Annotated in this window: 43 protein-coding genes; 21 read left to right on the top strand and 22 right to left on the bottom strand. The window is 73.9% G+C overall.

The genetic code is table 11. The features are described from left to right. Both ABD335_RS26120 and ABD335_RS26125 read right to left on the bottom strand, forming a co-directional pair. A partial coding sequence (locus ABD335_RS26120; RefSeq protein WP_344327909.1) for a TerD family protein occupies nucleotides 1-524 on the bottom strand: 524 nt, incomplete at its 3' end. Nucleotides 525-621: 97 nt separating this feature from the next. Then, nucleotides 622-894: a GlsB/YeaQ/YmgE family stress response membrane protein gene (locus tag ABD335_RS26125; protein ID WP_344327911.1), complete on the bottom strand. Its 273-nt coding sequence runs from the start codon at nucleotides 892-894 to the stop codon at nucleotides 622-624. A gap of 429 nt (nucleotides 895-1,323) precedes the next feature. Here ABD335_RS26125 and ABD335_RS26130 point away from each other — a divergent pair, with 429 nt between their 5' ends. The 15 genes from ABD335_RS26130 to ABD335_RS26200 all read left to right on the top strand — a co-directional run bounded on the left by ABD335_RS26130 (nucleotide 1,324) and on the right by ABD335_RS26200 (nucleotide 19,196). Further along, nucleotides 1,324-2,535: a hypothetical protein gene (locus ABD335_RS26130; RefSeq protein WP_344327912.1), complete on the top strand. Its 1,212-nt coding sequence runs from the start codon at nucleotides 1,324-1,326 to the stop codon at nucleotides 2,533-2,535. Between the two features lie 236 nt (nucleotides 2,536-2,771). Further along, nucleotides 2,772-3,443, top strand: coding sequence for a GntR family transcriptional regulator (locus ABD335_RS26135; RefSeq protein WP_344327914.1), 672 nt, complete (start codon nucleotides 2,772-2,774; stop codon nucleotides 3,441-3,443). Continuing rightward, nucleotides 3,440-4,390, top strand: coding sequence for a dihydrodipicolinate synthase family protein (locus ABD335_RS26140; protein ID WP_344327916.1), 951 nt, complete (start codon nucleotides 3,440-3,442; stop codon nucleotides 4,388-4,390). Before ABD335_RS26135 ends, ABD335_RS26140 begins: the two co-directional genes overlap by 4 nt. After that, the gene (araD, locus tag ABD335_RS26145) at nucleotides 4,387-6,132 is read left to right on the top strand and encodes an L-arabinonate dehydratase (protein WP_344327917.1); all 1,746 of its coding nucleotides are present in this window, start codon (nucleotides 4,387-4,389) and stop codon (nucleotides 6,130-6,132) included. The genes ABD335_RS26140 and araD overlap by 4 nt, the downstream gene beginning before the upstream one ends. A 101-nt stretch (nucleotides 6,133-6,233) precedes the next feature. Further along, the gene (locus ABD335_RS26150; protein WP_344327919.1) at nucleotides 6,234-7,172 is read left to right on the top strand and encodes a carbohydrate ABC transporter permease; all 939 of its coding nucleotides are present in this window, start codon (nucleotides 6,234-6,236) and stop codon (nucleotides 7,170-7,172) included. Beyond that, entirely contained in the window at nucleotides 7,169-8,077 is a 909-nt protein-coding gene (locus ABD335_RS26155) for a carbohydrate ABC transporter permease (RefSeq protein ID WP_344327920.1), read from the top strand. Before ABD335_RS26150 ends, ABD335_RS26155 begins: the two co-directional genes overlap by 4 nt. Beyond that, complete coding sequence (locus ABD335_RS26160; RefSeq protein ID WP_344327922.1) at nucleotides 8,077-9,330, top strand: Gfo/Idh/MocA family protein; 1,254 nt, start codon at nucleotides 8,077-8,079, stop codon at nucleotides 9,328-9,330. Before ABD335_RS26155 ends, ABD335_RS26160 begins: the two co-directional genes overlap by 1 nt. After that, nucleotides 9,327-10,214 (top strand): DUF6807 domain-containing protein, encoded by an 888-nt coding sequence (locus tag ABD335_RS26165; protein WP_344327924.1) that lies wholly within the window; start codon nucleotides 9,327-9,329, stop codon nucleotides 10,212-10,214. The genes ABD335_RS26160 and ABD335_RS26165 overlap by 4 nt, the downstream gene beginning before the upstream one ends. Before the next feature lie 56 nt (nucleotides 10,215-10,270). After that, complete coding sequence (locus ABD335_RS26170; protein ID WP_344328051.1) at nucleotides 10,271-11,818, top strand: glycoside hydrolase family 43 protein; 1,548 nt, start codon at nucleotides 10,271-10,273, stop codon at nucleotides 11,816-11,818. A 113-nt stretch (nucleotides 11,819-11,931) separates the two neighbouring features. Then, nucleotides 11,932-13,278 carry an ABC transporter substrate-binding protein gene (locus tag ABD335_RS26175; RefSeq protein WP_344327925.1) on the top strand — a complete coding sequence of 449 codons (1,347 nt, stop codon included), beginning with the start codon at nucleotides 11,932-11,934 and terminating at the stop codon, nucleotides 13,276-13,278. Between the two features lie 130 nt (nucleotides 13,279-13,408). Continuing rightward, nucleotides 13,409-14,284, top strand: a complete 876-nt coding sequence (locus tag ABD335_RS26180; protein WP_344327927.1) for a rhamnogalacturonan acetylesterase — start codon at nucleotides 13,409-13,411, stop codon at nucleotides 14,282-14,284. Nucleotides 14,285-14,362: 78 nt separating this feature from the next. Further along, nucleotides 14,363-15,709: a pectate lyase family protein gene (locus tag ABD335_RS26185; protein ID WP_344327929.1), complete on the top strand. Its 1,347-nt coding sequence runs from the start codon at nucleotides 14,363-14,365 to the stop codon at nucleotides 15,707-15,709. Then, nucleotides 15,706-16,785: a pectinesterase family protein gene (locus tag ABD335_RS26190; protein ID WP_344327930.1), complete on the top strand. Its 1,080-nt coding sequence runs from the start codon at nucleotides 15,706-15,708 to the stop codon at nucleotides 16,783-16,785. The genes ABD335_RS26185 and ABD335_RS26190 overlap by 4 nt, the downstream gene beginning before the upstream one ends. A 229-nt stretch (nucleotides 16,786-17,014) precedes the next feature. Beyond that, the gene (locus ABD335_RS26195) at nucleotides 17,015-18,436 is read left to right on the top strand and encodes an NCS2 family permease (protein ID WP_344327932.1); all 1,422 of its coding nucleotides are present in this window, start codon (nucleotides 17,015-17,017) and stop codon (nucleotides 18,434-18,436) included. A gap of 124 nt (nucleotides 18,437-18,560) precedes the next feature. Further along, nucleotides 18,561-19,196: a carboxymuconolactone decarboxylase family protein gene (locus tag ABD335_RS26200; RefSeq protein WP_344327934.1), complete on the top strand. Its 636-nt coding sequence runs from the start codon at nucleotides 18,561-18,563 to the stop codon at nucleotides 19,194-19,196. Here the strand turns inward: ABD335_RS26200 and ABD335_RS26205 are convergent. From ABD335_RS26205 to ABD335_RS26220, 4 genes are all read right to left on the bottom strand, one after another. After that, the gene (locus tag ABD335_RS26205) at nucleotides 19,160-19,843 is read right to left on the bottom strand and encodes a response regulator transcription factor (protein WP_344327936.1); all 684 of its coding nucleotides are present in this window, start codon (nucleotides 19,841-19,843) and stop codon (nucleotides 19,160-19,162) included. The two genes, ABD335_RS26200 and ABD335_RS26205, sit on opposite strands and share 37 nt — an antisense overlap. Continuing rightward, nucleotides 19,840-21,042, bottom strand: a complete 1,203-nt coding sequence (locus ABD335_RS26210) for a sensor histidine kinase (protein WP_344328054.1) — start codon at nucleotides 21,040-21,042, stop codon at nucleotides 19,840-19,842. Before ABD335_RS26210 ends, ABD335_RS26205 begins: the two co-directional genes overlap by 4 nt. A gap of 74 nt (nucleotides 21,043-21,116) precedes the next feature. Beyond that, on the bottom strand, nucleotides 21,117-22,154 hold the full coding sequence (locus tag ABD335_RS26215) for a hypothetical protein (RefSeq protein ID WP_344327939.1): 1,038 nt from the start codon (nucleotides 22,152-22,154) through the stop codon (nucleotides 21,117-21,119). 158 nt (nucleotides 22,155-22,312) lie between these two features. Next, on the bottom strand, nucleotides 22,313-23,107 hold the full coding sequence (locus ABD335_RS26220; protein ID WP_344327940.1) for an IclR family transcriptional regulator: 795 nt from the start codon (nucleotides 23,105-23,107) through the stop codon (nucleotides 22,313-22,315). A gap of 196 nt (nucleotides 23,108-23,303) precedes the next feature. Between ABD335_RS26220 and ABD335_RS26225 the strand changes: the two genes are divergently transcribed. Together ABD335_RS26225 and ABD335_RS26230 are read left to right on the top strand one after the other, a co-directional pair. Further along, nucleotides 23,304-24,833 (top strand): aldehyde dehydrogenase (NADP(+)), encoded by a 1,530-nt coding sequence (locus ABD335_RS26225; RefSeq protein WP_344327942.1) that lies wholly within the window; start codon nucleotides 23,304-23,306, stop codon nucleotides 24,831-24,833. A gap of 143 nt (nucleotides 24,834-24,976) precedes the next feature. Continuing rightward, nucleotides 24,977-26,026 (top strand): aminotransferase class V-fold PLP-dependent enzyme, encoded by a 1,050-nt coding sequence (locus tag ABD335_RS26230; RefSeq protein WP_344327944.1) that lies wholly within the window; start codon nucleotides 24,977-24,979, stop codon nucleotides 26,024-26,026. A gap of 41 nt (nucleotides 26,027-26,067) precedes the next feature. Here ABD335_RS26230 and ABD335_RS26235 read toward each other — a convergent pair whose 3' ends face one another. The 4 genes from ABD335_RS26235 to ABD335_RS26250 all read right to left on the bottom strand — a co-directional run bounded on the left by ABD335_RS26235 (nucleotide 26,068) and on the right by ABD335_RS26250 (nucleotide 30,293). Continuing rightward, nucleotides 26,068-27,099: a LacI family DNA-binding transcriptional regulator gene (locus ABD335_RS26235; protein WP_344327945.1), complete on the bottom strand. Its 1,032-nt coding sequence runs from the start codon at nucleotides 27,097-27,099 to the stop codon at nucleotides 26,068-26,070. A gap of 61 nt (nucleotides 27,100-27,160) precedes the next feature. After that, entirely contained in the window at nucleotides 27,161-28,048 is an 888-nt protein-coding gene (locus ABD335_RS26240; RefSeq protein WP_344327946.1) for a carbohydrate ABC transporter permease, read from the bottom strand. After that, on the bottom strand, nucleotides 28,045-28,914 hold the full coding sequence (locus ABD335_RS26245) for a carbohydrate ABC transporter permease (RefSeq protein WP_425583754.1): 870 nt from the start codon (nucleotides 28,912-28,914) through the stop codon (nucleotides 28,045-28,047). Before ABD335_RS26245 ends, ABD335_RS26240 begins: the two co-directional genes overlap by 4 nt. A gap of 86 nt (nucleotides 28,915-29,000) precedes the next feature. Beyond that, on the bottom strand, nucleotides 29,001-30,293 hold the full coding sequence (locus tag ABD335_RS26250; RefSeq protein WP_344327949.1) for an ABC transporter substrate-binding protein: 1,293 nt from the start codon (nucleotides 30,291-30,293) through the stop codon (nucleotides 29,001-29,003). A 143-nt stretch (nucleotides 30,294-30,436) separates the two neighbouring features. On the opposite strand from ABD335_RS26250, the gene ABD335_RS26255 reads away from it, so the two are divergent. Both ABD335_RS26255 and ABD335_RS26260 read left to right on the top strand, forming a co-directional pair. Then, nucleotides 30,437-32,443 carry a beta-galactosidase gene (locus tag ABD335_RS26255; RefSeq protein WP_344327950.1) on the top strand — a complete coding sequence of 669 codons (2,007 nt, stop codon included), beginning with the start codon at nucleotides 30,437-30,439 and terminating at the stop codon, nucleotides 32,441-32,443. 75 nt (nucleotides 32,444-32,518) lie between these two features. Beyond that, entirely contained in the window at nucleotides 32,519-33,640 is a 1,122-nt protein-coding gene (locus tag ABD335_RS26260; protein WP_344327951.1) for a glycoside hydrolase family 53 protein, read from the top strand. A 154-nt stretch (nucleotides 33,641-33,794) separates the two neighbouring features. On the opposite strand, the gene thpD is transcribed toward ABD335_RS26260, so the two are convergent. From thpD to ABD335_RS26285, 5 genes are all read right to left on the bottom strand, one after another. Then, the gene (gene thpD, locus ABD335_RS26265; RefSeq protein ID WP_344327953.1) at nucleotides 33,795-34,694 is read right to left on the bottom strand and encodes an ectoine hydroxylase; all 900 of its coding nucleotides are present in this window, start codon (nucleotides 34,692-34,694) and stop codon (nucleotides 33,795-33,797) included. A gap of 131 nt (nucleotides 34,695-34,825) precedes the next feature. After that, entirely contained in the window at nucleotides 34,826-35,230 is a 405-nt protein-coding gene (locus ABD335_RS26270; protein WP_344327954.1) for an ectoine synthase, read from the bottom strand. A gap of 119 nt (nucleotides 35,231-35,349) precedes the next feature. Further along, nucleotides 35,350-36,618, bottom strand: a complete 1,269-nt coding sequence (gene ectB / locus ABD335_RS26275) for a diaminobutyrate--2-oxoglutarate transaminase (RefSeq protein WP_344327956.1) — start codon at nucleotides 36,616-36,618, stop codon at nucleotides 35,350-35,352. Nucleotides 36,619-36,704: 86 nt separating this feature from the next. Further along, nucleotides 36,705-37,220 carry a diaminobutyrate acetyltransferase gene (gene ectA / locus ABD335_RS26280; RefSeq protein ID WP_344327957.1) on the bottom strand — a complete coding sequence of 172 codons (516 nt, stop codon included), beginning with the start codon at nucleotides 37,218-37,220 and terminating at the stop codon, nucleotides 36,705-36,707. A 560-nt stretch (nucleotides 37,221-37,780) separates the two neighbouring features. Continuing rightward, on the bottom strand, nucleotides 37,781-38,341 hold the full coding sequence (locus tag ABD335_RS26285) for a SigE family RNA polymerase sigma factor (RefSeq protein ID WP_344327959.1): 561 nt from the start codon (nucleotides 38,339-38,341) through the stop codon (nucleotides 37,781-37,783). Nucleotides 38,342-38,438: 97 nt separating this feature from the next. Here ABD335_RS26285 and ABD335_RS26290 point away from each other — a divergent pair, with 97 nt between their 5' ends. Further along, a complete protein-coding gene (locus ABD335_RS26290; RefSeq protein ID WP_344327960.1) occupies nucleotides 38,439-39,539 on the top strand; it encodes an amidohydrolase family protein in 1,101 nt (366 codons plus the stop codon). Nucleotides 39,540-39,759: 220 nt separating this feature from the next. Next, nucleotides 39,760-40,749 (top strand): SCO1860 family LAETG-anchored protein, encoded by a 990-nt coding sequence (locus ABD335_RS26295; RefSeq protein ID WP_425583749.1) that lies wholly within the window; start codon nucleotides 39,760-39,762, stop codon nucleotides 40,747-40,749. A 159-nt stretch (nucleotides 40,750-40,908) separates the two neighbouring features. Here the strand turns inward: ABD335_RS26295 and cobC are convergent, their stop codons facing one another. Genes cobC through ABD335_RS26330 form a run of 7 tightly spaced genes read right to left on the bottom strand, consistent with a single transcriptional unit; the run spans nucleotide 40,909 to nucleotide 48,062 of the window. Continuing rightward, entirely contained in the window at nucleotides 40,909-42,030 is a 1,122-nt protein-coding gene (gene cobC / locus ABD335_RS26300; RefSeq protein WP_344327962.1) for an Rv2231c family histidinol phosphate aminotransferase CobC, read from the bottom strand. Next, nucleotides 42,014-42,931, bottom strand: coding sequence for a sirohydrochlorin chelatase (locus ABD335_RS26305; protein ID WP_344327964.1), 918 nt, complete (start codon nucleotides 42,929-42,931; stop codon nucleotides 42,014-42,016). The genes cobC and ABD335_RS26305 overlap by 17 nt, the downstream gene beginning before the upstream one ends. Further along, nucleotides 42,928-43,602, bottom strand: a complete 675-nt coding sequence (locus ABD335_RS26310; protein WP_344327966.1) for a precorrin-8X methylmutase — start codon at nucleotides 43,600-43,602, stop codon at nucleotides 42,928-42,930. Before ABD335_RS26310 ends, ABD335_RS26305 begins: the two co-directional genes overlap by 4 nt. Beyond that, entirely contained in the window at nucleotides 43,599-43,859 is a 261-nt protein-coding gene (locus ABD335_RS26315) for a ferredoxin family protein (protein WP_344327967.1), read from the bottom strand. Before ABD335_RS26315 ends, ABD335_RS26310 begins: the two co-directional genes overlap by 4 nt. Further along, nucleotides 43,856-45,628: a precorrin-3B C(17)-methyltransferase gene (cobJ, locus tag ABD335_RS26320; protein WP_344328056.1), complete on the bottom strand. Its 1,773-nt coding sequence runs from the start codon at nucleotides 45,626-45,628 to the stop codon at nucleotides 43,856-43,858. The genes ABD335_RS26315 and cobJ overlap by 4 nt, the downstream gene beginning before the upstream one ends. Before the next feature lie 14 nt (nucleotides 45,629-45,642). Next, complete coding sequence (gene cbiE, locus ABD335_RS26325) at nucleotides 45,643-46,881, bottom strand: precorrin-6y C5,15-methyltransferase (decarboxylating) subunit CbiE (RefSeq protein ID WP_425583750.1); 1,239 nt, start codon at nucleotides 46,879-46,881, stop codon at nucleotides 45,643-45,645. Beyond that, complete coding sequence (locus tag ABD335_RS26330) at nucleotides 46,878-48,062, bottom strand: cobalt-precorrin-5B (C(1))-methyltransferase (protein WP_344327968.1); 1,185 nt, start codon at nucleotides 48,060-48,062, stop codon at nucleotides 46,878-46,880. Before ABD335_RS26330 ends, cbiE begins: the two co-directional genes overlap by 4 nt. Between the last annotated feature and the right edge of the window lie 80 nt (nucleotides 48,063-48,142).

Genomic DNA, 48,142 nt, shown 5'->3' on the forward strand with positions numbered 1-48,142 from the left:
GCGGGGGTGGTGGGCGCGGCGGTGGTGGGCGAGGCGGGCTCCTCCACCGTCACCCCGAAGTCCGTGGCGATCCCGGCCAGCCCGTTGGCGTACCCCTGGCCGACCGCCCGCACCTTCCACGCCCCGCCCCGGCGGTAGATCTCCACGACCACCAGCGCCGTCTCCGGCCCCAGCCGGGGCGGGGTGAAGGTGGCCACCACCGCGCCGCTCGCGGCGTCCCGGACGGTCGCGGTGGGCTCGGTCCCGGCGAAGGTCGCCCCTGGAGCGTCGAGGCTGGCCGTCACCACGACCTTCTCGATGTCGGCGGGCACCGCCGCGGTGTCCACGGTGATCGTGTCGGCGCCGCCGGCGCTGCCGTGGGTCACTCCGGGCCCGGTGGGCTGGTTGTAGAAGACGAAGTCGTCGTCGGAGCGCACCTTGCCGTCGGCGCCGAGCAGCAGGCCCGACACGTCGAGCCGTACCGGTGCGGTGACGTCCACCGCCACGCGCGTCGCGGACAGGGGAAGGTTGGAACCGGGGGTCATCGCAGTCATGGTCCGATTAACGGACGGCGGCGCTTTGCGGTTCCATTACCTTCCCGTCGCGGCGTGTCGCCGGGACGGGCCCGACGGGGCTCCGGGCTCAGCGGGGCGGACGCGAGTGGCCGAACAGCAGACGGTAGGCGATCAGCAGCACCAGCGCGCCCGCGACGGCGGAGACCCACAGCGCCGGGTCGTAGAAGTCCCGCTCCACCGGGCGGTCCAGCCAGGTCGCCGACAGCCAACCGCCCACGAACGCCCCGGCGATGCCGATCAGCGTCGTGCCGACCAGCCCGCCCGGGTCCCGGCCCGGCAGCAGGACCTTGGCCACGACGCCCGTGACCAGCCCCAGGATCAGCCAGCTGACGACGTCCATGGTGAACCCCTCCCCGTCGATGATCGATCGGGGACCATCATGCCCGCTCGCGCGGACTTCCGGGCGCGGTCCGGCCGGGTGGCCGGCGTCCGCGCCGGGGGACGGGCCGGGCTCTCGCCGCACCGCGTCGACGAGCCGGGGAGGCCGCCCGATCGGCGCCCGAGGAGGCGGTCGGCGGGGTTCCTCCCCATGGAAAGCGTTCGCATACGAGAACAGGTCGGGGGTTCGTCCTGCCCGGCCGAGGGCACCGCGACACGGATCGATCCGGTCGAACCGGCGCGGAGGGCATCCGGTTGAGTTCGGCACCACGGACCATTTTCAACATGGTGAACGAACGCCGGCGGCTCGGAGCTCTGCCCACCGGCTCGTCGCCTGCTCTACGCTTCGCCCGTCCTCCGCATCCGATTCCCACCCGTCAAGGAGCTGCCGATGCGTGCCTCCGCCTTCGTCTACCCCTGGGACGTCGTCGGCGACCCGGACGCCGCGCGCCGGATCGCCGACCTCGGGGTCCACCAGGTCACCCTCGCCTCCGCCTACCACTCCACCCGGGCGCTCACCCCGCGCCATCCGCGCCACCGGATCGTCACCGCGCGGCACTCCGCCGTGTACCACCCGGTGGACCCGGCCCGCTGGGAGGGGCGGGAGCTGCGCCCGTACGCCCAGGACTGGGTCGCCGGCGACGATCCGTTCGGCGAGGCCGCCGCCGCGCTCGCCGACGCCGGGCTGGAGGTCCACTCCTGGGTGATCCTCGCCCACAACACCCGGCTCGGCGCCGAACACCCCGACACGTCCGTGCGCAACGCCTACGGCGACCGCTACCCCTGGGCGCCCTGCATCGCCCGGGAGGAGGTGCGCGCCTACGCCGCCGCCCTGGCCGCCGAGTCCGCCGTGCGGCCCGGCGCGCGCGGCACGGAGCTGGAGTCCTGCGGCTGGTACGGCCTGGCGCACCTGCACGCCCACGACAAGGTCGGCGGGGTGCGGCTCGGCGGCGCCGGCCAGTACCTGATGTCGCTGTGCTTCTGCTCGGCCTGCGAGGCGGGCTACGCCTCGCTCGGCGCGGACCCCGGGCGGCTGCGGCGCGCCGTCGCGGACGCCCTGGAACCGCTGTGGAGCGGCGAGCGCGCGGACGCCGCCGCGGGGCGCGACGAGGAGTGGGAGACGGTCGAGGAACTGCTGGGAGCCGAGTGGGCGGAGGTGGCGGCAACCTGGCGCAACCGGATGGCGAGCGCTTTCCGAAGCGAGGTCGTGGAGGCCGTCCGGAAGGAAGCGGAGGCCCGACGGACGGGGGAGTTCCGGGTGTTGCTCCACGCCGACCCCGCCCCCCACCGCTGCGGCGCCAACGTCGGGGTGGACCCCGCCGAGGTGCTCGGACAGGCCGACGGGGTGGTGCTGCCGTGCACCGGGGACGACGCCGAACGCTCCGCGGTGCTCGCGCCGTTCCGCCCGCACCGCGCCCCCGCCACCGTCCTCGCCGCCAACCTGACGGTGGTGACGGGGATGGGCGGACGTCCGGAGAGGCTGGCGGAGGACGCCGCGCACGCGCGGGAGGCGGGCGCCGACGAACTCCGCCTCTACCACGCCGGATTGGCCTCCACCGCGGATCTGGAGGCGGTCCGCGCCGCCCTCTCCCGGCTCGACTGACCGGCTCGCCCGGGACCCGGCGGAGCGCGCCCGGAGCCGCGCGACCGTCGGCGCGCCACCCGTAACGTGAAGTAAGCGCTTTCAAATCGGCCCCCGAAAGTTCTGTCGGAACCGTTGACGGAGTACGGGGGCCGACCTAGTTTCTTCCCACCGCACGTCGTACGTCATACGTCATATACGAGACGCCGTATATGACGCGCTGTCGTATGCCAGAGCCGACCTGAGAGCCGCCCCGCATGAGAGCCCCCCTGACCGGTGTCGCGCCGGTACCCGTCCCCTCCAGGACGCAGTACGTCATGGAGCACCTGACCCACGCCATCCTCACCGGCCAACTCCCGCCGGGGCAGCCCCTGGTGGAGACCGAACTGGCCGCGCGGTTCGGCGTGTCCAAGACCCCGGTCCGCGAGGCGCTGAAGACCCTCGCGGGCCGCGGGCTGGTCGTGATGAGCGAGTACAAGGGCGCCACCGTCCGCACCGTGGACGCCGCCATGGCCCGCTCGGTCTACGACGTGCGGCTGCTGCTGGAGCCGGAGGCGCTGCGCCGCACCGTCACCGGGAAGGCGGACCTGGCCGGCGCCCGGGCCGCGCTGGAGCGGGCCGACGCCGCCGCCGACCGCGCCGATCGGTCGCTGGCCAACCGGGACTTCCACCGCGCCCTCTACCTGCCCTGCGGCAACCCGCTGCTGGCGCGGATGCTCGACGACCTGCGCGACCAGGCGGCCCTGGTCTCCACCGTCGCCTGGGAGGCCGAGCCCTCCTGGGAGCGCGAGGCGGCCGAGCACCGGGAGATCCTCGCCCGGGCCCTGGACGGCGACGCCGACGGCGCGGCGCGACTGCTGCACGACCACATCGAGGGATTCGTCCGCCGGGCGTTCCCGGCCGAGGAGAACGAGAAAGGTCAGGCATGACGGACTTCTCCCCCCAACGGGCCGCTCTCGCCGACGTCGTGGCCATCCCCGTCACGCCGTTCGACGAGCGGGGCCGCCTGGACGCGGACGCCTACCGGGCCCTGGTCCGCCGGCTGCTGGACGCCGGGGTCCGCGCCGTCACCCCCAACGGCAACACCAGCGAGTTCTACTCCCTCACCCCCGAGGAGCGGCGGCTGGAGGTGGAGCTGACCATGGCCGAGGTCGCCGAGGCCGCCGGGACCGCCGACAACACCGCCTCCGGCGACGGGTGGACGGCCGAGGTCGTCGTCGGCGTCGGACACGACCCGGCCACCGCGATCGCCGCCGCCGAGCAGGCCCGCGACGCCGGGGCGCGGATGGTGATGGTCCACCAGCCCGTCAACCCCTACGTCTCGCAGGGCGGTTGGGTGGACTACCACCGCGCGATCGCCGAGGCGGTGCCCGAGATGGGCGTCGTGCCGTACCTGCGCAACCCCCTCGTCGAGGGCGCCTCCCTCGCCCGGCTCGGCGAGGAGTGCCCCAACGTCATCGGCGTCAAGTACGCCGTCCCGGACGCCGCGCGCTTCGCCGCCTTCGCCCGCGACGCCGGGCTGGACCGCTTCGTGTGGGTCGCCGGCCTGGCCGAGCTGTACGCCCCCGCCTACTTCGCCTGCGGCGCCACCGGCTTCACCTCCGGCCTGGTCAACGTCGCCCCGAGCGTGTCCGTCGAGATGCTCCGGGCGCTGCGCGAGGGGGACTTCGCCGCCGCGATGAAGGTGTGGGAGCAGATCCGTGCCTTCGAGGACCTGCGGGCCGAGCGGCAGTCGGCCAACAACGTCTCCGTCGTCAAGGAGGCCCTGGCCGTCCTCGGCCTGTGCCGCCGCGACGTCCGCCCGCCGAGCAGGACGCTCTCCGCGGAGCAGCGCGAGAAGGTCGCCGGGATCGTCCGCGAGTGGGGGCTGATATGACGGTCGACCCCACCCCCCGGCCCCGCCGGACCCCCGAGGAGCTGCGCAGCCACCAGTGGTACGGCACCGACGGACTGCGCTCCTTCAGCCACCGCGCCCGCACCCGTCAGCTCGGCTACCTCCCCGAGGAGCACCTGGGCAAGCCGGTCGTCGCGATCCTCAACACCTGGTCCGACATCAACCCCTGCCACCAGCACCTGCGCGAGCGCGCCGAGGCCGTCAAGCGCGGGGTGTGGCAGGCCGGCGGCTTCCCGCTGGAGTTCCCGGTCGCCACCCTCTCGGAGACCTTCCAGAAGCCGACCCCCATGCTCTACCGCAACCTGCTGTCCCTGGAGACCGAGGAGCTGCTGCGCTCCTACCCCGTGGACGGCGCGGTGCTGATGGGCGGCTGCGACAAGACCACCCCGGCCCTGCTGATGGGCGCGGCCAGCGTCGACCTGCCCACCGTCTTCGTCCCCGCCGGACCCATGCTGCGCGGCCACTGGCGCGGGCGGACCCTGGGCTCGGGCACGGACATGTGGCGGTACTGGGACGACAAGCGCGCCGGTCTCATCGGCGACTGCGAGATGGCCGAGCTGGAGTGCGGACTGGCCCGCTCGCCCGGCCACTGCATGACCATGGGCACCGCCTCCACCATGACCGGCGCCGCCGAGGCCCTGGGCGTCACCATGCCCGGCGCGTCCTCCATCCCCGCCGTCGACTCCGGGCACGCCCGGATGGCCGCGGCGGCCGGGCGCCGGATCGTGGAGATGGTGTGGGAGGACCGCAGGCTCTCCACCGTCCTGACCCGCGAGGCGTACGAGGACGCCGTCACGTGCGTGTGCGCGCTGGGCGGCTCCACCAACGCCGTCATCCACCTCATCGCCATGGCCGGGCGCTCGGGCGTGGACCTCACCCTGGACGACTTCGACCGCATCGCCCGCACCACACCGGTGCTGGCCGACATCAGGCCCGGCGGGAAGCACCTGATGGAGGACTTCCACTACGCGGGCGGAATGCCCGGCTTCCTCTCCCGGCTGCGGGACCTCCTCCACCTGGACCGCCCCACCGTCGCCCACGACACGCTGCGCGAGCAGATCGCCGGCGCGCTCGTCCACGACGACGACGTCATCCGCACCGTGGACAACCCCCTGGCGAAGGAGGGCGGCATCGCCGTCCTGCGCGGCAACCTGGCCCCGAACGGCGCCGTCATCAAGCACATCGCCGCCGAGCCGCACCTGCTCAAGCACACCGGCCCCGCGGTCGTCTTCGACGACTACCGCACCATGCAGGCCACCATCAACGACCCCGCGCTGGGGATCACGGCCGACAGCGTGCTGGTGCTGCGCGGCTCCGGCCCGCTGGGCGGACCGGGCATGCCCGAGTACGGGATGCTGCCCATCCCCGACCACCTGCTCAAGCAGGGCGTGCGCGACATGGTCCGTCTCTCCGACGCCCGGATGAGCGGCACCAGCTACGGCGCCTGCGTGCTCCACATCGCCCCCGAGTCGCACGTGGGCGGCCCGCTCGCCCTGGTGGAGACCGGCGATCCGATCACCCTGGACGTGGCCGAGCGCACCCTGCGCCTGGAGGTCGACGACGCGGAGCTGGAACGCCGCCGCGCCGCGTGGCAGCCGCCGCCGGCGCGCTACGGACGCGGCTACGGGGCGCTGTACGAGGAGCACATCACCCAGGCCGACACCGGCTGCGACTTCGCCTTCCTCGCCCGTCCCGGCGAGGTCCCCGAACCCTACGCGGGCTGACCCGCGCCCGCACCGTCGCGCCACGCGACGCGTCCCACGATCCCCACCGACATCTCGAACGACGTTCGACAGTCATTCGACGACAGAACGGAGCCCCGGCAATGGCCCTCACCGCCGTGCCGAAGAAGCGCGCCCTGCCAGGGAAATCAGGCACCCCGGGCACGTCAGGGAAGCGCAGGCTGCCGTACGTGCTGATCGCACCGGCCGGCCTGCTGATGCTGGGTTTCATCGCCTACCCGATGCTCAGCGTCCTCTACTACAGCCTCCAGCACTACAACGTCACCAAGCCCTGGCGGAACGGCTACGCGGGTCTGGAGAACTTCCGGGAGATCTTCTTCGAGGATCCGCTGTTCTGGCAGACCCTCGCCTTCAGCGCCAAGTGGGTCGTCGCGGAGGTCTCCCTCCAGCTCGTCTTCGGTCTGGCGCTCGCGCTGATCGTCAATCAGACGTTCATCGGCCGCGGCATCGCCCGGGCCCTGGTCTTCTCGCCCTGGGCCGTGTCCGGCGTGCTCACCACCACCATCTGGATCCTGCTGTACAACCCCTCCACCGGCCTGAGCCGCTACCTGGCCGACGTCGGCATCGGCGAGTACGGCACCTCGGTGCTCTCCGACACCGGCACCGTCTTCTGGGCGGCCGTCCTGGCCGAACTCTGGCGCGGCGTCCCCTTCTTCGCGATCCTCATCCTCGCCGACCTCCAGTCCGTCTCCAAGGACCTGTACGAGGCGGCCTCCGTGGACGGCGCGAGCCGCTTCCGGCAGTTCTGGCACATCACCCTGCCGCACCTGAAGGACGCCATCATCCTCTCCACGCTGCTGCGCGCGGTGTGGGAGTTCAACAACGTCGACCTGCTCTACACCCTCACCGGCGGCGGCCCGGCGGGCGTGACCACCACGCTCCCGCTCTACGTCGCCAACACCGGGATCGAGGGCCACGACTTCGGCTACGCCTCCGCGCTGACCACCGTGGCCTTCGTGATCCTCCTGTTCTGCTCGATCCTCTACCTGCGCCTGAGCAAGTTCGGAGGCGACGACAAGTGACCGCCGCACTCGCAGAGAAGGGCACCCACGTGCCCGCCCCGGCCGACGGCGAGACCCCGCCTCCGGCCGAGGGGAGGACGCGCCGGCGGCGGCCGGCCGACCGGCCGCCGCGCTGGCAGATCTTCCTCCCCCTGGGGCTCTACCTGCTGTTCACGCTCATCCCGTTCTACTGGATGCTGCTGTTCGCGCTGCGCCCCGCCGGCTCGACCTCGCTGGTGCCCTGGCCGATCACCCTCGAACACTTCGAGAAGGTCTGGAACGAGCGGAGCTTCGGCACCTACTTCCTCAACAGCACCTACGTCGGCATCGCCTCGATGGTGATGACCACGGTGGTGGCGCTGGCCGGCGGCTACGCCCTGGCGCGCTTCAGGTTCCGGTTGAAGAACGCGTTCATGCTGGCGCTGCTGTGCTCGCAGTTCATCCCCGGCGCGCTGATGCTCGTCCCGCTGTTCGAGACCTTCCGCAACCTCCAGCTCATCAACTCCCTGTGGAGCGTGATCATCGCGGAGACGGTCTTCCAGCTCCCGCTGTCGATGATCCTCATCAGCGGCTTCATCAAGAACGTCCCCGAGTCGCTGGAGGAGGCCGCCTGGGTGGACGGCTGCTCCCGGCTGCGGGCCTTCCTGGCCATCGTGCTGCCGATGCTGCGGCCCGGGCTGATCGCGGTGGGCTCCTTCGCCTTCGTGCACAGCTGGAACCACTTCCTGTTCGCCCTGATGTTCCTCTCCTCCCAGGACAAGCAGACCATCCCGGTCGGCCTCAACACCCTCATCGGCGCGGACAGCGTGGACCTCGGCGCGCTCGCCGCGGGCGGTGTGGTCGCCGCGGTGCCCGTGGTGATCATCTTCGCCTTCATCCAGAAGTGGCTGATCACCGGCTTCAGCGCGGGGGCGGTGAAGGGCTGATGACATCCTCCGCCCCCGTTCCCCCGCCCGTCCGCACCCCCCTGCCCGTCGTCCTCGCCGGCGCCCGCGGCCACGGCCGCTGGCACCTGGACAACATCCGTCGCCTCGCCGAGAAGGGCCTGGTCGAACCGGTCGGCATCTGCGAGACGAACCCCCTCGCCGAGGAGGAGTCGGCCGGTCTGGGCGACGTCGAGCAGTCCGCCGACCTCGCCGCCCTGCTGGAGCGCACCGGCGCGCGCGTCGCGGTGATCTGCACCCCGATCCACACCCACGTCGACCTGGCGCTGACCGCCGCCGAGCGGGGCGCGCACGTGCTGCTGGAGAAGCCGCCCGCGCCCTCGTACGCGGAGTTCGAGCGGATGGTCGACGGGCTGCGGGCCGCGGGGGTCGCCTGCCAGATCGGCTTCCAGTCCCTGGGCTCGCACGCCGTCACCGCCATCCGCGAGCTGATCGCCGACGGCGCGATCGGCGAGGTGCGGGGCATCGGCGCGGCCGGGGCGTGGGCCCGCGACCACGCCTACTGGACCCGCTCCCCCTGGGCCGGACGGCGCAGACTGGACGGTCGGGACGTGGTGGACGGCGTGCTCACCAACCCCCTCGCCCACGCCGTGGCCACCGCGCTGCGCATCGACGGCGGCGACCGCGCCGAGGACGTCACCGACATCGAGCTGGAGCTGTACCGCGCCAATGCCATCGAGTCCGACGACACCTCCTGCGTCCGCGTCCGCACCGCGCACGACGGCGGGACGGGCGAGATCACCGCGGCCGTGACGCTGTGCGCCGAGCGGCCCGGCGAGCCGTACGTCGTCGTCCACGGCACCGAGGGCCGCGTCACCTTCTGGTACAAGCAGGACCGCGTCCGGCTGGAGCGCCGCGGACGGGCGCCGGAGACCACCGAGCACGCCCGCACCGACCTGCTGCGCAACCTCGTCGCCCACCTCGTCGACGGCGAGGAGCTGCTGGTGCCGCCCGAGCGCACCGGCGCCTTCATGCGGCTGGTGGAGGCCGTCCGCACCGCCCCCGAACCGCGGCGGCTGCCCGAGGACGCCTGGCGCGTCGAGCCCGGTGCCGGCGACGGCGCCGCGCGGCGGATCGTCACCGGCGTCGACGAGTTGGTCGCCGCGGGGGCCGAGCGACTGGCCCTGTACTCCGAACTGTCCGCCGCGGGCGGCCCGCACGTCCCCTGGGCCGTGCCCGCGGTGCCGGTGGGGCAGCGGGTGGGGCAGTCGGCGGGGGAGGGGACCGGAGCATGACCGAACCCCGCACCGCCGCCGCCGACCCCGCCGCCGACGAGGCCGTGGTGCTGCGCTGCGCCGGACGGACCGTGGCCCGCTACGAGCACCGGCCCCGCCTGGCCGAGCGCGAGTCCCCCCGTCCCTACCTCCACCCCGTCCGCACCCTGGGCGGCACGGTCGTCACCGAACTGCGGCCCGCCGACCACGTGCACCACCTCGGGGTGGGCATGGCCGTCCCCGACGTCTCCGGCACCAACTTCTGGGGCGGACGCACCTTCGTCCGCGGCCGGGGCCCCACCGAGCTGGACAACCACGGGCACCAGCGGCACCTGGCGTGGCTGCGGCGCGCCGAGGACGGCTTCACCGAGGAACTCGCCTGGGAGCGCGACGGCGTCCGGCTGCTGACCGAGCGCCGCACCGTCGACGCCCGGCCCCTGGACGGCACCTGCTGGGCGCTGGACTTCACCACCGAACTGGTCAACGCCCGCGACGAGGCGCTGTCCGTCGGCAGCCCGGCCACCAACGGCCGTCCCGGCGCCGGCTACGGCGGCTTCTTCTGGCGCCCGCCGATCGGCCCCCGCCCGCCGGAGGTGTTCACCGCCGACGCCGAGGGCGAGGAGGCGGTGCACGGCTCGCCGGCGCCCTGGCTGGCGATGGCCTCCGACGCCTGGACGCTGGTCTTCGTCGGAGCGGACGCCGCCACCCGCCACGACCCGTGGTTCGTGCGCGCCGCCGAGTACCCGGGCGTGGGCTCCGCACTGGCCTGGGACCGCAGACTGCCGCTGCCGCCCGGCGGGACGGTCGTCCGGCGCGTGGTCACCGCGGTCGCCGACGGACGGCTGGACCGCGCGGCCGCCGCCCGGATCGCCGCCCGCCTCACCGGAGAGGAGACGACCGCGTGACGGCCCTCCCCAGGACCCCCACCGCCCCCGCCGGCCCCCCGGCGCCCGGGAGCGGCGTGCCGGTGTACCGCAACCCGGTGCTCAACGCCGACTGGTCCGACCCCGACGCCATCGCCGTCGGCGACGACTACTACCTGACCGCCTCCAGCTTCGGCCGCGCCCCCGGGCTGCCGATCCTGCACTCCCGCGACCTGGTGAACTGGCGGATCGTCGGCCACGCCCTCCCACGGCTGGAGCCCGAGCAGGCGTTCACCGCGCCGCGCCACGACTGCGGGGTGTGGGCGCCGTCGATCAGGCACCACGCGGGCCGCTTCTGGATCTTCTGGGGCGACCCCGACCACGGCATTTACCAGGTCAACGCCGAGGACGTCCGCGGCCCGTGGAGCAGACCGCACCTGCTGAAGGCCGGCCGGGGACTGATCGACCCCTGCCCGCTGTGGGACGACGACGGCCGCGCCTATCTGGTGCACGCCTGGGCCAAGTCCCGCTCGGGGATCAAGAACCGGCTGACCGGCCACCGGATGAGCCCCGACGGCCGCGAACTCCTCGACGAGGGCCGCACGGTGGTGGACGGCGACGCGCTGCCCGGCTGGTTCACCCTGGAGGGCCCCAAGCTCTACCGGCACGGCGGCTGGTACTGGATCTTCGCCCCGGCCGGCGGAGTGGAGACCGGCTGGCAGGGCGCCTTCCGAGCGCGGGACGTCTTCGGCCCCTACGAGGAGCGCGTCGTGCTCGAACAAGGGAGCACGGACGTCAACGGCCCCCACCAGGGCGCGTGGGTGCGGACCGCCGACGGCGGCGACTGGTTCCTCCACTTCCAGCACCGCGGCCCCTACGGGCGGGTGGTGCACCTCCAGCCGATGCGCTGGGACGAGGAGGGCTGGCCGGTGATCGGGAACGACGGCGAGCCCGTCGCCGCCCACCCCGGGCCCGTCCCCGTGGAGCAGACGACGGTCCCCGCCCGCGACGACGACTTCCCCGGCGGACGCTTCGGCCGCCAGTGGTCCTGGACGGCCAATCCTCCGCCGGTCTTCGACACGGGCAACCCCGCTTCGGCCTCCGACGCGGGGAACCCCGGCCCCGGCTGGACGGTCGCCCACGCCGGCGACGGGCTCCGGCTGGTCTGCCGCCGCACCCCCGACGCCCACGACCTGCGCAGGCTGCCCAACGTGCTGGTCCAGCGGATGCCCGGCGACCCGTGCACGGTCGAGGTCGAGCTGCGGTTGGACAGCGACGAGCCCGGCGCCAAGGCCGGACTGGCCGTCCTCGGCGACGCGTTCTCCTGGATCGGACTGGAGCGGGACGCCTCCGGGGTCCGTCTGGTGCACCGCTTCGCCGAGTCCGTCGCCGAACACGAGCGGGACGCCGCCCACCCCCGGCCCGCTCCGGACGGCCGCGCGCGCCTGCGCGTCGCGATCCTTCCCGGCGCGCGCTGTCACTTCTCCGCCCGCACGGGGGAGGACACCGACTTCCTCCCCTCCGGCCGGCCCTTCGCCGCCACCCCCTGGCGCTGGGTCGGCGCCCAACTCGGCCTGTTCGCCGCCGCGCCCCCGGGCGGCACTCCGGCCGGGACCGCCGCCTTCACCGGATTCCGCGTCACCTGACCCCGACACCGCCCGAGCCCCCGGTCCCAGGGACGGGGACCCGACCGCCCACACGGAAGAACCGCACACTCCGGAACACCCACGCAACCGCACGACCGAGAGAAGAGCCGACGATGAACGCAGACATCAGCCGCAGAGCCCGTGCCCGCTCCCTGCTGGCCCTGGGCGTCAGCGCCACCCTCGCCCTCACCGCCACCGCCTGCGGCGGCTCGGGCACCGAGACCGGCAGCGAGGGAGACGGCAAGGGCAAGATCGTCTTCTGGGACAACAACGGTGGCGTGCGCACCGACGTCTGGAAGAAGATCATCGCCGCGTTCGAGAAGGAGAACCCGGACATCGACGTCGAGTACGTCGGCATACCGATCGCCGACGTGCAGTCCAAGTACGACACCGCCATCCAGGGCGGCGGCGACAGCCTGCCGGACGTCGGCATGGTCGGCACCGCCTACCTCGCCAACATGGTCGCCCAGGGGGCGCTGGAGCCGGTCACCGATCGGATCGAGGACAGCCCGCTGAAGGGCAAGCTGGTCAAGGGCATGATCGACAGCGTGGAGGCCGCCGGGGGCGAGGACGGCGAGCTGTTCACCGTCCCGACCTCCGCCAACCAGGGCGTGCTGTGGTACCGCACGGACCTGTTCGACAAGGCCGGCCTGGAGCCCCCCACCACGTGGGAGAACTTCTACGAGGCCGCCGAGGAGCTGACGGACAAGGGGAACAACCGCTTCGGCTTCACCATCCGCGGCGGCGCGGGCTCCATCGCCCAGGCGCTGGAGATGATGTACGCCCAGTCCGGCATCGACAGCTTCTGGAAGGGCGACAAGACCACCGTCAACGACCCGAGGAACGTCGAGGCGCTGGAGAAGTACGCCGCCCTCTACAACAAGGTCACGCCCAAGGCCGACCTGAACAACGACTTCACCAAGATGGTCGCCACCTTCACCGGCGGCGAGGTCGGCATGCTCCAGCACAACCTGGGCTCCTACACCGACCACGTGAAGGCGTTCGGCGAGGAGAGGATCGACGGCCTGCCGATGCCGCCCTCCGAGGACGGCGGCCCGCGCACCATGGTCTCCAACCCGGTCGACGGGCTCGGCCTGTTCAAGGCCGGCGAGAACAAGGCCGCGGCCTGGAAGTTCATCGAGTTCGCCGCGTCGGCGGAGATGAACAGCCTCTGGAACGAGTCGGCCGGTGCCATCCCCGCCCACACCGACGCCGCGGACGACGAGTGGATCGCCAAGGCCAAGCCCACCCAGGCGGCCATGGAGTCGCTGGACGACCCCGACACCAGGATCGTCCAGCTGCCGTACTACCTGCCGGACTGGAACAGCATCAGCAAGGCCGACACCGAGCCCAACTTCCAGAAGCTGCTCCTGGGCCAGATGACCGCCAAGGAGTTCGCCGACGACCTGGCGGAGCGGCTCAACGAGGCCCAGGCGGAGTGGCAGGAGCAGCGGGGCTGACCGGCCCGACGACAGGCCCCGCCGCGGACCGCCGCGGCGGCGCACCGCGGCGGGGCGGGCCCGCACCCGCCCCGCCGCACCCGCACGCACGCCCGGCCCGCACCCGGTAACCGAACCGAGGGGGTATCCCGTGCCCGTCACCCGCCGCCACGCGGCCGCGGCGCTCGCCGCGCTCCCGCTCGCCCCGACCGGCGCCAACACCGCGCTCGCCCACGGACCCGGCCGCCCCGGCCGACCCGGACGCGGAGGCACCGTGTACATCGCCGGCGACTCCACCGCCGCCCCCAAGACCGCCGACGCCGCCCCCGAGACCGGCTGGGGCATGGCCCTGCCGATCTTCCTGGACCGCTCCCGGACGGTCGCCAACCACGCGGTCAACGGCCGCAGTTCCAAGAGCTTCCACGACGAGGGCCGTCTGGCCCCGATCCTGGAGGCCATCGGACCGGGCGACCTGCTGCTCGTCCAGTTCGGCCACAACGACGAGAAGACCGACGACCCGATCCGCGGCACCGACCCTCCCCCGGACTCCGTCCGGGGGGACCCCCGTCCCGCTTCGCTCGCCACCCACCAGGAGTACCTGCGCCGCTACCTCGACGGCGCCCGCGCACGCGGCGCCCGACCCGTCCTGCTCACCCCCGTCGAGAGGCGCCGCTTCGACGCGGACGGACACGCCAGGCCCACCCACGGGGAGTACCCCGAGGCGATGCGCGCCCTCGCCGCCGCCGAGGGCGTACCGCTGATCGACGTCCAGGCCGTGAGCCTCGCCGCATGGGACCGGCTGGGCCCGGACGGAACCCTGGAGATCTTCCTCCACCTCGCCCCCGACGACCACCCGAACCACCCCGCCGGCAAACGGGACGACACGCACTTCCGGCCGCACGGCGCCATCGAGGTCGCCCGCATGGTCGCCCGCGGTCTGAAGGAGTCCGGGCTGCTGCCGCCCGGCACCGTCCGACGGCTGGACGACGCCGTCCCGGAGAGCGTGATCACCCGGCCGGCCGGCTGACGCCCCGCCACGCCCGTCCGCCGTCTTCCCGCCCCATCCGTCACCGAACCCCTGCCCACGTTCCCCGAAGGAGTCGCAGTGCAAAGAAAAGTGTGCCAAGCGCGTGTCGCGGTCCTGGCCGGATGCGCCTCGCTCGCCCTGGCGACCCTCGCCGTCCCCGCCCAGGCCACCCCGCGCCCCGGCGGCGACGCGGCCCGCGCCGTCCTCCCCAAGGGCGACGGCTGGGCCTCGATCGAGGGCGGCACCACCGGCGGCGCGGCCGCCGACGCCGACCACGTCTTCACCGTCACCAACCGCGCCGAGCTGGCCGCGGCGCTGAACGGCGGCGACGACACCCCGAAGATCATCAAGGTCAAGGGCACGATCCACGGCAACGCCGACGACCAGGGCACCCCGCTCACCTGCGAGGACTACCGGCGCGACGGCTACACCCTGGAGAAGTACCTCGACGCGTACGACCCCGCCACCTGGGGGAAGGTCGAGCCTTCGGGCCCGCTGGAGGACGCCCGGGCCGCCTCCGCCGCCGAGCAGAGCAAGCGCGTCAAACTCCAAGTCGGCTCCAACACCACCCTGATCGGCGTGGGCGACGACGCCACCATCCTCGGCGCCAGCCTCCAGATCCGGGGCGTGGAGAACGTCATCGTCCGCAACATCACCTTCGAGGACACCTACGACTGCTTCCCGCAGTGGGACCCCACCGACGGCGAGAACGGCGCCTGGAACTCCGAGTACGACAACGTCGTGGTGTACGGCTCCCGCCACGTCTGGCTCGACCACAACACCTTCACCGACGGCCGCCGCCCCGACAGCGCCCAGCCCCGCTACTTCGGGCAGCTCTTCCAGCAGCACGACGGGCTGCTGGACATCGTGCGCGGCGCCGACCTGGTGACGGTGAGCTGGAACGTCTTCACCGAGCACGACAAGACCATCCTGATCGGCAACAGCGACGGCGCGACCGCCGACGACCGCGGCAAGCTGCGCACCACCTTCCACCACAACCTCTTCGAGGACGTCAACGAGCGCGCCCCGCGCGTGCGCTTCGGCAAGGTGGACTTCTACAACAACCACGTCAAGCAGAACGCCGACGCCGCGTACGGCTACACCTGGGGCATCGGCAAGGAGGCCGCGCTCGTCGCCGAGTACAACGCCTTCACCCTCCACAAGGGCATCGCCCCGGCGGACACCATCCGCCAGTGGACCCCCGGCACCTCCATGACGGAGAACGGCAACCGGGTCAACGGCCGGTACGTGGACCTGCTGGCCGCCCACAACGCCGCCAACCCCGACAGCGACCTGGGCGACGACGCGGGCTGGACGCCCACCCTGCGCCCCCGCGTCCACCACCCCCTGGCCGTCCCGCACCTGGTGGACCGGCACGCCGGGGCCGGCGAATCGAGCGTCGGGGACGGAAAGGGGCGGAAGTGAGCACCACCCGCCGCGGCGCCCTCCTCGCCGGGACCGGCGCCGCCCTCTCCCTGGCCCTGGCCGGACGGGCCCACGCGCGGCCCGCCGGTCGCGGGGAAGGCCCCCGGCTGACCGTCGCGAGGGACGGCGGCGGCGACTTCACCACCGTGCAGGCCGCCGTCGACGCCACCCCCGACCACCCCGAGGTGCCCTGGACCGTCGTCCTGGCCCCCGGCGTCCACCGCGAGACGGTGCACATCCCGGAGACCAAGACCGGACTGACCCTGCTGGGCGGCACGGGCGACCCGCGCGACACCGTGATCGTCTACGACAACGCCGCGGGCACCCCGAAGCCGGACGGCTCCGGCACCCACGGCACCTCCGGCAGCGCCACGGTCACCGCCCGGCCCGACGGGTTCACCGCCCGGCGGATCACCTTCGCCAACGACTGGCTCCGCGCCGACCACCCGGAGATCACCAACGGCACCCAGGCGGTGGCGATCAAGGTGATGGGCGACCGCTCGCTGTTCGACCGCTGTCGCTTCCTCGGCCACCAGGACACCCTCTACGCCGACACCCGCGACGTGGGGCTCACCGCCCGGCAGTACTTCCACCGCTGCCACGTGGAGGGCGACGTGGACTTCGTCTTCGGTCGGGCCACCGCCGTGTTCCACGGCTGTGAACTGCGCACCCTGGACCGGGAGGTGGACTTCCGCCCGTACGGGTTCGTCTTCGCCCCGTCGACGGCGGCCGGTACCCGGCGCGGGTACCTCGCCCACCGCTGCCGGTTCACCACCACCGCTCCGGCGGGCGCGTACAAGCTGGCCCGGCCGTGGGTGCCCGGCAGCGACCCGACCGCCCACCCGCGCCTGGTGGTCCGCGACAGCGTGCTCGGCGCGGGCATCGACGCCGAGGCGCCGTACGCGAACATGCGCGAGCAGTACCCCTGGCAGGGCTTCTTCTTCCGGGAGTACGCCAACCGCGGGCCCGGCGCGGCCGTCACCGATCCCGCGAACCGGCCGCGGCTCACCGCGGCCGAGGCCGCCGACCACACCCCGGCCGTCTACCTCGACGGCTGGCGTCCCGCCGTCCGCTGAGGGACAGCGGGGGCGCCGAGAGGACCCGCGCCCGCCCGGCCCCGCGCCGGGCGGGCGCGGCGTTCCGGTGCGTCCCCCGCCCGCCTCCTCCCGCGCGTCCGCGACTCCCCGGTGCGGCGGGGAAACCCTTCCCGCGCCACGCGATCCGTTACAAGGGTTCGACCCGAGGGAACCGCCGGATGGGCACCATCGCCCCTCCGCAGCACCGTCCGCACCATCGAGGAGCGCCATGTCCGCACCGCCCGTCCCCCCGGTCCTCGACCGGTTCTTCAAGATCAGCGAACGAGGTTCCACCGTCGGCCGGGAGGTGCGCGGCGGCATCACCACGTTCTTCGCCATGGCCTACATCCTGGTGTTGAACCCGATCATCCTGGGCAGCGCCGAGGACAAGTTCGGCCACCAGCTCTCCGCCGCCCAGCTCGTCACCGTCACCGCGCTGGTGGCCGCCGTGATGACCGTGCTGATGGGGCTGACCGCCAACATGCCGTTGGCGCTCGCCGCCGGCCTCGGCATCAACGCCCTGGTGGCCTACCAGATCGCGCCCACCATGAGCTGGCCCGACGCGATGGGCCTGGTGGTCCTCTCCGGCATCGTGGTCTGCCTCCTGGTCGCCACCGGCGTGCGGGAGGCGATCATGCACGCCGTCCCGCAGCAGATGAAGCAGGCCATCAGCGTCGGCATCGGCCTGTTCATCGCCTTCGTCGGCTTCATCGACGCGGGCTTCGCCACCCGCGTCCCCGGCGAGACCGGCTCGGTTCCCGTCCAGCTCGGCGACGACGGCACCCTGTCGGGCTGGCCCGTGCTCGTCTTCTGCCTGGGCGTGCTGCTCACCACCGCGCTGCTGGTCCGCGGGGTGAACGGCGCCATCCTGGTCAGCATCGTGGCGATGACGGTGGTCGCCGTCGTCGTCAACGAGATCGCCGACCTCCCCCCGGAGCGGTGGGGGCTGACCGTGCCCGCCATCCCCGACGACGTGGTCGCGTTCCCCGACTTCGGGCTGGTCGGGGAGTTCAGCCTGCTCGGGGCGGTCGAGCAGGTCGGCACCCTGACGGTGGTGCTGCTGGTCTTCACGCTCTTCCTGACCGACTTCTTCGACACCATGGGCACGGCGGTCGGTGTCAGCAGCGAGGCCGGGCTGCTGGACGAGAAGGGCCGGGTGCCGCACCTGGGGAGGCTGCTGTTCGTCGACGGGCTCGCCGCGGTCGCGGGCGGCGCGGCCTCGGCCTCGTCCAACACCAGTTACGTCGAGTCCGCCGCCGGGGTGGGCGAGGGCGCCCGCACCGGACTGGCCAACGTGGTCACCGGCGTCCTGTTCGCCCTGGCCCTCTTCCTCACCCCGCTGGCCACGATCGTCCCCGCCCAGGCCGCCGCCCCCGCCCTGATCGCGGTCGGCTTCCTGCTGATGGCCCAGGTGCGGAACATCGACTGGACGCACCTGGAGATCGCCGTCCCGGCCTTCCTCACCATCGCCGTGATGCCCTTCACGTACTCCATCACCAACGGCATCGGCGCGGGCTTCATCGCGTACGCGGTGCTCAAGGCCGTCGCCGGCAAGGCGCGCGAGGTGCCCTGGCTGCTGTGGGTGGTGGCCGGGCTGTTCGTCGTCTACTTCGCCATCGACCCGATCGAGCGGTTCCTGGGCGTGAGCTGAGCGGCGTTCCGCGGGCCCGTGGGCCCGCGGGTCGGGGGCGTGGAGCCGCGGGATGTCACGGAACGCCGGTCGCGATCCGTCCCAGGGGTGAGAAGGGAAGACCACCACCCCCAGGAGGCACACCATGGCCCGCATCTCCCTCGATCCGCCCCGCGGTCTCGTCCTGCGCGTCGGCGAGTGGTACTCGCGCCGCAGGTACGGCAGGGTCCTCGACCCGGGGAAGGCCCTCGGCCACCACCGCAAGGTGCTGACCGGCTACGTCCGTTTCGAGCGGAGCGTCGCCGGGTGGAACGCGCTCGACCCCGCCCTGAAGCACCTCGCCGTGATGGCGTCCGCGGCCCGCATCGGCTGCTCGTGGTGCCTGGACTTCGGCCACTGGGAGGCCCAGGAGCTCGGGCTGCCGATGGAGAAGGTCCGGCACGTGCCCGTCTGGCGCGAGCACCGCGACCTCTTCACCGACCTGGAGGCGAAGGTCATGGAGTACGCCGAGGCGATGACCGCCACCGAGCCGGAGGTCACCGACGGGATGGCGCGGGAGCTGATCGGACGGCTGGGCGAGGAGGCGTTCGTGGAGCTGACCGCGATGGTCGCCGTGGAGAACCTGCGGTCGCGGATCAACAGCGCCTTCGGTCTGGTCGGGCAGGGGTTCTCGGACCGCTGCGAGGTGCCGCCGCTGCCGTCGGCCCGTCCGGGGGCTCAGTCGGCGTCGGCCCGTTCGGGGGCTCAGTCGGGGCCGGGCGTGACGAAGCCGCTCTCGTAGGCGGCGACGACCGCCTGGGTGCGGTCGCGGGCGCCGAGCTTGGCGAGGACGGCGGCCACGTGGCTCTTGACCGTGGCCGCCCCCACCGCCATCCGGGCGGCGATCTCGGCGTTCGACAGGCCGCGCGCCATCAGGCGCAGCACCTCCGCCTCCCGCCCGGTCAGCCGCGCCCCCGGTCCCCGCCCGTCGTGGGTCGGGGCGCGGCGGGCGGCCAGGGACCGCACGGCGGCGGGGAAGAGGAGGCTGTCGCCGCGGGCCACCAGCCGTACGGCCGCCACCAGTTCCTCGGCGGCGGACCGTTTGAGGAGGAAGCCCGCGGCGCCCGCCCGCAGCGCGTCCCAGACGTGGGAGTCGTTCTCGAAGGTCGTCACCACGACGATCCGCGGGGCCTCGTCCTCCATCGCCTCCAGCAGCAGTTCGGTGGCGCGGATGCCGTCCACCTCGGGCATCCGCACGTCCATCAGGACGACGTCCGGGCGCCGGGCGCGCACGACCGAGACCGCCTCGGCGCCCGTCGCCGCCTCGCCGACGACCTCCATGTCGGCCTGGGCGCCGAGGATGGCCCGCAGCGCGGTGCGCACCAGGAGTTCGTCGTCGGCCAGGACGATCCGCAGCGGTCGGCCCGCCCCGCCCTCCGCCCCGTTCACCGGTGGCCTCGCAGGGGGAGGCGGACGGCCAGCCGCCAGTGGCCGTCGCGCACGCCGGCCTCGGCCGAGCCGCCCAGCGCCGCGGCCCGTTCCGCCACTCCGCGCAGTCCCGCGCCGCCGCCGGGCCGGGGGCGGCGCGGGCCGCTCCCGGCGCGCACCGGGTTCTCCACGGTGATCACCAACTCTCCGTCGGGGGAGCCGTCGTGGGAGCCGTCGTCGGGCCCGAGGGACACGGCGACGGGCACCCGGCCCGCGTGCCGCAGCGCGTTGGCCAGGCCCTCCTGGACGATGCGGTACGCCTCGCGGGAGACCGTCTCGGGCAGGGCGTCGAGGAGTTCCCGCCGCGTCCCGGAGGTGGTGAGGGCGACCGGGACGCCGCCCGCGCGGGTGCGCTCCAGCAGGTCGTCCAACTCCGCCAGGGTCGGTCCGGCGGGCGCGCGGGAGGGCTCCTCGCCGTCGCGCAGCATCCCCAGGACGGCGTCGAGGTCGCCGGTGGTGCGCCGGGCGGTCTCCTCGATCGCGGCCAGCGCCCGGCGGACGAAGGCCGGATCGGAGTCGAGCACGGTACGGGCCGCGCCCGCCTGGAGGGCCACGGCGCTCAGCGCGTGGCCGACGGAGTCGTGGAGTTCGCGGGCGAGCCGGTTGCGGGCGGCCAGGGCGGCGGCCCGGGCCTCGGCGGCGGCCAGCCGGTCGGCCGGGGTGGGGCCCAGCAGGACCGGGGCGCAGCGGGCCAGCAGGGCGCCGGCCGCCCAGGCCGCCGCCACCAGCGCGGCGAGCAGGACGACCCCGGCGATCGGAGCCGTCCACAGCGGGGTCCCGAGCGCGTACCGGGGCCGGCCCGCCTCCCGCAGCCGCTCGGAGAACGGCAGCGCCACCAGCACCGCCGCCGCGGGCGGGACGGCCAGCGTCGCCCCGCCGACCAGCGCGCCCAGGCCGACGTGGAGGGTGGACCAGACCGCCGTGCGCCGCCGGGCCGCCCACGAGTCGGCCGGCGCGGAGACCGGTTGCTCGCCGGGCACCCGGCACAGCGCCCGGGCGGCGGCGCCCTCCAACGTCCTCGCCAGGGGGAAGAGGGCGGTGACGGCGACGGCCGGCAGGGACAGCCCGTAGGCCGCGAACTGCCAACCGAGGTGGCGGAAGGGGTCGGCGTCGGGCACGGCCACGCTCAACACGACCGTCGCCGCCAGGAAGTACGGCATCAGCAGCGCGCCGCCCAGCAGCAGATGGACCCAGCGCAGCCGCAGCCGCCGCACGGCCTCCCGGTCCGTCCGGCTCACCGTTCGGAGACCCGCTCGGCCGACCGCTCGGCGAACAGGTGGGCGCCCAGGGCGAGGACGAGGATGCCGACGAGCATCTCCACAGAGTAGACGAGGGTCATCGACGCGGTGGGCTCCTGCGAGGGGTCCACCGTTCCCTGGTTGAACACCCCCGTCAGCAGCGTCCAGCCGCTCCGGGTGGCCAGTACCGCGCTCCCGGTCCAGGCCAGGGCGATCGCCGTGCGCAGCCGTATCGCCCCCGCCCGTCCCGCGGGGAAGGCGAGCAGCAGCACGCCGACCGCGGCGGCGCCGGCGGCCAGCGCGTCCAGACCCGCCAGCAGGGGGAAGACGCCGTCGTTCCGCTCGGCCTGGTACGCGGAGAGCCCGACCGTCGCCCCGGTCGACCACAGCAGGTGCGCGGTCAGCGGCAGCAGCGCCGTCAGGGCGGCGGCCACGGCCGTCGTTCGCCGTGCGGGAGCGGTGGGGGAGGCGGCCGGCAGGTCGGAGAGCCGGCCGCGCAGCAGGTGCCCCCAGCGGTCGCGCACGTACAGCACGGCCAGCGCGCCCAGGGCGAGCGCCTGGACGCCGAAGCCCGTGTAGACCATCGTGAAGACCCAGCCGTCCAGGGACGCCTCGGCCTCCTCGGCGGCGACGCCCCGGCCGTTCCCGGTGACCGCCTGGAGCAGCGTGTGGAGGGGGACGACCAGGGCGATCGGCGCGAGCAGCCCGGTGGCGGCCCACAGGGGCAGCGCCATCAGCCAGGCGGGCAGCCGTCTGCCCCACGGGAGGGTCAGGGCGAGGGCGAGGACGACGACCGCGGCGTCCATCGCCAGGGTGAGGAGGTTGGCGAACGCCAGGGATGAGGCGTGCTCGGGGTCGAGCATCTCGCTGCCCTCGGGGATGCCGACGTGGACGCCGGAGAGCCAGGCGGTCTTGAGCGCCAGGTACGGCAGGCAGGCGGCGATGGCGACGGCGCGCAACACCCGGCGCGGGGCGCCGGCGCGGGGGGTGTCCGGGGTGGCGGGCGCGGTCTTGGCGGTGTGTGTGGAGGTCATGTCTCCACGGTCCCGTCGCGCGCCCCCTCCGGGATCCCACCCGCCGGCGAATCGTCTCCCCCGCGCGGGGGAGACGCGCCTACGACCACGGGGCGAGGCCGGGCCGGACGCGCCGTGCCCGTCCCCGCCGCCCCTTCCGCCGCCGTCGGTCCGGGAGGTCAGAGCCTCCGGGTGGCCAGCGTCAGCCGGTCCCGCGCGTGGAACAGGGCCTCCTTGATGGTCTGCTCGTGGGCGGGGGTCAGCCGCGCCACCGGCACCGAGCAGCTGATGGCGTCCCGCGCGGGGGTGCGGTAGGGGATGGCGACGCCGAAGCAGCGCAGGCCCAGGGTGTTCTCCTCGCGGTCCACGGCGTAACCCTGTTCGCGGACCTGGTGCAGCTCCTCGATGAGCTTCTCGCGGTCGGTGATGGTGTTCTCGGTCAGCGCCGTCAGGGTCTCCGGGAGCATCGCGCGGATCCGGTCGTCGTCGTACGTGGCCAGCAGCGCCTTGCCCAGCGAGGTGGAGTGCGCGGGCAGGCGCCGTCCCACCCGGGTGAAGGGGCGCAGGTAGTGCTGCGACTGACGGGTGGCCAGGTAGACGACGTTGGTGCCGTCCAGCCGGGCGAGGTGGATGGTCTCGGTGGTGTCGTCGGAGAGCCGGTCCAGGGTGGGCCGGGCGGCGGCCACGACCTCGTCGCCGTCGATGTAGGAGGTGCCGACCAGCAGGGCGCGCACGCCGATGCCGTAGCGGGTGCCGGTGGCGTCCGTCTCGACCCAGCCCAGGTCCACCAGCGTGCGCAGCAGCATGTAGAGGCTGGACTTGGGGTAGCCGACGGCCTCCTGGACGGCCGCCAGGGAATGCATGCCGGGCTGTCCGGCGAAGAACTCCAGCAGTTCCACCGTGCGCACAGCCGACTTGACCTGCCCGCCCGCCTCCGGGTTCCGTCCGGGGGCGCCCCCGCGCGCTGACGGCATCGACCTTGACCCTTTCGCTCGACCGGCCCTAGAGTCCCGAAGAGTTATTCACACTTCGGGACGCTGTTCAGCATATCGAACAAGGTCTCCAGGGGACAGCCCCGGATGTCCGGGATATCGGACGCGGTGTCCCGCCGACAGAACGGTCGGCGATCGACCGACCCGTCAGCAGCCGACCGGCAGGAGGAGTTCAGCGGTGGCAGTACCAGTGTGGAGTGTCGACCCCAGGACCGGGAAGCAGCGCGAGCGGGTCGCCGTCGAGGCCACGGCCGCCGACGTCGACGCGGCCGTGCGCGCCGCCCACGCCGTCCGCGGCGCGCTGGCCGACCGCGCCGCGCGCATCGCCCTGCTGCGCGCGGCCGCCGAGGAGCTGGAGGCCGCCCACGAGGAGGTCGTGGCCACGGCGGACGCCGAAACGGCCCTGGGCGAGGTGCGGCTGAACGGCGAACTGGCCCGTACCGCCTACCAGTTGCGCGCCTTCGCCGACGAGGTCGCCGACGGCGGCTACCTGGACGTCGTCATCGACCACGCCGACCCCTCGCTGACCCCGCCCCGGCCCGACCTGCGCCGCTACAAGATCCCGCTGGGCGTGGTGGCCGTCTACGCCGCCTCCAACTTCCCCCTCGCCTTCTCCGTGCCCGGCGGCGACACCGCCAGCGCGCTCGCCGCGGGCTGCCCGGTCGTCGTCAAGGCGCACCCGGACCACCCGGCCACCTCCGAGCTGTGCGCCGCCGTGCTCCGCCGCGCCGCCGTCCGCGCGGGGCTGCCCGAGGACGTGGTCGCCGTGGTGCACGGCTTCGACGCGGGCGTGGAACTGGTGAAGCACCCGCTGGTCGCGGCGGCCGGGTTCACCGGCTCCATCCGCGGCGGACGCGCCCTGTTCGACGCCGCCGCCGCCCGCCCCGACCCGATCCCCTTCCACGGCGAACTGGGCAGCCTCAACCCGGTGGTCGTCACCGAGGCGGCGGCCGAGGAGCGCGCCGAGCAGATCGGCGACGGCCTGGCCGGGTCGATGACCCTGGGCCGCGGACAGTTCTGCACCAAGCCCGGACTGGTCCTCGTCCCCGAGGGCGCGGCCGGCGACCGTCTGCTGAAGGCGCTGACCGTCTCCCTCGGCGAGGCCGCCTCCGGACCGCTGCTGGACGGCCGGATGCGCGAGGCGTTCCTCGCCGGGGTCGAGGCCCGCGCCGCGCTGGAGGGCGTGACGGCCCCGGTCGTCGCGGCCGAGGGCGAGGGGCAGGCGGTGGGCGCCGGCTTCCTCACCGTCGAGGCCGCCCGGCTCGCCTCCGAAGGACCGCACGAGCTGCTGCTGGAGGAGTGCTTCGGCCCCGTCACCGTCGTCGCCCGCTACCGCGACACCGACGAGGTCAGCGCCGTGCTCGCACGGCTGCCCGGCAACCTCACCGCCACCCTCCACCTCGGCGGGGAGGAGGCCGAGCGGGAGGACGGCACCGCCGCCCGGCTGCTGGCGGAAGTGACCCCGCTGGCCGGACGCGTCCTGGTCAACGGCTGGCCCACCGGCGTCGCGGTCGCCCCCGCCCAGCACCACGGCGGGCCCTACCCGGCCACCACCTCCACCTCCACCTCGGTCGGCGCCACGGCCATCGAGCGCTGGCTGCGCCCGGTCGCCTACCAGGACACCCCCCAGGCGCTGCTGCCGCCGGAGCTGCGGGAGGAGAACCCGCTCGGCCTGCCGCGCCGCGTCGACGGCCGCCGCGAGGGCTGAGCCGCCCGGCGGACGCCCGTCCGCCGACCGCCCCCACGGGCGGCCGGCGGACGGGCGCGGGCGGCGGGCACGAGCCCCGCCCGGCCTGCGACCACGGCAATTCGGGATGGACAGGAGGGAACCGGGGCGGGACAGTGGCGTTCATGGAGAACTCCCTGTCGGGCGCCGAGTTCGCGCCGAAGACCACCTACCTCGACACCGCCTCGCACGGCCTGCTGCCCGCCCGCACCGCCGACGCCCTGCGGGAGGCGGTCGACGAGACGGTCGACGGGCGGATCGACATGACGCGCTGGTTCGCCGTGGTCGAGGAGGCACGGGCCCGCTTCGCCCGGCTCGCCCGGGTGGCTCCCGGCCGCGTGGCGCTCGGGTCGGCCGTCGCCCAGCAGGTCGCGCTGGTCGCCGGCTCGCTGCCGTCCGGCGCCGAGGTGCTGGTCGCCGACGGCGACTTCAGCTCCCTGGTCAACCCCTTCGCGGTGCGCCCCGACCTCAAGCTGCGCACCGCCCCCCTGGAGGAGCTGCCGGACGCCGTCCGCCCCGGCACCGCGCTGGTCGCGGTCAGCGCCGTGCAGTCGGCGGACGGCCGCACCGCCGACCTGGCCGCGGTCGCCGCGGCGGCACGGGAGCACGGCGCCCGCACCCTCGTCGACACCACCCAGGCCACCGGCTGGCTGCCGCTGGACCACGGGGCCTTCGACTACACGGTGTGCGGCGCCTACAAGTGGCTGGTGGCCCCGCGCGGCGTCTGCTTCCTCACCGTGCCCGAGGACGGCGGCGGCCTGGCGCCGCTCCAGGCCGGCTGGATCGCGGGGGAGAGTCCCTGGGAGAGCTGCTACGGAGTGGTGGGGGAACTCGCCCGCTCCGCCCGCCGGTTCGACACCGCCCCGGCGTTCCTGCCCTATCTCGGCGCGGAACGCTCCCTGGCCCTGATCGAGGAGGTCGGCCCGGAGACGATCGGCGCCCACGACCGCGCGCTGGCCGCCCGGTTCCGCACCGGCGTCGCCGAACTGGGCCACAGGCCCGTGCCCGGCGACTCGGCGATCGTCGCCGTGCCCGGCCTGGGCGACGCCGCGACCGCCCTGAAGGAGGCCGGCGTGGAGGTCTCGGTGCGGGCGGGGAACCTGCGCGCCGCGTTCCACCTGTACAACACGGTCGAGGACGTGGACCGGCTGCTGGCGGTGCTGGCCGGGGCGTGACGGTCCGGGGCGCGCCGCGGCCGGTCCCGCGGTACCGCCGGCTAGGCCGACTCCCGGCGCACCAGCTCGGTCGGCAGGATGACCGCCGAGGGCTCCTCGCCGCCGATCAGGCCCATCAGCACCCGCACCATCTCGGAGCTGATCCGGTCCCACGGCTGGCGGATGGTGGTCAGCTCCGGAAGGCCGGAGACGGCGGCGGGGGAGTCGTCGAACCCCCCGACCGCCACGTCCCGCGGCACCCGGCGCCCGGCCCGCTCCAGCGCGGCCAGCGCGCCGCGCGCCATCAGGTCGGAGGCGACGAACAGCGCGTCCAGGTCCGGCACCCGCTCCAGCAGCTCCGCCGTGGCCCGCTCCCCGCCGTCGCGGCTGTAGTCGCCGTGGGCGACCAACTCCTCGCCGGCGGGGAGCCCGGCCTCGACGAGCACCTCGCGCCAGCCCGCCAGGCGGTCCACACCGCCGGGGGTGTCCATCGGGCCGGCGACCGTGGCGATGCGGCGCCGACCGAGGGAGACCAGGTGCCGCACCATCTCCCGGGCGCCGTCCCGGTCGTCGGCGGCCACGTGCGCCAGCCGGGCGGTGCGCCCCTTCCGGCCGATCGGCTTGCCGCAGGCGACGACCGGTATCCCGGCCTCGACGAGCTGCTCGGCGACCGGGTCCCCGGTGTGGCTGGAGACCAGCAGGACGCCGTCGACGTGGCCGGCGGTGACGTAGCGCGTGACGCGGCGCCGCTCGGCGGGCGTGCCGGCGATCATCAGCAGCAGCGGGACGTCGTGCGCGGCGAGCGCCTGGGTGCAGCCGCGCAGCAGCACGTTGAAGTTGGGGTCCTCGAAGAGTTTCTCCTGGGGTTCGGTGAGCAGGAAGGCCACCGAGTCCGAGCGGCCCGTGATGAGGCTACGGGCGTGCCGGTTGACCACGTAGCCGGTCTTGCGGATGGCCGCCCTGACCGCCTCGGCGGCGCCGGGGCTGACGTTGTGCCCCCCGTTGAGGACCCGCGAGACCGTGCCCCGCGAGACCCCGGCCACCCGCGCCACGTCGTGGATCGTCGGCGGGCGTCGCCGCTCGGTACTGCTCATGCGGTGTCCCTCTCCGCTCTCTTCCACGTCCTCCGCGTCTCCCGTACCCGGGATCCGCCGGTCAGGACTTTACGGCTCCCGACAGCAGGTCCAGACTCCAGAACCGCTGGATCACCAGGAACAGCACGATCAACGGCGCGACGGCCAGCAGCGCGCCCGTGATCACCAGGGTGTAGAGGGCGGGGGTGTTGGAGCCCTGCTGGAGCAGGGTGAACAGGCCCAGCGTGACCGGGAACTTCTCGTCGTCGCCGAGCATGATGTACGGCAGCAGGAAGTTGTTCCAGATCGCGACGAACTGGAAGAGGAACACCGTCACCAGCCCCGGCAGCATCATGGGCAGCGCCAGGGAGCCGAAGATCCGCCACTCGCCGGCGCCGTCCATCCGCCCGGCCTCGACCACGTCCCGCGGCACGGCGGCGGACGCGTAGACGCGGGCCAGGTAGACGCCGTAGGGGGAGAGGATCGACGGCAGCAGCACCGAGAGGTGGGTGTCGGCCAGCCCGGCCTCGGCCAGCAGCAGGTACTGCGGCACGGCCAGGACGACCGGGGGCATCAGGACCCCGGTGAGCAGGACGTCGAAGACCGTCTCCCGGCCGCGGAAGCGGTAGACGGCCAGGGCGTATCCGGCGAGCGCGGAGACCGCGGTGGACAGCACGGCGCCCACCCCGGCGTAGAGGGCGGAGTTGGCCATCCACCGCCAGTAGACGCCCTCGCGGTAGGCCGACAGTTCCGTGAGGTTCTCCACCAGTCCGGTGCCGGGCAGGAAGGTGAAGGTGGAGAACAGCTCGCGGCCGGACTTGGTGGCCGCGATCAGCACCCAGGCGACCGGCAGCAGGCAGTACAGGGCGCCCAGGGCCAGCGCGACGGTGGCCGGCACCGCGGTCCGACGCGGGGCGCGCGGGGCGGTGGGGGCCGGGGCGGGGGAGAGGGCGGGAGCGGTGGGGGTCATCGGGACTCCCCCTGCCGGGCGCGGGAGCCGACGGCCTTCAGGAAGCCGAAGGAGAGCACGAGCGTCACCACGGCGAGGACCACCGCGGTGGCGGCGGCCGTGTGGACGTCGCCCTCGGCGAAGGCGTCCCGGTGGACCTTCATCAGCGGACTCCAGGTGGTGGAGATGGTGTTGGTGAGCGGTTTGAGCGTGGTGGGTTCGCTGAACACCTGGAGCGTGGCGATGACCGAGAAGAAGAAGGTGAGCACCAGCGACGGCACCACCATCGGGATCTTGACGCGCAGCGCGATCTGCACCTGTGAGCAGCCGTCCAGCCGGGCGGCCTCGTGGACCTCCGCGGGGATCGCGCGCAGCGACGTGTAGATGACGATCATGTTGAAGCCCGTGCCGCCCCAGACGGCGATGTTGGCGAGCGCGCCGTACAGCGGGCCGCCGTCGAGCAGGTCCGGCCGCGGCAGTCCCAACTCGCCGAGCGCGAAGTGGAACGGGCTGACGTCCGGCAGGTAGAGGAAGCCCCACAGCAGCGCGGCGATCACCCCGGGGACGGCGTAGGGGAGGAAGATCCCGAGCCGGGCGAAGGAGCGTCCCCGGACCCGGTCGGCGTCCAGCAGCAGGGCGAAGAGCAGGGCCAGGCCGAGCATGACCGGGACGACGATCAGGCCGTACCCCAGCACCCGCAGCGCCCCGGCGGCCAGTTCGGGGTCGGCGAGGGCGTCGGCGTAGTTGGACAGGCCGGCCCACACCTCCCGGCGGGCCCCGCTGCCCAGGCCGAGCCCCTGGACCTCGACCGTGCGCAGGCTGAGGTACAGGGCGTAGCCGACGGGGAGCGCGAAGAAGAGGACGAACAGGGCGACGGCGGGCAGCAGGAAGAGGTACGGCGCGCGCCGCTCGCCGTGCCCCTTCCCCGCCGCGCGAGGCGCCCGCGGCGCGGACTTCGCGGAGGTCGAACGCGTCACTTGGCGACCTCGAAGCCCTGCTTCTCCAGGTCCGCGACGGTCCTCTCGTGCACGGTCTCCAGCGCCGCGCCGAAGTCCGACCGGTTCCTGGCGGCCTTGCCGAAGGCGTCCTTGAAGGCGCTGTAGGCGACGTTGACGTTGGGGCCCCACGCGGCGGGCGCGGTGCCCTCGGCGATCTCCGCGGCCCGCTGGTAGAAGTCGGTCTGGCCGGAGAAGAACTCCGGCGCCTCCTTCAGCGCGTCACCGGTCTGGGCGGCCTTCGCGGCGGGGTGGATGCCGCCCTCCCGCACCAGGGCGGCCAGCGCCTCGGGGTCGGTGTTGAGCCAGGTGGCGAACTCGGCCGCGACCGCCTTGTGCTCGGAGTCGTTGGTGACCGCCGTGGTGGAGCCGCCCCAACTGCCGGTGACGTTCGCGCCCTTCTCCCACTGGGGGAGCGGCGCCATCGCCCACTTGCCCCGGGTGTCGGGGGCGGCGGTGGTCAGGGTGCCCGGGGCCCACACGGCGCTGATCCAGGCGATCTGCTTGCCGGTGTTGAGGGCCTTGTTCCAGGCCGGGGTGTACATCGGCTGGTTGTCGACGACCCCTTCCGCCACCAGTCCGCCCCAGAACTCGGCGACCTTCCGGGTGGCGTCGTCGTCGATGGCGACCTTCCACTTCTGGCCCTCGGTGGTCCACCACCGCGCGCCGGCCTGCTGGGCGAGCCCGGCGAAGAGGCCCGCGTCGTTGCTGGAGAAGGTGGTGAGGTCCTTCTCCGGGGCCTTCTTCTTCACCGCGCGGGCGATCTCGGCGAACTCCTCCCAGGTGGTGGGGACGGACAGACCGTACTCCTCGAAGAGGTCCTGCCGGTAGAAGAACATCATCGGGCCCGAGTCCTGGGGCAGGGCGTAGACGGCGTCGGTGCCGAGGGTGACCTGCTGCCAGACGCCGGGGGCGAACTCCTTCTCCGCGTCGCCCACTTCGCCGGATATGTCGGCGAGGACGTCGTTGCCGACCAGGGTGGGCAGCGCCTGGTACTCCGCCTGCACCAGGTCGGGTGCCTCGCCGGCCCTGGCCGCGGTGATGGTCTTGGTCACCAGATCGTCCCCGCCGGCCTGCTTCTTGACCGTGACCCTGGCCTCCGGATGCTCCTCGTTCCAGAGCGCGACGACCTTGTCCATGCCCGGCGCCCAGGCCCAGTAGGTCAGTTCGACCGGGCCGGACGCGCCGGAGTCCTCCGAGGAGCCGCAGCCGGTGAGGGCCGCGGCCGCCAGGACGGTCGCGGCGCACAGCGCGGCGGTGCGGTTGTTCATGATGCCTCCCTGGCAAAGTCTGTGAACGTGCACAGTAGAGAAACAGAACCGACCCTTGTCAATGGTCGTGGTGTTGCTGTTCTCTAAGGGGAGGCAGCCGGTGTGAGGCTGTGAACGTTCCCAGTATCGAGTCAGGAGTACGCATGGTGCGCCTCGCCTACGGCGGCGACTACAACCCCGAGCAGTGGCCCGAGGAGGTCTGGCACGAGGACGTCGCGCTGATGCGCGAGGCCGGGGTGACGATGGTCAGCGTCGGGATCTTCTCCTGGGCGATGGTCGAACCCCGCCGGGGCGTGTACGACTTCGACCGGCTGGACCGGATCGTCGAGCTGCTCCACGAGAACGGCATCCGCGTCGACCTGGCCACCCCCACCGTGGTGCCGCCGGCGTGGTTCTACCGCGCCCACCCCGAGGCGCTGCCCGTCAGCCGGGAGGGCGTGCGCTGGGAGTTCGGCTCACGCGGCGCGATCTGCCACAACTCGCCCGCCTACCAGGAGGCGGCGGCCCGGATCACCCGCGCGCTGGGCGAACGCTACGGCCGGCACCCGGCGGTGGCGATGTGGCACGTCCACAACGAGTACGGCGTCCCCGTCCTGGAGTGCTACTGCGAGACCTCCGCCGCCGCCTTCCGGGACTGGCTGCGGGAGCGCTACACCACCCTGGACGCCCTCAACGCCGCCTGGGGAACGTCCTTCTGGGGCCAGACCTACCACGACTGGGAGGAGATCCGGCCGCCCCGGCTCACCCCCACCGTCTGCAACCCCGCCCAGCGCCTGGACTACCGGCGCTTCGCGGGCGACAGCGCCCTGGCGAACTTCCGCCGCGAGCGCGACATCCTCCACGAGCTGTCGCCGGGCGTCCCCGTCACCACCAACTTCATGGTCTCGCCCACCCAGTGCGACACCATCGACTACTGGGCCTGGGCCCGCGAGGTCGACATCGTCACCAACGACCACTACCTGGTGGCCGAGGAGGACCGCAACCACGTCAACCTCTCGATGGCCGCGGACCTGACCCGCTCGGTCGCGGGCGGTGCGCCGTGGCTGCTGCTGGAGCACTCCACCAGCGGCGTCAACTGGCAGCCGCGCGGCATCGCCAAGCGTCCCGGCGAGATGGCCCGCAACTCCCTGGCGCACATCGCCCGGGGCTCCGAGGGCGCGATGTTCTTCCAGTGGCGCGCCTCCCGCTTCGGCGCGGAGAAGTTCCACTCGGCGATGGTCCCCCACGCCGGCACCGACAGCCGCATCTGGCGCGAGGTGGTCGAACTCGGCTCCCACGTCGGCGCGTTGGAGGAGATCCGCGGCACCCGCACCGTCGCGGACGTCGCGGTGGCGTGGGACTGGCAGTCGTGGTGGGCGCAGCGGCTGGAGTGGCGGCCGAGCGAGGACCTCGACACCCGCGAACGCGCCGAGGCCTGGTACGCCGCGCTCTTCGACCGCCACCTGACCGCGGACTTCGTCCACCCCGAGACCGATCCGTCGCGCCTGGCGGAGTACCCGCTGCTGGTGGTGCCCGCCCTCTACCTGACCACGAAGGCCGCCGGGGAGAACCTGCGCGCCTACGTGGAGGGCGGCGGCACCCTGGTCGTCTCCTACTTCTCCGGCATCGTCGACGAGCACGACGCCGTCCACCCCGGCCCGCACCCCGGCGCGCTGCGGGACGTCCTGGGGCTGACGGTGGAGGAGTTCCAGCCGCTGCGGGCCGGCCGGAGGGTGACCGTCGAGGCCGCCGGCGGCCCGTCGCTGGAGGGCGACGTGTGGGCCGAGACCGTGGTGACGCGCGGCGCCGAGACGGTGTGGACCTACGCCGACGGCCCCGCCGCCGGCGGCCCGGCCGTCACCCGTCACCGGCTGGGCGAGGGCACCGCCTGGTACGTCTCGACGCGGCTCGGCCCCGACGGGCTCGACGCCGTCCTGGCCGCGGCCTGCGCCGACGCGGGCCTGGCGCCGCGCGACGGACTCCCGCGCGACGTGGAGGTGGTGCGCCGCTCGGGCGAGGGGGGCACCTACCTCTTCGCGCTCAACCACACCGGCGTCGACGCCAAGGTGCCGCTGGAGAGCGCCGGCACGGAGCTCCTCGGCGGCGAGCGGGTGGCCGGACACCTCGCGGTGCCCGCGGGCGGGGTGCGCGTGGTGCGCCTGGACGCCTGAACCGCCCCGAGGACCACCGGAAAAACCCGGAAAGACCCGGAAGATCCGGAAGAACGTCGGAAGAAAGGGCCGCCCATGCGCAGACGTTCCCTCCTGCGGCTGGGAGCAGCCGCTCTCACCGCCCCCGCCCTGGCCACGGCCGCGTTCGGCACGGCCGTGGCCGCCCCGCGCCTCCGCATCCGCGGGGCCGACCTGTCGTCCCTGGCCAAGAGCGAGGACCTGGGCGGGACCTACCGCCACGCCGACGGCCGCCGGGACGACGCCGTCCGCATCCTGGCGGGAGCCGGGGTCAACTGGGGCCGGCTGAAGGTCTGGGTGAACCCGGCCGACGGCTACCACACCAGGCCGCACATCCTGCGGACGGCCCGTCGGCTGCACGAGCGGGGGATGAGGCTCCTGGTCGACTTCCACTACTCCGACACCTGGGCCGACCCCGGCAAGCAGTACAAGCCCGCCGCCTGGGAGAACCTCCACGGGGCCGCGCTGGAGCAGGCCGTGCGTGACCACACGGCCGACATCCTCGGCGCGCTGCGCGCCCAGGGCACACCGGCCGCCATGGTCCAGATCGGCAACGAGATCAACGGCGGCATGCTCTGGCCCGACGGCTCCACGGACGACTGGCCGCGGCTCGCGGCCCTGCTCACCGCGGGCGCCGAGGCCGCGCGCGCCGCCTCGCCGGGCATCCGGATCGCGCTCCACCTCGCCGAGGGAGGACGGAACGAGGCCACCCGCTGGTGGTTCGACAACGCGGTGGCGCACGGCGTCCCCTTCGACGTCGTCGCCCTGTCCTTCTACGGCTACTGGCACGGCACGCTCGCCGACCTCCGGGCCAACCTGAACGACGTCTCCGCCCGCTACGACAAGGACGTCCTCGTCGCCGAGACCGCCTACCCCTTCCGGCTGGACAGCGAGGACTCCCTGGAGAACATCGTCGACCTGCCGTCGGAACTCGTCCCCGGCCACCCCGCGACCCCCGAGGGGCAGTCCGCCTGGCTGCGCGACATCGCGGCGGTCGTGGCGGCCGTCCCGAACGGGCGCGGCCTGGGGCTGTTCTACTGGGAGCCCACCTGGACCGCCGTGCCCGGCAACGGCTGGGACCCGGCCGATCCGGCCTCCGGCAACGGCTGGGAGAACCAGGCGCTCTTCGACTACGACGACCGCGCCCTCCCGGCTCTGCGGGTGCTGGGCCGCGGCTGAGGACCGGAAGCCGCCCGACGCCGCGGCGGAACGCACGGAGAGCGCCGGGAGAGAGCGGGAGGAAAAAAGGGGGGCGGGACCGCCGCGCGGCGGTCCCGCCGCGCGGCGGTCCCGCCCCGTCTCCTCTTCCGTTCGGCGCCGTGGGCCGGGCGCCTCACCTCACCGGGGTGAAGTCCCGCGCGCCGATGAACTCCGGACGCCGCACGGGCGCCGCGAACGGCTCCACCGCGGCGTTCTCCACGCTGTTGAAGACGATGAAGACGTTGCTCCGCGGATACGGGGTGATGTTGTCCCCGGAACCGTGCATGCAGTTGCAGTCGAACCAGGTCGCCGAGCCCGGCTTGCCGGTGAACAGCCGGATGCCGTGGTCCGCGGCCATCCGGGTGAGGGCCTCGTTCGACGGCGTGCCGGCCTCCTGCATCTGCAGCGACTTCTTGTAGTTGTCCTTCGGGGTGGCGCCCGCGCAGCCGAGGAACGTCTTGTGCGATCCCGGCATGATCATCAGGCTGCCGTTGGTGGGGTGGTTCTCGGTCAGGGCGATCGAGACGGACACCGTCCTCATGCGCGGCAGACCGTCCTCGGCGTGCCAGGTCTCGAAGTCGGAGTGCCAGTAGAACCCCGAGGCGCCGAAGCCCGGCTTGACGTTGATCCGGCTCTGGTGGACGTACACGTCCGAGCCGAGGATCTGCCGCGCGCGGCCCACCACGCGCGGGTCCCGCACCAGATCGGCGAAGACCTCGCTGATCTTGTGCACCTCGAAGACGGACCTGATCTCCTGCGACTTCGGCTCGACGATCGAGCGCTCGTCCGCGCGGATCCGCGGGTCGGAGACCAGCCGCTCCAGCTCTCTGGCGTAGACCTCGACCTCGTCGGGGGTGATGAGCTGGTCGATCGCCAGGAAGCCGTCCCGCTCGTAGGCGGCGAGATCGGAGGGCTCGATCGGCCCCGGAGCCGCCGGATCGGACCACACGACCGGGTCCTGACGCGGGGTGGTCACCTCGGTGGCGCCCCGCGTCGGATACAGGTCGGTGGTGCGTTCGGGTGCGGTGGTCATGCTGTTGCTCCTCTCCTCTCGTAAGGTCCTGTCTCCTGCACCGGTCCGCTGTCGGGCAATGCGTCGCCGATGGCCTCCGTGCCGGTCTCGGTGCCGGCCGCGGTCTCGGTCGTGGTCCCGCCGCGGGCCCTTCAGACCCCTTCCGGTTCGGTGAGCAACGGGTAGACGCCGTTCTCGTCGTGGTCCTCGCGCCCGGTGACGGGCGGGTTGAAGACGCAGACGCAACGGAAGTCCGTCTTAGGACGGAGTGTGTGCTTTTCGTGCCCGTCCAGCAAGTAGACGGTGCCGGGGGTGATCCAGTGCTTCTCGCCCGTCTCGTCGTTGGTGAGCTCGGCCTCGCCCTCCACGCAGAAGACGGCCTCGATGTGGTTGGCGTACCACATCGAGGTCTCCGTGCCCGCGTAGAGCACGGTCTCGTGCAGCGAGAAGCCGACGCGCTCCTTGGCCAGGATCAGGCGCTTGCTGCGCCAGGTTCCGGAGGCCGACCTCACGTCGCGGTCGGTGCCTTCGATGTCCTGCAGGGATCGGACGATCACGGTGCTTGGTGCCTTTCGTTCGGTGGCCCATCCCGGAGGACCGGGATGGGCCGAATGGGTGAATGCCCGCGGTGTCCCGGGCGGGCCCGGGGGATGCCGAGTTGCCGCTCGGCGCCGGCTTACGCGGTCTCGCGGACGGCGCGGGCCAGGATCCGCAGGCCCTCGTCCAGCTCCTCGGGCGAGATGGTCAGCGCGGGGAGCAGCTTGACCACCTCGCTCTCCGGGCCGGAGGTCTCGATCAGCAGGCCGAGTTCGAAGGCGCGGGAGGCGACGGCGCCGGCGCGGGACCTGTCGTGGAACTCCAGACCCCACACCAGGCCGCGGCCCCGCACGTCGGCGACCTCGTCGCCGTGCTCGGCGGCGATGGCGCGCAGGGCGGCCTCGACCTGCTCGCCGCGGGCCAGGGTCTGCTTCTCCATCTGGCCGTCGGTCCAGTAGGTGTTCAGCGCGGCGGCCGCGGTGACGAAGGCCGGGTTGTTGCCGCGGAAGGTGCCGTTGTGCTCGCCCGGCTCCCACACGTCCAACTCGGGCCGGAACAGGGTCAGCGCCATGGGCAGGCCGTAGCCGCTGATGGACTTGGAGACGGTGATGATGTCGGGGGTGATGCCGGCCTCCTCGAAGGAGAAGAAGGCGCCGGTGCGTCCGCACCCCATCTGGATGTCGTCGACGATCAGCAGCATGTCCTGGCGCCGGCACAGGTCGGCCAGGGCGCGCAGCCACTCGGGCCGGGCCACGTTGATGCCGCCCTCGCCCTGCACGGTCTCCACGATCACCGCGGCCGGCCGGTTCAGGCCGGAGCCGGCGTCCTGGAGCAGCCGCTCGAACCAGAGGAAGTCCGGGACCCTGCCGTCGAGGTAGTTGTCGAAGGGCATCGGGGTGCCGTGGACCAGCGGGATGCCGGCGCCGGCCCGCTTGAAGGCGTTGCCGGTGACCGCCAGGGCGCCCAGCGACATGCCGTGGAAGGCGTTGGTGAAGGAGACGATCGCCTCCCGGCCCTTGACCTTGCGGGCCAGCTTCAGCGCCGCCTCGACGGCGTTGGTGCCGGTGGGGCCGGTGAACATCACCTTGTGGTCCAGCCCGCGCGGCCGCAGGACGACCTCCCGGAACGTCTCCAGGAAGGCCCTTTTTGCCGTCGTGGACATGTCCAGACCGTGAACGACGCCGTCGCGCTCCAGGTAGTCCAGCAGGGCGCGTTTGAGGACCGGGTTGTTGTGGCCGTAGTTCAACGATCCGGCGCCGGCGAAGAAGTCGAGGTAGGTGTGGCCGTCCTCGTCGTACATGCGGCTGCCCTGCGCCCGGTCGAAGACGGTGGGCCAGCCGCGGCAGTAGCTGCGCACCTCCGATTCCAGGCTCTGGAAGATGCTCAGGTCCGGCTGGGTGATGGTCACAGCGATCTCCTGGGAGACGTTTGGCGAGAGGAGTGAGGGGTCGAGGGGGTGTGCCGCCGGGCGCCTGCCCCGCGGCGGCGTGACGGTCAGCGGCCGGCGGGGACGGGCGCGGGTATCGGGCCGATCCGGTACAGCACCTCGGGCTCGTGTCCGCCCTCGGGGAACAGCACGCCGTCGAAGAGGACCTCGCGCCGCACCGGTGCGCCGTGGCGGCGCGCGTAGGAGGTGAACAGACGGTTGGAGGCGGTGTTGTCAGGGGTGATCGTGGTCTCGATCCCGTCGATGCCGAACTCCTCGGCGACGCGGGCGGTCAGTCCGTCGAGCATCGCCGCGGCGAGGCCGCGCCCGCGCTGCCCGTGGTCGACGGCCACCTGCCAGACGACCAGGGTCCGGGGGCGCTGCGGGCGGACGTAGCCGGTGACGAACCCCACCGGCTCGCCGTCGCCGTCGCGCGCCACCACGGAGGTGGCGGCGAAGTCGCGGCACCACAGGAGGTAGCTGTAGGAGGAGTTCAGGTCGAGCGTCCGGGAGTCGCGGGCGATGCGCCAGATCGCTGCCCCGTCCTCCACGCGCGGTACGTCGAGTTTCAGTCCTTCCGGCATTTCGATGGTTCTGCTGTGGACACGTGCATGCTCTGCTTGCGCGGCGGTCATGCAAATTCAATTTACCCAGGGAGATCACAAATCACATCGCGGTGAGGGGTTACGTGTGGAAGGGGGGTTGTGATATCGCGCGTGAGCGCACACGCGCACGAAGGGCGAAAGATTTGACCGTTTTGCGTGGTATTTTCCGGGCAAACAGACGGCCGTGTTGACTTGGTCACAGATCCATAACGAGCCGGGAGGCTGTCCGAAATACGCGGTTCGCCGATTGTCGAATCCCGGTGTTTAGCATCGACGGGAGCGGGCAGGAGACCATGGGGTTGTATTCGGACGGGAATACCGGGAATTCGCTGTGGATTCACATGGAAAATTCCGGCGCAGGCATATCGTGAAGAAGTCTTCACAGTGCGTCGTCGATTTCCCGGGGAAACCGTCGCCCGCCGTCGCCGGTCCGCCGGGCCCCCCGCCGGACACGGCGGCCCCGTCCCGTGCCCCGGCGGCACCGCGCGGCCCTTCGGCCGGAGACTCGGCGACGAGCGACGGCGTGGCCGCCCGGTCGGTCACCAGCCGCTCTGCCCCGCGGGTTCGGCGCGCAGCACCCGTACCGTCTCGTACCTGCGCTCGGGACCGCACCGGCCGGACGTCAGCAGCCGTTCCAACTCGGCCAGGCCGCGCGAGGTCTGGCTCTTCACGGTGCCGACCGAGACGCCCAGGGTCCGGGCGGTCTCCTTCTCCGACAGGTCGAAGGCGTGCCGCAGGACCACGCACGCCCGCTTCCGCAGCGGCAGCCGGGCGAGCGCCCGGCGCACGTCCAGCACCGCCGGCACGTCCGGGTCGTCGATGCGATCGGGCCGCTGCGACCAGAACAGGTCGACGCGGCGCCGCTCGCGCCGCAGGCTCCGCAGGCGGACGCGGGCCATGGCGGCGAGCACGCCGCGCGCGTACGCGACCGGACACGCGTCGGCGCGCACACGGTCCCAGCGGCGCCACACCGCGACCAGCGCGTCGGCGGCGAGGTCGTCGGCTCCCTCGGCGTCCCCCAGCAGGAGGTGGGCGAGGCGGGACAGATCGGCGTAGTGGCGGTCGAAGAAGGCGTGGAACTCTTCGGCGAGGGCGTCCACGCGGCCTCCTCAGGGTTCGATGGATGCTGTGTCGTACGGGACACCACGACCCCCTGTGGCTGCGTGAACGTAGCAGTCGGCTCGTACAGTGCGCCATATGAGCGAGCGCGGGAATCTGCACATCAAGGGACGCGTCCTGACCGGACCGGACCCGGACGCGGACGTCCGGGACGAGATGTGGGTCGTGGACGGCCGGATCACCTACGAACGTCCCCGGGACACCCGGGAGGCGACCACGATCGAGGGCTGGGTGCTGCCCGGCCTGGTGGACGCCCACTGCCACGTCGGCCTCGACGCCCACGGCGCCGTCGACGCCGCCACCAGCGAGAAACAGGCGCTCACCGACCGGGACGCCGGGACGCTGCTGATCCGGGACGCCGGCTCCGCGGCCGACACCCGCTGGATCGACGACCGCGAGGACCTGCCGCGCATCATCCGCGCGGGCCGCCACATCGCCCGTTCCAAGCGGTACATCCGCAACTACGCCCACGAGATCGAGCCCGAGGACCTGGTCGCGTACGTGCGGCGCGAGGCCCGGCGCGGCGACGGCTGGGTGAAGCTGGTCGGCGACTGGATAGACCGCGAACAGGGCGACCTGGCCCCCTGCTGGCCGCGCGAGGCCGTCCGGGCCGCCATCGCCGCCGCCCACGACGAGGGCGCGCGGGTCACCGCCCACTGCTTCGCCGAGGACTCGCTGCGCGATCTGGTGGAGTCCGGGATCGACTGCGTCGAGCACGCCACGGGACTGACCGAGGAGACCATCCCGCTGTTCGCCGAGCGCGGTGTCGCCATCGTCCCCACCCTGATCAACATCGCGACCTTCCCGAAGCTCGCCGAGGGGGGCGAGAAGAAGTTCCCGCGCTGGGCGGACCACATGCGGCGGCTCCACGAGCGCCGGTACGACACCGTGCGCGCGGCCTGGGACGCCGGCATCCCCGTCTTCGTCGGCACGGACGCGGGCGGCTCCCTGGCCCACGGGCTGGTCGCCGACGAGGTGGCCGAACTGGTGGCGGCGGGCATCCCGCCGGTGGACGCCCTGTCGGCGACCACCTGGGCGGCCCGCGCCTGGCTCGGACGCCCCGGCCTGGAGGAGGGCGCCGAGGCGGATCTGGTGGTCTACGAGGCGGACCCGCGGGCCGACGTACGGGTGCTGGCCGCGCCCCGCAGAGTGGTGCTCAGGGGACGCGTCGTGCGGTAGCGCGAGGCCGAGGGCGACTCGGGAGTGAAAGAGCCATGGATACCCGGATGTCGGGATTCGAAAACCATGGCGGGTGTAACTCGTCCGAGTGAATTCACGCTACAGATATGAATTTTGACCCTCTGTGGGTCAACGATGGCAGGGTCTCAGGTCACCGGCACGAGCGATGTCCCCCATTGGCCGTGCCGGTGACGCCATGCCATCTGTGGGGGTTCCACCTGTGAACAAATCCGTCTACAGCCTGCTCGCCGCCGCTGCCCTGGTGGGGGTGGCCGCCGTACCCGCGCACGCCACCGGGAACGGCGGCAAGGGCACGGCGAGCGCGGCCGTGCTCCGCGCGAAGCTCGACGTCTCGCTGGTCGACAAGACCGCCGCTGTGCCGCTGCACGCCGAGCTCAACGCCGTCCGGGCGCCCGAGAGCGCCGAGAAGACCGCGCTGACGGTCCGGCTCGACGGCGCGCACGACGGCGAGCCGATCAGGATGCTGCGCGCGGACGTCGCCACCGCCAAGGCGACCGCTGACGAGGGGAGGAGCGAGGGGTACTCCAACCTGACCAACGCCAAGGTGTACGTGCCCGGTCTGCTGCGTCCCCTGGTGAAGGCCGACCTGGTCACCTCCAGGGCGGTGTGCGAGGCCGGCGCCGAGCCGACCGCCGAGTCGAAGATCCCCGGCACGGTCACGGTGCTCGGCAAGAAGGTCGAGGTGCGGGCCGAGGGCACCACCAGCGTCGAGGTCGACGGGATCGGCACGGTCGAGTTGCGCCTGGCCGAGACCGCCACCACCTCCCACACGGCGGCGGCCACCGCGCTGGCGTTGGACGTGGCGGTGGACCCGGCCCATCTGGGCGTCGCCGCGGTCAAGGGCCGGGTGACGCTGGTGGAGGCCGCCTGCGAGACGCCCGGCGGCCACGACGAGGACAACGGCGGCACCACCACCGGCGGCGGCGACAACGGCGGCACCACCGGCGGCGAGGAGAACGGCGGGACCACCGGCGGCGAGGAGAACGGCGGGACGGGCGAGACCGCGGGCAGCGGCGGCGGCGACGCCAACGAGCCGCAGCCCCAGACCGGCTCCGACCAGTCCGGCGAGGAGCCCAACCTCGCCGAGACCGGCGGCGACTCGAGCACCCCGTACATCGCGGGCGGCGCCCTGGCGTTCCTGGCCGTGGGCGGCGCGCTGGTGCTCCTGCGGCGCCGTCGCGCCTCCTGACGCCCGCGTCTCCCGGCGGCCGGTGAACCGGTGAACCGGTGAACCGGTGAACCGGTGAAGCCGCGGCGCGGCGGCGGGACCCCACCCGGTCCCGCCGCCGCGCCGTTTCCGTCACACCCCCGGCGCGCACCCTCGGCGCCCGCGGTCCCGGCGCGCGCCTCAGCGCACCCCGAGACCGGCCAGCGCCCGCGCCAGCCGGTCCGTGGTCGCCCGATCCCGTACGGCCAGCCGCAGCCACCGCCGGTCCAGGCCGGGGAAGGTGTCCCCGCGGCGCACCGCGATGCCCTCCTCGCGCAGCCGCTCCCGCACCACCGCCCCCTCCGGGTGCCGGACCAGCACGAACGGCGCCCGCGGATCAGGGGTCGCCGAGCGCAGTTCGGCGAACTCCGCGAGCCGGCCCAGCAGGTACGCCCGGTCCTCGGCGGTCCGCAGCGCCGCCCGCTCGGCCTCGGCCAGCGCCGCCGGCGCGCAGCACGCCTCGGCCGCGGCCAGCGCGGGGGAGGAGACCGGCCACAGCGGCTGGTGCCGCGCGAGACGCGCGACGGTCCCCGGATCGGAGAGCACGTAGCCGACGCGCAGGCCCGCCAGCCCCCAGGTCTTGGTCAGGCTGCGCAACACCACGGTGGTGCCCGGCAGGTCGACCACCCGGGAGGCCAGGGACTCCCGCTCGCCGGGCACCGCGTCGATGAACGCCTCGTCCACCACCAGCGTCCGGCCCGGCCGCGCCAGCGCCTCCAGGACGGCGGCGGGATGCAGCACGGACGTGGGGTTCGTCGGATTGCCGACGACCACCACGGGGGCCTCGGGCGGGACGAGGGCGGGGTCGAGCCGGAAACCGTCCCGCTCGCGGAGCACGATCCGCTCCACCGCGTGACCCGCGTCCCGCAGCGCGGCCTCCGGCTCGGTGAACTGCGGGTGCACCACGACCGGACGGCCCGTGCCCGGCCCCGGCGCGGGCAGGGCGCGGGCGAGCAGGACGAACGCCTCCGCCGCGCCCGCCGTCAACAGCACGCACTCCTCCGGCAGCCCGTGCCGGGCCGCCACCGCCCGCCGGGCCGCCCGCCCGTCCGGGTAGGCGGCCAGCGTCTCCAGCGAGGCGGCGATCCGCTCCTTCAGCCAGGCGGGGGGCGTGCCGGCACGGACGTTGACCGCGAGGTCCACCAGACCCGCCCCCGCGTCCCGCACCTCGGCGTCGCCGTGGTGGCGCAGGTCGTGCGGGGTCGGGGTCGGGGCCGGGGCCGTCCGCTCCGGGGCGCCCGCCGGCTCAGTGCGCGTGGGCATGGCCGCCGTGGTGGTGATGGTGGTGGTGCCCGTCGTCGTTCGGGTGGTGGTGCGGCTGCTGGGGCATGCCGACCTTGTCCTCGAAACCCGGCAGCGCGACGCGGTAGACGCAGGAGTCGCAGTTCATCCGCAGATCGCCCTTCAGGGCCTCCTCGTACCGCTCCCAGACCAGCCGCGCCAGCTCCTCGGTGGGGCCGATGACGTCGGCGCAGCGCACCTCGATCTCCGGGTGGGCCTCGGCCCAGCCCTCGGCCTGCATCCGCACCCGGTCCGGCAGGACGCCGGTGAACAGGAAGTAGGGCAGCACCACGACCCGGCGGGCGCCCAGCTTCCGGCAGCGCTCCAGACCGGAGGGGACGTCGGGCGCGGCCAGCGAGACGAACGCCGTCTCCACGCCCGCGTAGCCGCGTCCCTCCCACAACAGCCGGGCCGCCTTGTACACCTCGGCGTTGGCGTCCGGGTCGGTGGAGCCGCGGCCCACCAGCAGCACCATCGTGTCGGCCCGGTCCTCGGGGGCGCGTCCCGCGCCGTCCAGCGCCTCGTCCAGACGGCGCTCCAGCACGCTCAGCAGCGCCGGGTGCGGCCCCAGCGGACGGCCGTACGCGTACGAGGTGCCCGGGTGGCGGAGCTCCTCGCGGGCCAGGGCGGCCGGGATGTCGCCCTTGGCGTGCCCGGCCGAGACCAGCATCAGCGGGACGGCGGCGAAGTTCCGCACACCGCGGCCGGTCAGCTCGGCGACGGCGTCCGCCAGCGGCGGCGGGGACAGCTCGATGAACCCTCCGGCGACCGGGACCTCCGGCCGGAGGGCGGCGAGGTCGCGCACGAAAGAGCGGAACGCCTCGGCGCCGGCGTCGTCACGGGTGCCGTGGCCGACGAGAAGCAGGGCCGGTGGTGTGGTCACAGGGTCTCCTTGGCGGTGCTGAGGGACGGGCGCGCCGTGCTCGCGGGCGCCGTGTGCGAAGAGGTGTGCGAAGGGGCGTGCGAAGAGGTGTCCAGGGGGGTGTACAGCAGGGCGTTGAGGGCGGCGGCGGCCACCGCGCTGCCGCCCTTCTCCGAGACGTTGCTGACGGCCGGCAGCCCGCTGGCGCGCAGGGCGGCCTTGCTCTCGGCCGCGCCGACGAACCCGACGGGCAGACCGATGACCAGGGCGGGGTCCGCGTCCAGGGCGAGCAGTTCGAACAGGGCGGTGGGCGCGCAGCCGATCACCCACACCGCGCCGGGCCCCACCTCCTCCAGGGCCAGCCGGATCGCGTGCGCCGAACGGGTCAGACCCGGCCCGCCCGAGGCGTCGGCGAGGCGGCACACCGTCTTCCGGCGGGTGATGCCGGCGGCGACCATCTCGACGTCCACCACGACCGGCGCACCGGTGTGCAGGGCGGTGTGCGCCGCGCGCAGCGCCTCCTCGTCGGTGACCAGATCGTCGGCGTAGGCCAGGTCGGCGCTGGAGTGGATCACCCGCTCCACCACCGCCCGGGTCAGCGGCGGCAGGTGCGAGGTGTCGAGCCGGGACCGCAGGATGCGGTACGACTCCTCCTCGATGGGGTGGACGGTGCGGGGTGTCGGGGGCGTCACGGCGTCTCCTCGGGGGTGCTCTCCTGGGGCGGTGTGCCGGGGCTCTCCGCGTCGGCCGGCCCGGCGGTCTCCTCGATCGCGTCGACGGGGCACACCTCGACGCACTCCAGGCAGCCGGTGCACAGCTCCGCCCGCACCAGCAGCGCGCCGCCCAGCGGGCGTATCGCGTGGACCGGGCAGGTCAGCAGACAGGCGCCGCAGCCCGCGCAGCGCGCGGTGACGGCCACGGGCGCCGGCGGCGCGTGAGGGGGCGTCACGACCCCTCCTGCCAGCGGTAGCCGCGCGGGGTGACCATGCGTCCGGCGACGGTGCGGGTGGCGGTGTTGCCGACGGTGACCACGGTCATCATGTCGACCACGGCCGGGTCGAGTTCGCCCAGCGTGGTGACGGTGACGCGCTCGCCGGGCCGCGAGGCGTTGCGCACCACGCCGACGGGCGTGTGCGGGGCACGGTGCTCCGCCAGCAGGGCCAGCGCCTTGGGCAGCTGCCAGTCGCGGCCCCGGCTGCGCGGGTTGTAGAACGTCACCACCAGGTCGGACTCGGCCGCCGCCCGCACCCGGCGCTCGATCACCTCCCAGGGCGTGTGGAGGTCCGACAGGCTGATCGAGACGTGGTCGTGGCCCAGCGGCGCGCCCAGCAGCGCGGCGGCGGCGAGCGCGGCCGTCACCCCGGGCACGCCCACCACGTCGATGTCCGCGGACGCCTCGGCGAGGGCGGGCGAGGCCATCGCGTACACCCCGGCGTCACCGCTGCCGATCAGCGCCACGGCACGGCCCGCGCGGGCCTCGGCCACGGCGGTGCGGGCGCGCTCCTCCTCCGCGCCCAGCCCCGACTCCAGCACCCGGGTGCCCGGACGCAGCAGGTCGCGGATCTGGTCCACGTACTGGTCGAGGCCGACGACCACCGAGGCGCGGCGCAACTCGTCGCGGGCGCGCGGGGTGAGCAGGTCGCGGGCGCCCGGACCGAGCCCGACGATCGCCAGCCGCCCGCGCGGCCGGCGCCGCGCCACGGCACAGGTCGCCATCGCCGCACGCCCCTCGGGCTCCGACTTCCGCTTGGGGACGAGCAGTTCGGCGCCCTCCCCGCAGGCGAGCAGCGCGGCGGCCTCCGCCACGCTCGGGGTGCCCACGGCCGCCAGCGGCGCGTCGGACGGGTGCGGGACGGGCACGGCCGCCAACTCCTCGGCGGGGTGGGTCCGCACCGGCACGCCCAGCCGCCGGGCCGCCTCGACGATGCCCGGCTCGTCCGCCTTGGCCTCGACGGTGGCCAGCTCGGCGACGCAGCGCGCCGACAGCCCGGCGTCGGCCAGCGCCCGCTCCACCAGGCCGACGATCTCGTCGGCGGGCGCGCCCCGGCTGGCTCCGACCCCGACGGACAGGGTGGGGGGCCGCAGCACGGCCGTGCGGTCGTCCGGCGTCAGGGCGCGGTCGCTGACCAGCAGGGTGTACCCGGCACCGGAGTCCCGGTCACGCTCGGTGGCGTTGTCGGTGGCCTCGGTTACGTTGGGTGGCAACGCCGGCAGGGGGAGGACGACATGCCGCACCAGACGGACGGGCTCGCCGTCGAGGATCGCCCGCGACACCGCCGCGACGGCGCCCTCCACGGGCAGGCCGAGGGTGTCCAGACCGGGGACGTCGACGGCGTCCGTGGCGGTGGTGACGACGGGTCGGCAGCCCGGCAGGGCCTCGGCCACCGCGTGCGCCAGCTCGTTCGCCCCGCCCGCGTGGCCGCCCAGCAGGGCCACCGCGTACTGCTGCGCCTCGTCCACGCAGACCACGCCCGGATCGCTCGCCTTGTCGCCCAGCAGCGGCGCGATCAGCCGCACGGTCGCGCCGGTGGCCAGGAAGCAGACGATCCGGTCGCACTCGGCGAAGGCGCGGGCGACCGCGTCCCGGACGGTGCCGCCGCCGGTCTCGCCTCCCTCCTCGCCGCCGGTGTCGTAGACGCGGGTCGTCTCGGGCCAGGCGGCGGCCAGCCGGTCGCGGGCGCGCCGCCCGGCGGCGGTGGCGGAGACGAGACCGATCAGGCCGTTCGGGGCGTTCACGAGGGTGCTCCTTCGGTGGCGGGGCGGGTGCCCCACAGGACGAAGACGGGATTGCCGGCGGCGAGCCGTGTCACGTCGCCGGGCAGGGGGGAGAGGCGGGAGGACTGCAACAGCACGCCGTCACAGGCCAGCCCGGCGGCGCCGAGCGCGGCCCGCACGGCGGGCACCCGGTCCAGGGCGGCGAGCGTGACCACGACGGCGCGCCGGGCGCGGCGGGCGCACAGCGCGACGATCGCCTCCAGCTCCCGCCCCCCGCCGCCGACGAACACGGCGTCGGGGTCGGGCAGTTCCGCCAGCGCGGCGGGCGCGGCACCGTGCACGGTCTGGACGTCCACGCCGTGGGCGGCGGCGTTGGCCCGGCAGCGCTCGACGCCGTCGGCGGCGCGCTCCACGGCGATCGCCGCCGCGCCCAGCCGCGCGCACTCCACCGCCACCGAGCCGGAGCCCGCGCCCACGTCCCAGACCAGATCGCCCGGGCGCGGCCCGAGCCGGGCCAGGGCCAGGGCCCGCACCTCGTACTTGGTGACCATCGAGTCGCGGTGGACGAAGGCGTCCTCCGGCAGCGCCCACCCGGCGGGCGGACGCGGGGGCCCGGCCAGCGCGCGGGCGGCGGGGGCCAGCAGGCGGGTCTCGTCCAGGCAGAGCACCACGCTCACCTCGTCGGGCCAGACGCGGTCGGCGGCCTCGGCGGGGGAGAGGCGCTCGACGCGCTCACCGGCCGCGCCCAGGGAGCTCGCCACCACCAGGGTGCGCGGCAGCCCGGTGGGGGCCAGGGCGGCGCCCAACTCGGCGGGGCCCGCGCCGGGGCCGGTCAGCACGGCGGTCTTGGGGTGCGCGCGGCAGACGTTGACGGCGGTGCGCGGGTCGCGTCCGTGCGCGCTCACCACGGCCGCGTCGTCCCACGGCAGCCCGACGCGGGCGAAGGCGAGGGCCACGGAGGGCACGGTGGGCCGCACGTCCAGGGCGCGCGGGCCGAAGCGCTCGGCGAGCGCCCGGACGATCCCGAAGAACCCCGGGTCGCCGGAGGCGAGCACCACCACCCGACCGCCGCCGGCGAGGTGTTCCTCCACCGCCTCCAGGGCCGGGGCCAGCGGGCCCAGCACCACGCGCCGCACCCCGGACGGCACGCCGGCGGCGTCCAGATGGCGGCGGGCGCCCACGGCCAGGGACACGCCCCGCCAGTCCGGTCCGCCGCCCGCGGCGAGGCCGGTGCCCGCCCCCACGACGGTGATCACGGCAGCAGCCCCCCGTCGCCGGAGCACATCGCGACCACCGTGCGGCCGGTGAAGTCCACCATGGCCGCCTCCGCCGCGATCCGGCGGTCCACGAAACGCTCCATCACGTCCACGACCCGACGGCACAACTCCACACCGGCCGTCTGCAGCAGACCCGCCGCGTCCCACAACTCGTACGCGTGGCGGGCGGTGTTCGCCGCCGCGACCTCGGCCGCCACCGGCTCCGGCCCGCCCACCGCGCGGGTGATGTCGGCGAGGACGGCGGTGTCCACCTTCGACCGCGTGTAGTGCGTCATCAGCACCCCGGAGGCCAGCTTGGTCAACTTGCCCACCATGCCGACGAACACCACCCGGCCCACGCCGTGCTCCACGGCCCGGCGCAGCGCGGCGCCCGTGAAGTCCCCGACCTCGATGAAGCAGACCTCCGGAAGCTCCGGCAGCAGCTCCATGGCGCCCTTCTCGGTGCGGCCACCGGTGCACAGCACCACGGCCGGGGCGTCCTGCGCGGCGGCCACCGACACCGCCTGCTCCACGCTCGCCCGCCACGAGGCCGTCGAGAACGGCCGCACGATCCCGGTCGTCCCCAGGATGGAGATGCCGCCCAGGATGCCGAGCCGGGCGTTGGTGGTCTTCCGGGCGCGCTTCTCGCCGTCCGGCACGCTGATGGTGACGTCCACACCGCGCGTCGCGACGTCGACGACCTCGCCCACCGCCTGGCTGATCATGGCGCGGGGCACCGGGTTGATCGCCGGGCCGCCCACCTCCAGACCGAGCCCCGGCCTGGTGACGACGCCGACGCCGATCCCGCCGTGCAGCTCGATGCCCGGCTCGTCCCGCCAGCTCACCGTGGCGGTCAGGTGCGAGCCGTGGGTGACGTCCGGGTCGTCGCCCGCGTCCTTGACCACGACCGCCTCGGTGCGGCCCGGCCGCAGCTCCGTCGAGCGCTCCACCGCGAACGTCACCCGCCGCCCCGACGGCAGCGCGACCTCCACCCACGCCTGGGGCTCGCCCGTGACCAGGTGCAGCGCGGCGGCGCGGGCCGCCGCCGACGCGCAGGTGCCCGTCGTCCAGCCGGTGCGCAGCGCCTTCGGCCGCTGCTTGGCGGTACGCGGCAGGTCCGGCTCCCGCAGCACCGGCCCCGATACCGGCTCCGACGGCTCCCGGTCCGGCCGCTCACTCACGGCCCGCCTCCCGCGCGGCCGGCGCGCTCGCGGCCCCGCCCGTCCGCCGGGCCGCCCGCAGCGCCCGCCGCGAGGTGCGC

The organism is Streptomyces macrosporus, from assembly GCF_039533145.1.
Classification (GTDB): Bacteria; Actinomycetota; Actinomycetes; order Streptomycetales; family Streptomycetaceae; genus Streptomyces; species Streptomyces macrosporus.

Excerpts from the sequence above, each read along its gene's own strand:
- ABD335_RS26125 (WP_344327911.1), bottom strand. The coding sequence starts at position 894 with ATGGACGTCGTCAGCTGGCTGATCCTGGGGCTGGTCACGGGCGTCGTG.
- ABD335_RS26130 (WP_344327912.1), top strand. The coding sequence starts at position 1,324 with ATGCGTGCCTCCGCCTTCGTCTACCCCTGGGACGTCGTCGGCGACCCG.
- ABD335_RS26135 (WP_344327914.1), top strand. The coding sequence starts at position 2,772 with ATGAGAGCCCCCCTGACCGGTGTCGCGCCGGTACCCGTCCCCTCCAGG.
- ABD335_RS26140 (WP_344327916.1), top strand. The coding sequence starts at position 3,440 with ATGACGGACTTCTCCCCCCAACGGGCCGCTCTCGCCGACGTCGTGGCC.
- araD (WP_344327917.1), top strand. The coding sequence starts at position 4,387 with ATGACGGTCGACCCCACCCCCCGGCCCCGCCGGACCCCCGAGGAGCTG.
- ABD335_RS26150 (WP_344327919.1), top strand. The coding sequence starts at position 6,234 with ATGGCCCTCACCGCCGTGCCGAAGAAGCGCGCCCTGCCAGGGAAATCA.
- ABD335_RS26160 (WP_344327922.1), top strand. The coding sequence starts at position 8,077 with ATGACATCCTCCGCCCCCGTTCCCCCGCCCGTCCGCACCCCCCTGCCC.
- ABD335_RS26165 (WP_344327924.1), top strand. The coding sequence starts at position 9,327 with ATGACCGAACCCCGCACCGCCGCCGCCGACCCCGCCGCCGACGAGGCC.
- ABD335_RS26175 (WP_344327925.1), top strand. The coding sequence starts at position 11,932 with ATGAACGCAGACATCAGCCGCAGAGCCCGTGCCCGCTCCCTGCTGGCC.
- ABD335_RS26195 (WP_344327932.1), top strand. The coding sequence starts at position 17,015 with ATGTCCGCACCGCCCGTCCCCCCGGTCCTCGACCGGTTCTTCAAGATC.
- ABD335_RS26200 (WP_344327934.1), top strand. The coding sequence starts at position 18,561 with ATGGCCCGCATCTCCCTCGATCCGCCCCGCGGTCTCGTCCTGCGCGTC.
- ABD335_RS26210 (WP_344328054.1), bottom strand. The coding sequence starts at position 21,042 with ATGCCGTACTTCCTGGCGGCGACGGTCGTGTTGAGCGTGGCCGTGCCC.
- ABD335_RS26215 (WP_344327939.1), bottom strand. The coding sequence starts at position 22,154 with ATGACCTCCACACACACCGCCAAGACCGCGCCCGCCACCCCGGACACC.
- ABD335_RS26220 (WP_344327940.1), bottom strand. The coding sequence starts at position 23,107 with ATGCCGTCAGCGCGCGGGGGCGCCCCCGGACGGAACCCGGAGGCGGGC.
- ABD335_RS26230 (WP_344327944.1), top strand. The coding sequence starts at position 24,977 with ATGGAGAACTCCCTGTCGGGCGCCGAGTTCGCGCCGAAGACCACCTAC.
- ABD335_RS26235 (WP_344327945.1), bottom strand. The coding sequence starts at position 27,099 with ATGAGCAGTACCGAGCGGCGACGCCCGCCGACGATCCACGACGTGGCG.
- ABD335_RS26240 (WP_344327946.1), bottom strand. The coding sequence starts at position 28,048 with ATGACCCCCACCGCTCCCGCCCTCTCCCCCGCCCCGGCCCCCACCGCC.
- ABD335_RS26250 (WP_344327949.1), bottom strand. The coding sequence starts at position 30,293 with ATGAACAACCGCACCGCCGCGCTGTGCGCCGCGACCGTCCTGGCGGCC.
- ABD335_RS26255 (WP_344327950.1), top strand. The coding sequence starts at position 30,437 with ATGGTGCGCCTCGCCTACGGCGGCGACTACAACCCCGAGCAGTGGCCC.
- ABD335_RS26260 (WP_344327951.1), top strand. The coding sequence starts at position 32,519 with ATGCGCAGACGTTCCCTCCTGCGGCTGGGAGCAGCCGCTCTCACCGCC.
- thpD (WP_344327953.1), bottom strand. The coding sequence starts at position 34,694 with ATGACCACCGCACCCGAACGCACCACCGACCTGTATCCGACGCGGGGC.
- ectA (WP_344327957.1), bottom strand. The coding sequence starts at position 37,220 with ATGCCGGAAGGACTGAAACTCGACGTACCGCGCGTGGAGGACGGGGCA.
- ABD335_RS26290 (WP_344327960.1), top strand. The coding sequence starts at position 38,439 with ATGAGCGAGCGCGGGAATCTGCACATCAAGGGACGCGTCCTGACCGGA.
- cobC (WP_344327962.1), bottom strand. The coding sequence starts at position 42,030 with ATGCCCACGCGCACTGAGCCGGCGGGCGCCCCGGAGCGGACGGCCCCG.